Genomic DNA, 57,217 nt, shown 5'->3' on the forward strand with positions numbered 1-57,217 from the left:
TCGACCGGTTATTACACGATCATGGTTGCCCGCAAGGACAGCGGCATCAAGACGCTGGCTGATGCCAAGGGCAAGAAGATCGGCTTCGCGGACCCCGATTCCACCTCCGGCTTCCTCGTTCCGAACGTCGCTATTCCGAAGGAAACCGGCGTTCCGGTCAAGGAATACTTCTCCGAAACCGGCTTTGGCGGCGGCCATGAGAACCTCGTTCTCGCCGTTCTCGACAAGAAGTTCGATGTCGGCACCACCTTTGGTTCGGGCGTGGGCAAGTGGGAAGAAGGCTACACGGCCGGCAACCTCTACCAGATGGTCAAGAAGGGCAACCTTGACATGGACGATATCGTCGAAGTCTGGAAGTCGCCACTGATCCCGAACGGCCCGCTGATGGTCACCAACAAGCTCGGCGACGCGATGAAGCAGAAGGTCGAAAACTTCTTCATGGAACTGCCGAAGAAGGACCTCGCCTGCTTCCAGGGCTTCACCCAGGGCAAGAACACCGCCTACATCAAGGTCGACCCGTCTTTCTACCAGACGATCATCGACGCCCGTAAGTCGGTTATCGGCGGCTGATCCTCAGATCATATCCGGAAGCGGCGGTGCCTTGCGGCGCCGCCGCTTTTGCAAATAAAGGAAAAGCGGCATGGCGACCACACTGCACCATGGTACCTTCTCGCCAGAAGGATTGAGCGCATCGTCCCAGACGGTCATGCGTCATTATCAACAGCAGCTTGCGACTCGGCGAATCTATACCGTCATTTCGCTCGTGATCTTTCTCGTCATCCTTGCCGCCTCCCTGAATTTCGCCAATGCGGCCAATTCAGGCAAATTTTTCGAGCGCCTGCCCTATTTCTTCGATTTCATGAAGACCTTCGTACCCGATAGTCCGCTGGAAATCTTCCGGGCCATGTTCGACCTGCCGTCGCCCTATGCGGACGGTTCGCTGAAATACAACTATGTCGCGGATCGCGTTTACATCACCAGCGGTTTCTACATCCCGCACTTCATCTACCAGCTGATCATCACGCTCAATATTGCGCTGGTCTCGACGATCATCGGCACCGGCTTCGCCTTCGTGCTCTGCTTCTTCGCCTCCACCAATCTCGTTGGCGCCGGCCTTGTGCGCTGGTTGGTGCGCCGGGTGATGGAAGTGCTGCGCGCCTTTCCTGAAATCGTCGTCGCCGGGCTTTTGACAGCCATTCTGTCGATCGGTCCGATCGCGGCGATCATCGCAATCTCGGTCCATACCATCGGCGCTCTCGGCAAGCTCTTCTTCGAAGTGGTGGAAAATGCCGACATGAAGCCGGATGAAGGCCTTCGCGCCGCCGGTGCCAACTGGCTGGAGCGGGTGCGTTTCGCCATCGTGCCGCAGGTGCTGCCAAATTTCGTTTCTTATGCGCTGTTGCGCGCCGAAATCAACGTGCGCGCCTCCACCATCATCGGCGCCGTGGGCGGCGGCGGCATCGGCGAAGTGTTCCGGCTCTCCATCGGCAATGATCATGCGTCGAAGACCTATGCCATCATCATTCTGCTGCTGATCACCATCATCGCCGTCGATCAGTTTTCCGGCTGGCTGCGCCGCAGGCTGATCGGCCATCAATCCTTCGAATTCGGACGGGGAGCGGCCTGATGTCTTCCAGCTTCATTCTCAACACTGCCGAGCGCGAGAGGCTGACGGCTGCGCATCCTGAGGTATTCAACCGCAGTTTCATGCAGCGATATGGTCTGCTTGTCGGACTTCTTGCCGTCACCGCCTACCTCGTCGGCTGCTTTTTCCTCTTCAATGTTGGTCCGGCTTTCATGCAGGGCCGATGGGATCGCGCCTCCAGCTACATCCAGGACTGGTATTCCTGGCGCGCCCAACCGCGCCTCCGTTTCGAAGCCGGCAAGGTTGAACCGCAATGGTCGAGCCGCGGTCAATATCCGGTCGATGCGAAGATCGACTGGCTGCAACCCCTGCCCGATGGCGGTTACAGTGTTGTTTATGCGGGTTCGGACAACCGCCTCGATGTGACGCCAACCCGCGTGGATGTCTATGTCGACGGCAAGAACTATCCCGTCATGATCAACGACGACGGCGCGGTTGCACCACAGGGGCTGCCTGCCGAAATACAGCAGGACGGCAAAAAGGTGCTGGTGCATTACGGCTTTGCCGGTCAGGCGGAAATCCGCACCAGTCAGGTTTATGTGCAGCGGCGTTTCCTTGGATGGGCGAACTTCCTGTTCGATACGAAATCGGAATTCTGGGGCAAGGGTTATGGCGAGCTTGCCGCTCTCGCTCTCTGGGGAGAGAGGCTCGATCCCGCGCGCTCCAATCTCAGCCATATGGTCGATGATTTTCTCGACAACAGGGTCTGGCAACACGCCGACATCCTGTCCAAGCTGATGCAAACGCTGGTCATGGCTTTCGTGGGTACGCTTTTCGGCACCGTCGTTGCCCTGCCGCTCGCCTTTATCGCCGCACGCAACATCACCGCGAACAGGGCGGCGAACTGGGGCATGAAGCGCCTTTTCGATTTTCTGCGCTCGATCGACATGCTCATCTGGGCACTGTTCTTCACCCGCAGCTTCGGCCCCGGACCGATCCCCGGCATTGCCGCGATCTTCTTCACCGATACCGGCGCGCTCGGAAAGGTCTATGCCGAGGCGCTGGAGAATGTCGACGACAAGCAGCGCGAGGGTGTCAAATCGGTCGGCGCCTCCCCGATTGCCGTCAATCGCTTCGGCGTGCTGCCGCAGGTTCTGCCTGTGTTTATTTCACAGTCACTCTATTTCTGGGAGAGCAACACCAGGTCCGCCACCATCATCGGTGCGGTGGGAGCCGGGGGTATCGGCCTGAAACTGCTGGAAGCGATGGGCACCAATGCCGACTGGGACAAGGTGGCCTATATGGTCCTGCTGATCCTCTTCGTCGTTTTCCTGTTCGACCACATTTCTAACTCGCTGCGTTCGCGTCTGATCGGGAAAACGCATCATTAAACCCGGCAAGGCGGGACTTCACGTGACGCCGCAAGCGTTCGTCATCCCGCCCCTCACATCAGGAGAAGCGACTGATCCTTTCTCCGTCCCGCGTCCGTAGGGCTAACTTATCCTCAAGCGCACCCTTAACCTCTATGAGGTTCCAGGTGCGCTTTTTTCCATCTGCATCATCATTCTGTCACGGAAAGAGATTACTTCGCACTCCTGACCTTGCGGGAGGCGGGCGAGTCACGCCAAATAGCTTCTCATCCCTGGTTTTCCATGACACCGAAGAGTGCTTGCCGTGCGCTATGCCATCTATTTTTCTCCGGCTAAAGATCATCCTCTGACCGAAACGGCATCCCGCTGGCTTGGACGAAACGCGTTTTCCGGCAGACTGCATGATGACCATGCCGACTATGCGGAGATGACGGAAGAGCCCCGCCGTTATGGCTTCCACGCAACCCTGAAAGCGCCTTTCGAGCTGTCCGAGAAATACAGCGAAGCAGAGCTGCTGGCGGCCGTCGCGGACTTTGCTGCAAGCCAGCCGGCCTTTGACATTCCGCGTATCGTGGTTGGTGCACTTGGGCCATTCTTCGCCTTGGTGCCGGATCGCATTTACCAGCCGCTGCAAGACTTTGCAGCGGAAATCGTGGATCATTTCGACCGGTTCCGCGCGCCCCTGTCCGAAACAGATATTGCCCGCCGCCGGCCGCAGATGCTGACCGAAAGCCAGCGGGAAAATCTGTCGCTCTGGGGCTATCCGCATGTCATGGATGATTTCCGTTTTCACATGACGCTGACCGGCCGGATCGACGAAAGCGAACAGCCCGCCGTGCATGAGCTTCTCTCCGCACGATTTGCCGAATTCACCGACAAACCCCTCACCGTTTCCGGCCTCGCCCTGTTCATTGAAGAAACGCGCGGCGCCCCCTTCACCGTTCACAGCTGGCACCCGCTTGGCCAGCAGCCAAAGGAAGATGCGACACCATGACTGAGCACGCCCTTTCCAACGCCCGTATCGTTCTGGAAGACGATATTATTCTGGGCTCCGTTCTGATCCGCGACGGCAAGATCGCCGATATCAGCGAAGGCGCCTCCAAGACCGGAGAAGATCTTGAAGGCGATTTCCTGATTCCCGGCCTGGTGGAACTGCATACCGACCATCTCGAGCAGCATTATTCGCCGCGCCCCGGTGTCATCTGGGACAAGATTGCCGCCATTCAGGCCCATGACGCACAGGTGGCGGCCTCCGGCATCACCACCGTATTCGATTGCCTGCGACTTGGCTCGGATGAAGACGGTGGTTTCAAAAAAGGTGAAATGCGGGAAATGGCTGACGCCATCGAGGCGGCGGCGGATCAGAACCGCCTGCGCTCGGACCACCTGCTGCATCTGCGTTGTGAGGTCGCTTCCGCCGATGTGCTGGAGCATTTTGAAGATTTCGAAACCGATCCGCGCGTGCGGCTGATTTCGCTGATGGATCATTCCCCGGGCCAGCGCCAGTTCCAGTCGATGGATCAGTATATTTTCTATTATCAGAAGAAGCGCGGTCTGAGCGACGAGGCGTTCGCCGAATTCGTGCGGCGCAGGCAGGCGGCATCGGCGGAATATTCCGCCAAGCATCGTGATTATCTGGCTGCCCGCTGCGCCGAGCGTGGAATCACCGTTGCGAGCCACGACGATGCAACAGAAGCGCATGTCGGCGAAGCGATTGGTCACGGTGTGAAGCTGGCGGAATTTCCCACCAGCGTCGAGGCGGCAAAAGCTTCGCACAGCGCCGGCATGAGTGTCTTGATGGGCGCCCCGAACATCGTTCGCGGCAAATCCCATTCCGGCAACATCGCCGCCCGCGATCTGGCCGAAATTGGTGTTCTGGATGTTCTCTCTTCCGACTACGTGCCCTTCAGCCTGCTCTTCGCGCCGTTCCTGCTTGCCGATCAGGTGGAAGCCATCACGCTGCCGGAAGCTCTGCGTATGGTCACCGCCACACCGGCGCGGACCGTTGGTCTTCACGACCGCGGCCGCATAGCCGGCGGTCTGCGGGCCGATCTGGTCCGGGTTCACCGCGAAGATGGCGTTCCCGTGGCACGTTCCGTCTGGCGTCTGGGCAAGCGCGTGGCATGACCGGCGACGGACAAGATAGCCGGCGCGAGGGATCGCCCGGAACCATGATCGTCATTGTCGGCCCCAGCGGGGCCGGCAAAGATACGCTGATGGATTATGCGGCAATGCAGCTGTCCGGCCGGCCGGGCTTTCACTTCACCCGCCGCGTCATTACCCGCAGTGGCGACGCGGGCGGTGAAAACCACGACGCAGTTTCCATGCAGGAATTCAACCGGCTTGAGAGTGAAGGCGCTTTCGCAGTCTCCTGGCAGGCGCATGGGCTGAAATATGGCATTCCGGCCGCTGTCTATCGTCAGCTGGACGCCGGGGACGTGGTTATCGCCAACGGCTCCCGGTCGGCCCTGCCTCAGTTCGGCATTGCTTTTTCCCGCCTGAAGGTCGTGAATATCGTGGCGCGACCGGAGGTTCTGGCACGAAGGCTGGAACAGCGAGGACGGGAGAGCCGCGACGATATCCTGCGACGGCTGGAACGTAGTTCTCTCTGTGTCGACGGCAATTTTGACGTGATCACTGTGGACAACAGCGGCGCGATCGAAGATGCGGGAAAAACAATGATGCAGCTTCTGGAGCAAAGCGTCCGCAACCGTACATAAAATCCCCGGCCGCACTGCTCGACAAACGGGTGCGCGAGGCTTACCATCAGGCGACAATTTCCAAACATGGTACGCCAAGGCTAGGGATGCCCGAAAAGAGGCTCAGCGACGAAATAACTGTGGTGGCCGGTCTGGCCGCCGGCGTCAGCAATTATGCGCGGGGGCGTGGCATCGATATCGCACCCATCTGCAAGGCTCTTGAGATCGATCCCGGCAATTTCGGAAGTCTCACAGAGCGCATCAGCCTCGATAGATTATGCCGTTTGCTGGAAACCTGCGCCCTGATATCCGGCGACGACGCTTTCGGATTGCAGTGCGCCTCCACTTTTCCCGCCGGCGCGTCCGGTGCTTTCGGATATGGCCTGATCAGCGCCCCGACGGTGCGGGCGTTTCTGCGCTTTCTTCAGGATCACGTCTATTATGCGACCAATAACAGCAATTTCACCATGGTTGCAGATGCGACCGGGGTGACGCTGTCATGGTCTTTTGCACCGGTGATTGTCAAGCGTGATCAATATGTCGATCTGTCCCTGGCAATCCTGATACAGCGACTCCGCGATATTCTGGGAGAGCGCATCCATCAGATCGAGATTGGAATGGAGCGACCGAAACCCGATAATATTCAATTATTTAAAGAACGAATGACGAAGCGGATCAGCTTTTCCCAACCGATCCATACCATGCGCCTTCCCCTATCTCTCCTTGATGTGGCCAATCCCAACGCCGATGAACGCCTGTTCGAATTGATGAATTTGCAATGCCGGATGCTTCGACCGGAGACATCGGCGGACGCGACGCATTTCATCGATCAGGTGAAGCGGTATATGCAGATGAGGCTTTCCGATGCGGAGCTTTCGCTCAGCGAGATTGCCCCTTATTTCAACCTTTCGGAACGCAGTTTTCAGCGTCGCCTTGCCGAACTCGGGACCAATCTCAACGAGATAAAGGATGCCATTCGCAAGAATGCCGGATTCAAGCTTCTGGTGGAAAGTGATCTTCCGGTCTCCGACATCAGTTACCGGCTTGGATATTCGACCCCAGGTGCATTTTCCCGCTCCGTTTCCCGCTGGTTCGGGGCAACACCTACGGATATTCGCCGGAAACACGCGCATCATTCCGCCGGATAATACATGGCTACAGCATCAATATTTCGGAATGAAGCATTAAAGTTGATGAATATATCGACAGTTGTCGCGATGTGTGCCGAAACATAACAATAAAATGAAAAACTTGGCGCGTCATGTTATTTTATCGGTGGAACACATCGATTATTAGAGCGCCGATCTCCTTCGGGTGTGACGAAAACATTCCAAAGCTTTGAAACTGCATTTTACGCCAGACAGATTGTCGTCGCTGGGCGTCGTTGTCGCAGGCCCTCAATGGCTGGAATAGAACGTCCGCATCGGATTTACAGGCTGCGAAAGCGGCCCCTTACCGCCAAACTCCTGAGGCCAGATGAAACCTATTGGCGAAATTGGCGTTTCTGTTCGCGTGTGGACGGAGCGGCCAACGAGCTGGTGTCGGAGAATGAACACTGCCTGCTCCTGCCCGGGAAGGCCAATCTTTTTTGAGGCTGAAAGAAATGTCTTCAAATTCGCCGCATGAATATCGCCAGACGCATGAAGTCGTCCTCTCGGAGCGTGAGCGGCAATATCTGGGGCTGGTCGCGCGGGGCAAACATCCCTCGCACGTCGCCGTGATAGTCGGCGCCGACGAAGCGGACGTCAAGGATACTCTGGAAAAGGTGCGCCACAGGCTCGGTGCGACCAATCTGCTGAATACCGTCAGTATTGCCCTGCTGCGCGGCCTGATCGAACAGGAGGCATAATCGCCACCTGCTCAACTCAAGCTTCCGCGACAAAGTCCTTTCCGGAAGCTGAAAACCGAATGAGCGGCTTTCTGCGTCAAAATCCTTCCATATCAATGGCGGGATCGGCGGACCAAATGGCGGCTGGACATGATGTCCGGTCCCATCGACGCAGATAAACGCAGCCATTTACGGTTTACCCGGCGGGTCACGGTCGACCCGCCGGGTTTTTAATGTCCGGTCAAAGCGATTGAATTTCGCCAAGAATATCGCTTTCGATCACGATACCGCTTTCCAACGCCTGTTTACGGATACCCTGGCTGCGGCGACCGGGCAGGCGGACGTTTTCCTGTTTTTCTATCTCCTGGGCGATAAGAGCCAGCCTTTCGGTAAAGGCAGAGCCGCCTGATGATACAGGGTCTATTGCGATGATGGTGTGTCCGAGCGAGGGGGGCGCACCCTTGTCGTCCAGAAGGGAGGAAGCCTCGAAGGCGAAGTTTCCGCCGGTAATTGCAGCGGCCATGATTTCCACCATCAGCGCCAGCGCTGCGCCCTTGGCTTCGCCCGCAGGAACCATGGTTCCTTCTATGGCCTCCTCCGGATCGGTGGTCGGTCGGCCATTTCTGTCAAGCGCCCAGTCGCCCGGGATCGTCTCCCCCTTCTGGCGCGCCGCCATGATTTTTCCGCGTGCGACCTTGGAGAGAGCCAGATCGATGACGAGTGGATCAGCGCCGCCAACAGGCGTGGCAAAGGCAATCGGGTTCGTACCATAAAGCGGCTTGCTGCCGCCCCAGGGCGCCATGGACGCAGGCGCATTGGCGAACATCAGCGCCACGAGACCCGTTTCTGCAATACGTTCGACGGTCAGCGCCATGACGCCGGCGTGATGGGAACGGTGGATGGCGGCGAGCGCGATCCCCTGCTCGCGCGCCATTTCAGGCAATTCCTCAAGCGCGAGATCGATCGCCGGATAGGCATAACCATGATTGGCGTCGACCGAGAGGACGCCGGGCTTCACCCGTGTGGCCACCGGACGCGCCTTGCCATCGACCTTGCCTACACGCGCCTGACGGACGTAAACGGGTATACGGCGAAAACCATGACCACCCTGCCCGGCGGCCTCGGAGGCGACGAGCGCCTTTGCCACCGAGCGGGCGTTTTGCGGTAGAACGCCGTTGCGCTCAAAGATAGAGGATACGAGATCCTCCGCCTCTGCGATTGAGAATTTCATTCCGGAATGCCTCTGCTTGTGATGTCGTCAAGACCTACACCATCGAAAACATTCGCGAAATATCATTGAGGCCACACCGCGGCACAGGTCGGAAAAAATCGGTCCCGCCAGGGGAGCTGCTAGCGGATGCTGATCGGCAGCGTGATCGTCCTGTTTGCTTCCGGCGGCGGGGCGGGCACGGGCGACGCGCTCTGAATCCAGGCTGCGATCTGCTGATCCACGGACGAATCGCCGGTGGACTGAACAACGCTGACACCGCTGATGGCACCGGCATCATTGACGCGGAACCGCACCGTCGCAGTCATCGCATCGCTGCGGAGTGAACGTGGTTTGCGGCGCTGAATGTGCGAGCGGACTTTCGATCCCCATTTTGCCGGGGAGGCGGACGAGGAAGAAAAGAAGCCGGCATTGCTGCGCGATGCGGCCGTGCGGTCGGATTGCTGGGCTTCCACCTTCGCAGTTTCACGCAGTTCCGAGGCCTGCTGCGGTTTGGGGCGCTGGCGCTCGACCTTCTTTTTCTCTTCAGGCTCTTTCTTTTCGACGGGCGGAGGCGGAGGCCGCATGACGGGCAAGGGGACCTCGACATTTTCAAGTTCCGCCATCATCTGCTCCTGAACGGGATCGACGGTCTCAACCGGCTCGGGAACTTCCTGCGGTTCGACGATCTCCTCGACCGGTGGCTCAGGCGGCTGCACCGGCTCCGGCGGCGGCGTTTCGGCAACCGGTTCAGGTGGTGGCGGGGTCTCTTCAGGAGCAGCTTCCTCAACCGGTTCGCTGCTGTCGCTCTTCACTTCCTCGGCGTCCTCGACATCCTGCGCCTGCGTCGTTTCTTCAGTTTGGACGGCTTCCGGTATCGCCGCCATTTCGATCATGATGGCGGCGGGGGGCGGCCCGCCGGCCTCGAGCTCGTCCGGCTCCTGCATCAGATAATAAGCGAACCCGGCATGGACGCTGAGCATCAGCAACGCCGCGGCGGACCACAGCGTCACCTCCCAAAGGCGGGAATGTCGGGCCTGTGGATAGCCGTTTTCACTCATGGCGTCGCGTCCTGCACCGCCGACGGGGCGGGCTGGCCAGCAGCCGGAGGCTGCGACACGGCAGCGGCATTTTCCAGCCCCACAAGGGCGATCTTCAGATAACCGGCATCTCTCAGCAGGTTCATGATTTCCATGAAGTGGCCGTAATCAACCGCCTTGTCTGCACGCAGGAAGATGCGGGTATCCTTCTTGCCACCCGTCTGGCGGTCGATGGCGGCCGCCAAGGCTTCGCGGGCGACCGCATCATTGCCCAGAGTAAGCGAGAGATCGTCCTTGACCGTAAGATACAGCGGCTCCTCCGGTCGCTCCGCGGGTTTTGCGGTGGATGCGGGAAGATCGACATTCACATCGACGGTGGCGAGCGGCGCGGCCACCATGAAGATGATGAGCAGAACCAGCATCACATCGATGAAGGGCGTGACATTGATCTCATGGTTTTCGGAGAGATCGTCACCGCTGTTTTCGCGAATTCCTCCAGCCATGTCCGATCACCGTCCAACCAGCGATACTGCGGGTTTGCTGGTGCTGCCCGGCGGAATGCGGCGGAAATCGAGGTCGCGGCTGACGAGGCGCTCCACGCCGGCTGCGGCATCCGCCAGCAGATGGCGGTATCCGGTGATCGAGCGCGCGAAGACGTTATAGATCACCACTGCGGGAATGGCGGCAACGAGGCCGATGGCGGTGGCCAGAAGCGCTTCGGCAATGCCGGGCGCGACGACGGCGAGATTGGTGGTCTGCGATTCCGAAATGCTGATGAAGGAGTTCATGATGCCCCAGACGGTGCCGAACAGGCCGACAAAGGGGGCGGTGGAACCGATCGTTGCCAGAACGCCCGTCCCGCGTGACATGCGGCGACCGGCATGGGTTTCGATACGCGACAGCGCCGAGGAGACACGTTCCTTGATACCGCCGCCATCGGTATGTTCGACCACGGCATCGGAAAGCAACATTTCATGAGTTGCCATTCGCAGCATGAGCGCCGCAGGTCCGCCCTTCTTCTCGACAGCCTCGGTGGCCTCGTTAAGGGTTTTCGCCTTGCGAATGACCTTCAGCGTTGCGCCGGCCCGAACACGCGCACCTGCAAGTTCAACCGACTTTGCAACCCACACCGTCCAGGTCACCAGCGAGGCGAAGGCCAGACCGATCATGACACCCTTCACGACCCAGTCCGCCGCCATGAACATGCCCCAGGGGGACAGGTTGTGTGGGATATCTGCGCGATGTTCGGCACTTGCCGGTTCGGCGCCGACGGGCTCTACCGGGGTTGAAACCTCGTTGGTCGGCGCGGCACCTTCGGGTGTCAGGGCGGGAGCGACTGGAGATTGTGCGCGCTCTGCAGGCGCGGCTTCATTGCCTTGAGGTTGTGCAGGCGCCACGGCTGCCGGCCGTTCCTGTGCAGGCGTGGAAGGCTGGTTCGGCTGAGCAACTGGAGCGTCCGGCGCCGCCGGGGTTTGTGGGAACGGCTGTGCCGGCTGGACCGTTTCCGCTTGCGGTACGGACTGAATCTGGTGTTCGGATGCTGTCTGAGCGAAAACCGCACCGGCGCTCAATCCAACCAGTAAGGTAACCGTCGTGGCAAGGGAAATGCGCCGTGTCCTGCTTGCCTTGTTGAGAGACGCGGAAGAAGTGGTGGTCGCAACTGACATGTTTTTTATCCCGGATTTCCGTCGATGAACCCATCCGCAGATTGACCGGTTTGAAACCGGGGTCATAACGGATGCCGTCGTAAAAGCTTGACGTTCCGATAATAAACCTGAGTTCTTTTGACAACTATTATATTGCCAAAAGACGACCCGTAAACTCTTCTTTACAAAAAATTGACCGATCTACCGTCTTCAGCTGCTCTGCGAAGGCGAAAACTGCGCAACGAGCGCGTGTCGGTCACCGGGATAGGTGACCGAGACGCTGGTGATGTAATCCGTTCCGTGCCAGGTCCGGCGATCGATGACCAGACAGGCGGCTCCCGATCGGATACCCAGCGCAGCGGCATTTTTGCGGTCGGCCGAGACGGCGCTGATGCGATGTTCAGCAGCGCTCCAGGGCACCATCTTCAGCAGCCACGTTCCGGGGCCGATCTGCGAAAAATCGGCAAACTCGGCCTCCGGTACAGCAGTGACATTGATGAGGCGCTCTTCCAGACAAAATGGGACGCCACCGGCAAAATGCGTGCAGGTGAGTTCCAGCACTGGCGCATCGGCCGCAAGCGCCATAGCCGCTCCATCGTCTTTACCCGCAGGCCGGAGACGCCGCTGATCGAGGCGATACCTGTAAACCAGCCCAAGTGCCTGCACCTCTCGTTCGATATCGTGGATTTCCAGCACGGCCGATTGCGCGTGGGGCTGACGGACGAAACTACCGAGACGCCGGCGTCTTTCGATAAGACCCCGCTGCACCAGTTCTCCCAAAGCCTTGTTCACCGTCATGCGCGAACAGGCATATTGGCGGGTCATTTCGTGTTCGAATGGGATACGATATCCCGGCGGCCATTCGCCTGACATGATGTGGCGCTCCACATCGTTGCGGATTCGCTCGTGCAGTGACTTTTCCTGAAGATCGGCGCCTGTGCCCCTCATCCCGATGCTTCTATCCTCCCCGTTCCATACCCTGCTATCCGTGAGCGGCGGCGGCGATCGCTTCGCTGCGGATTTCTTCCGTCAGCCTTGCACGCAGTTCGGAAAATTCCGGGCTGGCCTTGACGGTGTAGTGGCGCGGATGCGGCAGGTCGACCGGCGTGATCGATTTGATACGGCCCGGCCTCGCAGACATGGTCACCACGCGCGACGCCATGAAAACCGCCTCCTCAATATCGTGCGTGACGAAAATGACCGTCTTTTGCTCACGCTCCCATATGCCGAGCAACAATTCCTGCATCAGCCCGCGGGTCTGATTGTCGAGAGCGCCGAAAGGCTCGTCGAGCAGCAGGATTTTCGGGCCATTTGCCAGGGCGCGGGCAATGGCCGTTCTCTGCTGCATGCCGCCGGAGAGTTGTTTCGGCCAATGGTTTTCGAAACCACGCAGGCCGACCTTGTCGATATAGCTGTCAACGATCTCCCATTTTTCCTTCTCCGCAACGCCGCGTTCGCGCAGGCCGAAAGCGACGTTTTCACGGATCGTCAGCCAAGGGAACAGCGTGTAGGACTGGAACACCATGCCGCGGTCCGCCCCCGGGCCAGTCACCGCCCTGCCTGACAACAGCACCTCGCCCGTTGTCGGACGGTCAAGCCCGGCGATGATGCGCAGCAGGGTCGATTTTCCGCATCCCGAAGGACCGAGGATCGTAACGAAATCATTGCGCGGGATTTCCAGATTGGTGGGCTGCAGGGCCAGCGTCGGCTGCCCGCCATGTACGCCTGGAAAGGTGCGGCTGACGCCCTTGATAACGAGTTCGCTCATCAGGCAAGCCTCCAGGCAAAAAGCTTCCGGTTCAGCGATTTGAACGCGAAATCAGAGATAAGGCCGATAACACCGATGACGATGATGCCAAAGATGATCTGGCCGGTCGCCATCAGCGCCTGGCTGTTGATGATCATGTAGCCGATACCGGAGGAGGCGCCGATCAGTTCCGCGACGATGACATAGGTCCAGGCCCAGCCGAGGACGAGACGGAGGATTTCGGCAATGTCGGGCGCATTGGCGGGAATGAGGACACGGCGCACCACGCCCCGATCCCGCGCGCCCAGCGTATAGGCGGCCTCCACCAGATCCCGCCGCGTGCCGGCGACGGCCACAGCCACCATCAGAATGATCTGGAAGACGGCGCCGATGAAGATCACCAGCAGCTTCTGCATCTCGCCGATGCCGGCCCAGAGAATGAGGAGCGGCACAAAGGCGGAAGCCGGAAGGTAACGCGCGAAGGAGACAAAGGGCTCAAGCAGCGCCTCGATGGGCTTATAAGCCCCCATGGCGATACCGAGGGGGACGGCGACTATGGAGGCCAGCACGAAACCGCCCACGACACGCCAGATCGTCATGCCGATATCGCTGGCAAAACCCTGATCCGTCAGCAGATAGATACCATCCTTCAGCATGGTAACGGGGTCGGCCAGAAAGGTCGGCGACACGAAACCGCCCAGCGTGGCAAAGCCCCAGGCCGAGAAAAAAAGCACGAAGAACAGGATGCCGAGCGCTATCCTCGTGCTGTTCTTTATGGGTTGAAGTGGTTGCATTCTGTCGCCTGTCCCGAACCGGCGCGGCACTTCGCCACGCCATCAACATGTTCCCGCACTCAAGACGCGGGAACACTGTCGCGCTTCTTACTGGCTGCAATATCCGGAGAGGGAAATGCAGCTGGCTGTTTCCGTCACTTGATGAAGGACGTGTCCGCGAGGGTCGAAAGATCGGGCTTCGACTTGATTACGCCGATTTCGAGCAGCAGGTCAGCCGATTTTTCGGAAAAAGTCTTGAACTCGCCCTCGAAGAATTTCTGGTTGGCGGCCTTGTCCTGCCATTCGAGGAATTTTGCCGAAGCGGCAAAGGCCTCGCCGGACTGTTTCACATCCGCGCCCATCGTCGCATAGGATTTTTCGGGATCGGCCTTGATAAGATCAAGTGCCTGGAAATAGCTGTCCGCCAGAGCCTTGGCTGCCTGCGGATTGGCCTTCAGGAAGTCTGGCGTGCAGCCAAACGTATCCATGACAGCGGGATAATCCAGTGTCGTGGCAAGAATCTTGCCCTTGTCGGGAGCGGCGCGCACGGTAGAGAGATAGGGTTCATAGGTCATCGCTGCATCGTTCTGTCCGGCGACGAAAGCCTGCGCGGCCGGCCCCGGCTCAAGGTTGACGACCTTCACATCCTTCAGTGTCAGGCCGTTTTCCTTGAGGATCCAGGCGAGGAAGAAATAAGGAGAGGTGCCCGGTGCGGACGCGGCCACCGTCTTGCCCTTGAGGTCCGCGACCTTTGCGACATCGCTGCGCACCGCGATGCCATCGGCACCGTGCGATTTGTCCATCTGGAAAATCTGGGTGGATTTCACGCCATTGGCGTTCCAGGCGATCCAGGTTTCCACCGTGGTGGCGGCGCACTGGATGTCACCGGAAGCGAGAGCGAGATGGCGGCTGGCCTGCGGGATTTTCTTGATCTCGACCTTCAGGCCGTTCTTTTCGAAAATGCCGGCCTGTTTTGCAAGCGTCAGCGGTGCAAAACCCGTCCAGCCCGACATGCCTATCGTCACGGACGTTTCGGCATAGGCGGAAGCGGATGAGAAAAGCGCCGCCACAGCGGCGAAAACCCAGGTTTTTTTCATGATCGGAACCCCTTTTGATTTATTTTTGTGCGACATTGTTTTTCGCTTTATTTGAGGCATCGTAGGCAGGCATTTTGTATTTGTCTAGACAAAACAGAAAGCGCACGCACATCCCTGGAACGATTGCAAATGCACGGCCAGCCATTCTAGACATAGAGAACGCGGCCGGCGAGCAGGCCCAACGATTTCCCGTATCGAGCTCTCCATGACCAGACAGAGACGTCGTAATATCATCAAGGCCAGAAGGACCGGCACGGGTATCGCGCTGGTTGCCGCCATTTCCTTCATCGCGGGCATGACGGATGCGGTTGGACTGCATATTTCCGGCGACTTCGTATCCTTCATGACCGGCAATACCACGCGCGCCGCGGTTTCAGCGGAAGCCGGCATCTATTCCCACGCCGTGAAACTACTTGTCGCGATCATTGCCTTTGTGGCGGGCAACGCAGGCGGGATCGTGGTGGCGCACAAGTTCGAGCGGCGTATATTTGCAGTCCTCATGGCGGTCGGATCGCTTGTGGCCATTGCGGCACTGCTTCGTGGCGAGAGCTCGGGCCTCGTGCAATTTTACCTCGTGGTCTTCGCCATGGGCATGGTCAACGCGGCCGTCGAGCATATCGAGGGACTGCCGATCGGCCTAACCTATGTGACGGGTGCCCTTTCCCGTTTCGGCCGAGGCATCGGCCGCTTTCTTCTCGGTGACCGGAGCTTTGATTGGGGCATCCAGATCGTGCCGTGGCTGGGCATGCTGAGCGGTGCGATGTGCGGTGCCGTTCTCGGGGCCAAGCTGCAATCGGATGCTCTCTGGGTCGTGGCGGTCGCTGTCTTCGTTGTCGCCATCGCCACACTCATCATTCCGCGCTCACTCCGACAGCGCTATAATCAGAGGGTGAAAATCCGGCGGATTACGCCGTAGCAACCGTTGCGCTCACTTTCGCGAGATCGTGACGAATTTTGTCCCGCGCACCCGCACTGTCATCAGGCAGGGCTCCTTATCAGTACGCTCGCAATAACGCGGATGCATCTTCAGCACGAAGACCATGTTACCAAAACGCTTGATGAAGTCATAACCGTAGATGCGGGCCGTCGCGATCATCAGGTAGCCGCCTTCTTTCACCTGCACGTAAAAATTATAGGGGCATCCCTCGTCATCACAGGCGCGGCCTTTTTCGCCGTCGCAATCCAGAACCCCGTGATTGACGATGGCATCCATCAACCCGTCATTGTTGATATCCAGCCGTGTGACAAAATCGTCGCCGAATGCTGCCACCTTGCACTCGTTGCGGAAATGATCCTTCTCGTAAATCTCCGGATCGCTCACCAGCTGCTGCTGCGCCGAGAGCGCCACCGGGAACATCAAGAGAACCAGCGCCTGAAGAGCGGCAACGAGAGCGATTCGCACGGCATTTTCCTTTGCATCCGTTTGGGTTATGGATGTTGCGATCATCCGGGCGGCCAGCCTAGAATTTAGTGCTTGCGCGACACTGACGTGTTCGCCGCCCGTGTTCCGGGGGGAACCTTTTCATGACACTTCTGGGTTTTCTCGACTATGCCGGCGTGGCAGTGTTTGCCGCAACCGGTGCGCTTGCCGCTTCGCGCAAGCAGCTCGACCTGATCGGCTTCCTGTTTTTTGCGGCGGCCACCGGTATCGGCGGTGGCACGGTGCGTGATCTCGTGCTCGGCAGAACGCCGGTGTTCTGGGTCATCAACCCCACCTATATTCTCGTCTGCGTCTCGGTGGCGGTGCTGCTGTTCTTCACGGCACATCTGTTCGAATCCCGTTACCGGGTATTGATCTGGCTCGATGCGCTCGGCCTTTCTGCTTATTGCGTCATGGGAGCGGCCAAGGGCCTCGCAGCAAGCGGTTCGGCCACTGTCGCCATTGTCACCGGCGTTCTGACGGCAACATTTGGTGGGGTTTTGCGCGATATTCTCGCCGGTGAGCCCTCCGTGCTCTTGCGGCCGGAAATCTACATCACCTGCGCGCTTCTGGGCTCTTCCACCTTCATTGTCGTCTATTTCTTCGGCGCGCCGCTTTATGCCGCTTCGGCAGCGGGCGTGCTGATGGCCTTTGGGATCCGGTCCGGCGCGCTGATCTTCGGCTGGACTTTCCCGCCCTACAAAGGCAAGCCCGGCAGACGCCCGGAAGATGTCATGAAGTGACCCATGGAACGACGCTGAAAACAGAAATGGCGCCCGCGGGCGCCATTTGCACATCCATTGTCGAACCGAAGAACTTCAGCCGCGCTTGCGGCGGAGGCGGATCACCACATCCACATGGGCGATTTCCATGCCCTCAGGCGCTTCCGGCAGGTTGCCGATCTGGAGATTGTTGACAGGTATATCGAGAACCTCGTTCTCGCCTTCCACGAAGAAGTGATGGTGGTCCGACACGTTGGTGTCAAAATAGGTACGGGCACCTTCCACGGCGAGAACCCGGATGAGACCGGCCTCGGTGAACTGATGCAGCGTGTTGTAGACCGTGGCGAGAGAAACGGGCACGCCAGCTGTCACAGCCTCATCATGCAGTTCCTCGACGGTGAGGTGGCGGTCACCTTTCGCGAAGAGAAGATCGCCCAAAGCCACGCGCTGGCGCGTGGGCCTCAGCCCAGAGCGCCGCAGCCTCGTTCCGATATCCAATGTGGCGTCAAATGCCATGCAATCCCATTCCAAACAGAGGTATGCCACCCGTCAATTGCAATAGCATATATCTTTTGCAGGGAATGCTTTCAATAGTTTCAGCGCCGCCGAGTGTCGCAAATGGCCGCAAACCGGCCATTCCTGCAAATTTCCTCTGGTTCCGACCGGATGGTTCCTGTATGCGGACGGCATATTGAGGTAATGACTTCTGCAAAGAAGGTTCGAAGACAAAGAATGGGGGCGGAACCGCCTCTGCCCTTGCAGCGCTTCATTTTGAACCTAACTTGCTCTAGTGAAGTCGATCAACACCAGTAATTGGGGAAGTGAAAGCGGTATGGCAACGAGGCAATCAAGTTACAATTACGAGGAGATCCTGTCCTGCGGTCGCGGCGAATTGTTCGGCCCGGGAAATGCACAGCTCCCATTGCCCCCCATGCTCATGGTTCACCGCATCACCGAAATTTCAGAAACCGGCGGCGCGTTCGACAAGGGTTTCATCCGTGCCGAATATGATGTCAGCCCCGATGACTGGTATTTTCCCTGCCATTTCCAGGGCAACCCGATCATGCCGGGGTGCCTCGGCCTTGACGGCATGTGGCAGCTGACCGGCTTCTTCCTCGGCTGGCTGGGCGAAGAAGGCCGCGGCATGGCGCTTTCCACCGGCGAAGTGAAGTTCAAGGGCATGGTGCGCCCTCACACCAAGCTCCTTCAATATGGTATTGATTTCAAGCGCGTGATGCGTGGCCGTCTGGTGCTTGGAACTGCTGACGGCTGGCTGAAGGCGGACGGCGAAACCATTTATCAGGCGACAGACCTGCGGGTCGGCCTGTCCAAGGAAAAGGCTGCCTGAGGCAGACGGAATAGTTCAGACAAACGCCGGGCGGCTTCGGTTGTCCAGCCGAAATCTTAAGAAAAGGTCCCTTTCATGAGACGAGTTGTTGTCACCGGCCTCGGTATTGTTTCTTCCATCGGCGGTGATGCCGCTGAAGTCACCGCGTCGCTGCGCAATGCCAAATCCGGCATTTCTTTTTCGCCGGATTTTGCCGAACACGGTTTCAAGTGCCAGGTCTGGGGCAAGCCTTCTCTCGACCCCACCGATCTGGTCGACCGCCGCGCCATGCGCTTCCTGTCGCAGGGCGGCGCGTGGAACCATGTTGCCATGAAGCAGGCAATCGCCGATTCCGGTCTGGAAGAGAGCGATATCAGCGGCAATGAACGCACCGGCATCATCATGGGTTCGGGCGGTCCTTCCACCCGTACCATTGTCGAAGCTGCCGATATTACGCTGAAGAACAACAGCCCGAAGCGCATCGGTCCGTTTGCCGTGCCGAAGGCGATGTCCTCCACCGCTTCGGCCACGCTCGCGACCTGGTTCAAGATCCACGGCGTCAACTACTCCATCTCTTCGGCCTGCTCCACCTCGGCGCACTGCATCGGCAACGCCGCCGAGATGATCCAGTGGGGCAAGCAGGACGTGATGTTCGCTGGCGGCCACGAGGACCTCGACTGGTCGATGTCGAACCTTTTCGACGCCATGGGCGCCATGTCGTCCAAATTCAACGAGACCCCGGACATCGCCTCGCGCGCCTATGACGTCAACCGCGACGGCTTCGTCATCGCCGGCGGCGCCGGCGTTCTGGTTCTCGAAGAGCTGGAGCATGCGAAGGCGCGCGGCGCAAAAATCTATGCCGAAATCGTCGGTTATGGCGCGACCTCTGACGGTTACGACATGGTTGCCCCTTCAGGCGAAGGCGCGATCCGCTGCATGCGGCAGGCTCTTTCCACCGTCAAGGGCGACATTGACTACATCAATACCCACGGCACCTCGACGCCGGTTGGCGACAGCAAGGAAATCGGCGCGATCCGCGAAGTCTTCGGCGACAAGATCCCGCACATCCAGTCAACCAAGTCGCTGACTGGCCATTCGCTTGGCGCGGCCGGGGTGCAGGAATCGATCTACGGCCTCTTGATGATGCAGGAACGTTTCATCGGCGAGAGCGCGCATATTTCCGAACTCGATCCGGAATTTGCGGGCGTTCCGATCGTTCGCAGCCGCATCGACAATGCCAAGATCGACACCATCCTATCCAATTCCTTCGGCTTCGGCGGTACCAACGCCACGCTCGTCTTCCAGCGTCATAACGGATAATTGCCCATGAACGGCATCATGCAGGGTAAACGCGGCCTCATCATGGGCGTCGCTAACAATCACTCCATCGCCTGGGGTATCTCCAAGGCACTTGCGGCACAGGGCGCGGAACTGGCCTTCACCTATCAGGGTGAAGCGCTCGGCAAGCGTGTCAAACCGCTCGCCGCGGAACTTGGCTCCGACTTCATCGTGCCTTGCGATGTCGAAGATATCGCTTCTGTGGACGCGCTGTTTCAGACGATTCGCGAAAAATGGGGCGCGCTGGATTTTGTCGTGCATGCCATCGGCTTCTCCGACAAGAACGAGCTGAAGGGCCTTTACGCGGATACGACGCGCGAGAATTTCAGCCGCACCATGGTCATTTCCTGTTTCTCCTTCACGGAAATCGCCAAGCGCGCCGCCGAGCTGATGACGAATGGCGGCTCCATGCTGACACTGACTTATAACGGTTCGCAGCGCGTCATTCCGAACTATAACGTCATGGGCGTTGCCAAGGCAGCGCTCGAGGCTTCCGTGCGTTATCTCGCTGCCGATTACGGCCCGCGCGATATCCGCGTCAACGCCATCTCGGCCGGCCCGGTCCGCACGCTCGCAGGTGCGGGCATTTCCGACGCGCGCGCCATTTACGCATGGAACCAGAAGAACGCGCCGCTGAGACGGACGGCGGATATCGACGATATCGGCGGGTCTGCGCTCTACCTTCTGTCCAACCTCTCGCGCGGCGTGACTGGCGAGTGCCATTACGTAGACTGCGGCTATAATATCACCTCGACACCCACGCTCGAGGTTCTGTCGAAAGCGGACGCGGAATAATCACGTCCCTGGTTTATTAAAGCCCGGCCCCGTGCCGGGCTTTTTTCATTTGGCGTCTGTGTCATTTTCATAAATCACTAAAGTATAAATCACCGAGGTAACTGATTTTAAACATCGGTTGATTATGGTCCGCAACAATTCAACGGTTGCGCTTGCCGCATATGCTTAGAGATCGACACTGCCTCATGCGACTGGCCAAACTGAAGCCATTGCTGGAAAAATTCGGAGTTTCGCGCGACGGGACCGCAGCCATCGAATTCGCGATCCTCGCCATCCCTTATTTCCTGGTTGTTTTCGCAATCATCGAAACCTTCATCGCCATGATCGCGGAGCAGGTGGTCGTCAATGCCACCGAAAGCATGGCCCGGCGGCTGAGGACGGGGCAGATCAGCAGTTCAATTTCGAAAGAAGACTTCCGAAAGAACTTCTGCAACGAAGTCTCGGTGATAATCACGTGCTCCGCGGATGAGATCAAAACGGAACAGAAGCTCTATATCGATCTTCGCTCCTTCACCACCTTCAAGGATATCCCCACCGCCATACCTTTGAAGGCCTTCGGAGAATATTACGATCTTGATACGGCGCAATTCGGCTTCAAGCCGGGTGGGCCGGAAACGATCAACATGCTGCGTGTCTATTATCGCTGGCGGGTGACGGCCGATATCATTCGCCCCTATCTTACAAAAATTCGCCCGGCCGATGGATCGATGCCTTCTCACTTCCTGATCGTCGCGACCGACGCTTTCATGAACGAAAAATACACGACAAGCGGGGGCTCCTGATGGTAGGTCTGATTGCCGCCGTGACGCAAGGCAGGCTGCGTTTCATTGCGCTTGCTTCACGCTTCGCAAGAGATCGCCGCGGTGTTGGCGCGGTGGAATTCGCGATCATTTTCCCGATATTGCTCGCACTTTATGTGACGTCCTTCGAACTCACCATCGGCTACAATACCTACAAGCGGGCAAGCAGCGCCGCCGCGACTATCAACGACCTGATTTCGAAAACGGGTTCTGTAGACAAGACCTATCTTGCAGGCATGGGGGATGTAGCATCCGCAGTTTTCGCGCCCTATAGCACGAAGGGTCTCCGGCTGAAGATCAGCGGTATCAAGATCGATGCCCAGAAACAGGCGAAAATCACCTGGTCCTGGGATGAGAAGAACCAGCGGCCCTATGCGGTCGGCTCTGCGGTGGTGGTGCCGACCCGCCTGCTGATTGCTGACAGCTTCCTCATCCATGTCGAACTTTCTGTCCCGCATGAACTGTTGATGTTCATGACCGACATCTCCTCCTCTGGCGTCAAGTCGATCACCATCGGCCGCGATTATTTCTTCAAGCAGCGCGATGCGGAGACAGTCTGCAGCAATTGCTGAATGCACCGTTGCATCCGCATCCCCTCGCGCTGACGGCTAATAGACATCGCGAAGATAGCGCTTTTCGCGCTTCAGCTGGCTGACATATTCGCTTGCTGCTTCCGCAGAGAGGCCGGCCTCGTCAATGATGATCCGGTGCAGGGCATCGTCTACGTCCTTCGCCATGCGGGTCGCGTCACCGCAGACGTAAAAATAGCCCCCCTCTTCGAGCCACTGATAAAGCGCCTTGCCATTCTGCCGCATGCGCGTCTGCACGTAGATCTTTTCCGCCTGATCGCGCGAAAAGGCGAGATCGAGACGCGTCAGCACGCCCGCACGGCTCATTTCACCCAGCTCACTCTCGTAAATGAAGTCCGACTGCCGGTGCTGGTCACCAAAAAACAGCCAGTTCCGGCCGGTGGCGCCCCGCGCTAGCCGTTCCTGCAGGAAGGCCCGGAACGGCGCTATTCCCGTGCCCGGACCCACCATGATAACCGGCGCATCGTCGTTCTGCGGCACACGGAACGCCTTGTTGAGCGAAACGAAAACCCCGGCAGTCGCCCCTGCCTCCACCCGATCTGCCAGATAGGTGGAGCACACGCCGCCGCGCTCGCGGTCGTGAGCGCGATAACGCACGCTGGCGATCGTCAGATGCACGCTGTTTCCCGCGGCAAGGGGGCTGGAGGAGATGGAGTAAGCCCGATGCTGCAGCGGTTTCAGGAAAGTCACGAATTCAGCAAGATCGAAAAGACGCCTGTCGCCAAGATTGAGCAGGTCGAGAATATCCTTGCTCCAGAGAAAGGCGGCCAGCTGCTCCCTGTCGCCATTCGCAAGAACATGCGCCAGTTCTTCATGACCCGCGCGCTTGCCGATTTCGGCGACCAGTTCGCGCGAGGGCGTCGAGATTTCGAACATGCGGAGAAATGCGTCTCCCACTGAACGATCCAGCCCGGCCAGTTTGCTATCGGCTTCCGCCCCGAAATGGTCGAGCAACGCACCAGCCAGTTTCGGGCAGTTGACGGGAACGACACCAAGGGCATCACCCGCCTCATAGCTGAGGCCGCTTTCCCCGAGATCGAATTCGTAATGCCTGATTTCCTTCGATGAAGCCGGACCGGAAAGACGGTGATTGACGCTTAGCCGCGCCAGATAGGGATTCTTCCGGTTCCATTCCTGTGTCACCCGCCTGGGGAGTTGGGCCGGACGAGGCATGACGACAGTCGCCGCCTGGCCGCCATCGAGCGCAAGTGCAATGGGCAGGGTCTCATCGATCCAGGCGGCGGCAGCGTCCTCGAAGTCGATATCGCAATCAATCCGCGTTTTCATACGTTTGCCGCCGAGCTGCTCAAAGCGCGTATCGATGAGTTTGCCGGCCTGGCAAAATCCGTCATACCCCGTATCACCCAGCGCCAGCACGGCGAAATTCATCGCCTCCAGTCGTGGCGCACCATCAGCGGCAAGCGCTTCCCAGAATAGCTGCGCATTATCGGGCATTTCACCCTCGCCATAGGTCGAGGTCACGACAATGACCCGTTTCATCGAAGCCAGGCGCTCCATGGACACGTCGTCAAGCGCCATCACCGCCGGCTGCATACCCTGCGTGCGGGCGGCGGCGGCGATATCCATTGCCAGCGCCTCGGCATTGCCGGTCTGTGTGCCGAAGAGGATGTTCAGCACGCTCGCCGCCGTCTTGGGAGCGGCAGCGGCGACAGATGCCTCCAGGCCAATGGCCGCGCGGGAGTGGAGCCCGGCTAAAAAACCCGCAAGCCAGGCGCGCTGGTCGCCGTTAAAGGGCGCATCTTCGGGGATGTAGGGTATCTTCATCATGCTGCCCTGTTCTGGCTGGATGCGGCGGTTAGGTCAGGAATGGCGCGGGCCGCGAAAAGCTCTTCGAAGCCGGGCAGACGACCGATCTTCTCGATGTTTTTGCGGCTCTGCTGAATGATCCAGCCATAGGTGCCTGGACTGTCCACCGACCAGATGTTGCGGCGCGCCAGTGCCTGCTTGTAGTCATCAAGTCGCTTGGCGGCGATCATCACCGCAAGCTGTCCGTCGCTATGGTCGGAAAGAGCCTCGCGCGCATATTTCAGCAGACGCTGCATCAGGGCATAATCTTCCGTAAGAATGAGATTGCGCACCGCTTTTTCGATGGCGGCGTCGGAAGGACCCGATGCCATCGGCAATCGCTGCAAGGCGATGGCCTGCGCCATGCTCAACACAGTGTAATTGTTGATCAGTGCGTACATGTCTTCCGTATCCGTTTGGCCATAGGCCGGCACGGTGCCGTTCAATACGGACTTGCGATCTCGATAGGCCAGCTTGAACTTCCGCAGCTGATGGGCAGCAAGTGCGGAAGCCAGTTCCTCCAGCAATTCCTTGCGCGGCTTGGCCTTGAGAATTTCGTCACTGTCCTGATAAAGCAGCAGCGCGCGTGGCATGCCGTAAACGAAATTGTGCTGTTCGCTCTCCCAGTTTTCCAGCAGCCATGTGGCCTTCGCTGAGCCAGTCTCCACCGCGTGCCAGTTCAGAAGCTGGTGAACGGCGTGACGATGGATCGCCGCCTGCTCGTCCTCGCCCGTGATGGAGCCAAGCAGGATCGAATCGTGGCTGACTTTCTTCGGCAGGTCGCCATAGGGGTCGTATTGATAGACGAAACCGCCACTCATGCCGTTGCCGAAGCCCTTGCCAAAACTACCGAGGTTAAGCACCGCACCGTTGGTCATGTATTCGCAGGCAAAATCCCCCACGCCCTCCACAACGGCGGTCGCGCCGGAGTTGCGCACCGCAAAACGGTCGCCTGCCTGCCCTTCCACAAAGGTGCGGCCGCCGGTTGCGCCGAACAGTGCGAAATTACCGACCAGCACATTCCCGCCCGCCTCCTGCGAACCGCCGCCGGGAGAACGCACGACGATGGTGCCACCGCAGGCGCTTTTGCCGACGCCGTCATTGCAGGTACCGGTATGGACCATGATCATGCCGTCGTTGCAGAAAGCGCCAAAGGATTGTCCAGCCGAACCTGATGTATCGATGCGCACGGAACCCGCTTCCAGAAATCGACGGCCACGGCTGTCCCGCCTGACGGCCGGCAGCGCATCCGCCTCTTCGTCGGAAAGCTCATGGTTCAGCATACGTTCGATATCGACGGCGAGCTGGCCGCCGACGCTCTTGTTGCAATTGTTAAGGAAACGGTTGCCGCCAAGCTCGATGCTTTCGCGCCCGCCGTCGACCAGTGCCGAGCGCACGAGTTCGATGAAGGCATCGTCCAGCGCGAAGTCCTTTTCCATATACACCGGGCTGTCGATCTTCACTTCCTCGACCACGGTTAGCATTGCCCGGAGGTCAAGCTGGCCAACGCTTGCGGGATGATCGAGTAGGTGAAGAAGATCTGAGCGGCCCCGCGCTTCCCGCAGCGAACGCAGCCCGAGTGCGGCCAGGATCTCGCGCGTTTCATGGGCGATGTTCATGAGATATTGCGCCAGCGCCCGCGGGTCGCCGTTAAACGCCTCCTGATTGGTGGTGAGACCGGCCGGGCATTTGATGTTGCAGTTCTTCGCCATGACGCATTTCAGCATCATCAGCGCCGTGGTGCCGAATTCGAAACTATCCCCGCCGAGAAGAGCCGATTTCACGACATCGCTCGCCGTCTGGTGCGCGCCGGAGCAGCGCAACAGCACCTTGGCGCGCAGGCCGGTGGCGCAGAGCGCCTGATGCACTTCGGCAACGCCGATTTCCGCGGCACGACCAGTATATTTGAGGCTGGTGACGGCCGCCGCCCCCGTGCCCCCGGTATTGCCGGCGACGTTGATGACATCCGCTCCCGCCTTGGCGACACCGACCGCGATCGTGCCGATGCCTTCTGACGAGACCAGCTTGACAATGACCCGCACACGGGCTGCCTTGGCATCGTGGATGAGTTGGGCCAGATCCTCGATGGAATAGGTATCATGATGCGGCGGCGGCGAGACAAGCTCGACGCCCGGCGTACCGCCACGCGCGGCGGCGATTTCCACCGTGACCTTTGGAGACGGCAATTGCCCGCCTTCGCCAGGCTTTGCGCCCTGGCCGATCTTGATCTCGATCTCCTCCAGCATCGGATCGGCAAGATAACCGGCCCAGACACCAAAGCGGCCCGATGCGAACTGCTTGATGCGCGAGGCGCGAATGGTGCCGTATCGCGAGATATGCTCGCCGCCCTCACCGGAATTTGACATGCCGCCAACCATGTTGGTGCCATGCGCCACAGCCTCATGGGCGGCCGCGACAAGCGCGCCATGGCTCATTGCACCAGAGGCGAGGGTCATGGCGATCTCGCTGGCATTTTGCACGGCATCGAGCGAAATGCTCGCTGGCGCGGTGCGAACAAGCGAGAGATAATCGGAAGCCTCGCCCCTCGCCTGAACCAGAAGAGCGCCCCCTTCAAGCCAATGTCCGACTATGTCCTCGCCGAAGCGATCGATCAGCGATTGGCCAAGTGCTGCTAGCCTGGCAAGCTCATGGCCGTGCGGGCCGGTCAATTGCAGCCGGAAGGCGCCTTCCTCTGCGCCTTCGCAGAGCAAGCCCCGTACCATGAAGCTGTTATTGCCCTTGCGGGAAAACCGACCCATTTCACGGCGAAACTCTTCCGCCGAACCGGCGAACGTCACATCCGCTGGCAATTCCAGGACATCGCGCAGGGCGGCGGGGCGACGCGCTCTTTCTTCCGCCATCATACGGGCAAATGCGCGGTAGCCGGTCGTTACCTCGAAGGCATCGATCGCCTCCGGGGTCAACCGGTCAAAACTGGTGTGATAATAGGCCGCGTCGTCGAGACCGAAGGCATCTTCCAAGCGGTTGAGCGGCAGGAGACGTAACGCCTCTTCGTTTTCGGTCCCCTTGTCGAAACCGATCTTTTCCTCCGTCATATCCACGAAACCGCGCACGGCCGTCGTGCCATAGGAATGGCCGGCCCCTTCGGCACGCTCCTTGAAAAGACCGAGCAGCGGAATGTCGCTTTCTCCCTTTACAGACAGCGCCTTGCGGTGCCAGTCCGCCACGGCCTGGGCGATGACGGCGAAGCTCACGCCGCCGACCGGCGTTTTCACATTCGGGAAATAACGCTTCAGCACGTCATCTTCCGTATCGAGGAAGTTCGGCTCGAAGAACTCGCCCCCGATATAGCTTTCCGCCGTACACAGGCCCACCTTGCCCATGGTCTTCATCAGCGACTTTTCCGCCGCCTTGGCGAAGCGCTTGAAGGCCTTGTCGGCTTCGCTGCCGAATTTCTCCTCGGCGCGGAACTGCACGGCGAGCGGATAGACCGCCGAAGCGCCAAAGCCGAGACCGGCTGCAATGTGATGGGAGGAGGAGAATTGTCCACTTTCGACGATCAGCGACACACGCAGCCTGAGGCCTTCCTCGATCAGCCGCTGATTGATGGCGGAAACGACCATGATCATTGGCAAAGCGGCACGACGCGCGGAAACATGCCGGTCAGTGATCACGGCAATGCCACCTTCGCCAGCGGCAAAAGCGGCGATCGCGGCGCACAGTCCGTCTATCGCCTCTCTCAATGCCGCTTCATTGGCCTCCCCTGTATCGAAGACAGGCGCATAGAGCATTTCGAAACGACACACCGGCGTCTCGGTCTGCTCGCGGATGCGCAGCATGTCCAGGTGGCTAAGGATTGGCGAGCGCACGACGATCTGGCGGGCCTTCTTAGCGCCGCTGTTCGGCTTGGCACCCAGGGCCACCCGTAGCGTCATGCCATCAGCTTCGCGAATACTGTCTAGCGGCGGATTGGTGACCTGCGCGAAACGCTGCGAAAAATACTTGGCGACCCCACCTTCCTGATCGGAAAGCGCGTTGATGGCATTGCCGTATCCCATCGCCGAAATTTTTTCGGAGCCGGAAGCCAGCATCGGGTCCATCAGGAATTTGAAACTTTCCTGATTGTGCGAATAGGCGACGTAACGCTGGTGACGTTCGAGATCACCATTATAACGCAGCGGTGAGCCCTGCTTTTCCGCTGGCACTTCCGGCAGATCCTCCAGCATGACACGGGCTTCGCGCAGCAGGGATGAATAGTCGCGGCGCGCGGCGAGAAGCTCCAGCGCCTCGACGGTGGAAAAGGCGCGGCGCACGGCGTGGTCGTAATAAAGCATGCCGCCCGCCTCGATGCGGCCGCGCCGGATAACGCTCTCCGCCGGAAAGGCGATCTGCCCGGCCTCCGACATGACACAGAGATATTCGTCCGTCTCGACGGTGCGCAGCGGGCGCAGGCCAAGCCGATCGAGGCGCGCGCCGACAATAGTGCCGTCGCCGAAGATCAGCGCGGCCGGACCATCATTTTTCTCCTCATAGAGAGAGAAATATTCCAGCATCGCCCTCACGTCCGGCGACAGGGTGTCGTCGTTTTCCCAGGCTGGCGGCATCATCGAGACCACAGCGGTAACGAGGTCAAGACCGTCCTCCATAACCCGCGCCTGCAAGGTCTGGTCCAGACGGCAGCTATCGGACTGGCCTTTCGGCCTGACGATGCTGGCATTCTTCGCCAGGGCGACTGCCGCTTCCGACAGGCGGTTCTTCTTGTCGGTGTTGAGTTCGCCATTATGCGCCATCAGGCGGAATGGCTGCGCCATGGATGGGTGCGGATCGGTATTGGTGGAGAACCGCGTGTGGAAATACATCGTATGCACTTCATGGCGCGGATCCGTCAGGTCGCAGAAATAGGGCATCACCTCATGGGAGTTCAGGCGGCCCTTCAGGACCTGCGTGCGGGCGCTGAGCGAGAGCGGATAAAAGCCGGCGAGATCAGGCACGGTATAAGCAAGCGCCTCAATGGCAATCAGTGACTTGTGGATACGCCAGTCGAATTCCGCCAGAGTTGCGCATTCGGCCGGAGCAGAGAAAACCCATTGGCGGATCGGCAACTGGTAAGGGATGGCGGCAGCACGGATGGCCGCGTCATTTACCGGTACATCACGGACGGTGAGGACCGAAAATCCCTGCTCCTGCAGCGCGCTGCCGATAATGCCAACCGCCTCATCGTGGAACGCGGAGTTTTGCGGCAGGAAAAAATTGCCGACGCCGAAACGGCCGGCCTGCAAACCGTGTTCGCCAGTCAATTTCCGAAAGAAGGAGAGCGACAAATCCAGCGACACCCCGGCACCATCGCCGACACCTTCCGCCGACATGCCACCGCGATGCGGGACGGCGCAGAGCGCCTCGTAGCCGCGCTTCAACACATCGTGAGTCTGCACGCCGTCCTTGCGGGTGATGAAACCAACGCCACAGCTGCTTTTTTCAAAAGCGGCATCGTAAAGGCCGAATTTTTGCTCCGTCACGCTCAAGGCTGTCTCCTCTCATTGCGCAATTCGCGCGGCATCGCCTTTTTCCCGAATCCGGCGCGTCAGCCGGCGCTCTGCGGGCGGAGCCGCAGGCGACCTGGCTGCTCCTCTTCTTCTGCTTATCGGCGTTTGATGGCGCGAACGGTCGTTTTGCGGCCGTCAAACGGCTGGGCGGCAGTCGCCGCATTTTCGCAAATAATGATCGTGTTCGTTCGCATCGCGTTCCCTGATGGTCGATTTTCAAGCGCAAAAATACGCCGAATTATGTCAGTATTGCTTACGTAATATTTCATGATTAGGAAAGTCAAGATTAAAATCGATCCGGCGCAATAAAAAAACAAAAACGCCGCGAAATCCGACAGGATTCCGCGGCGTGACTGCTTCAGGAGTTTTTTAAATTGCCCAGATCACTCAGACGGCATTTCGAGCGTTCGGCTAAACCAGAGGGCAATAAGGGTACACAGGGCTCCCGACATGAGGTAGATGCCGACCGCGAAAAGGCCGAATTTGGACGAAAATCCGAGCGCCACGAGCGGCGCGAAGCCGGCACCGATCAGCCAGGAAATGTCCGAGGTCAAAGATGCGCCGGTGTAGCGGTACTCGCGGCTGAAGCGGGAGGCGAGCGCGCCACCCGCCTGACCGAAGGACAGGCCCAGCAGCGAGAAGCCGATCAGCACGAAAAGATAACGGCCGATATCACCGGAACTGAGGAGAACGGGGGCCACAAGGCTGAAGAGACCAATCAGGACCGCCGCGATGGCGAGAAGTTTCCGCCGCCCTATGCGATCCGCCAGAATGCCCGAAACGACAATCATGCCGCCGGCAATGATGGCGCTGACGAACTGTACGAAGAGGAAGTCCGACACGCGCTGGCTGGTGTTGAGAGAAACCCAGCTCAGCGGGAAGACGGTGACGAGATGGAAGAGCGCAAAGCTCGCCAGCGGCACGAAAGCGCCGGTGACAACCACCGGGAACTGCGACCGCAGCATTCTGAACATGGGACGCGGCTCCAGTTCATGCTGTTCCAGCATGGCCTGGAATTCCGGCGTCACGATCATGCGAAGGCGGGCAAAGAGCGCAAGCACGTTCAGCGCCAGCGCCACGAAGAAGGGGAAACGCCAACCCCAGGCCAAAAACTCTGCACTGGAAAGCTGCGTGACGAAAACGATGAAGAAGGCGCTGGCGAGGCCAAAACCCATGGCCGCCCCGATTTGCGGCATCATGGCGTACCAGCCGCGCTGCCTCGGCGGAGCGTTCATGGCGAGCAGCGAGACAAGGCCATCCCAGGCGCCGCCGAGGCCAAGGCCCTGGCCGATACGGAAAACCGCCAGCAGGCAGGGAGCCAGCATGCCAGCCTCGGCATAGGATGGAAGGAAGCTGATCGCCATGGTGGAACCGCAGAGCGTGAAGAGCGCGGCCATCAGCTTGACGGCGCGGCCGAACCTGCGGTCGATCTGGAGGAAGATCAGAGAACCGATCGGCCTTGCGATAAAAGCGAGAGAGAAGACAGCGAAGGAATAAAGCGTGGCCGTCAGCGGATCCACATAAGAGAAGAAGACATGCGGAAAAACGAGCGCGGAGGCAATGGCGTAAATGAAAAAATCAAAAAACTCCGTCATTCTCGCAAGAATGACTGCAATCGTAATGCGATCCGGATCGACCTTTACGGGGCCGGCACCGTGTCCGTTCGCCTCTGGCGCCTGCCCAAAAGATGGAGCAGCATTCGTATAACTCATAATATTCCTCCTGCGTCATGGACGAACCATTTCATGTAACGCGCAGGCTCCTCTTCCGTTGCGTTACGATGCGACGGATTGTCACACGCACCCTACGTAACGTCAATTGAAGTTTGAGAAGAAAGGCTTGCCCCACGGGCTTCCTATGCGATAATGCACGCGCTCCGCCTGTAAACGCAGCTTTGACCGCCACATGGTGCATCGCAAAGATTTCGCTGCACCGCGACAATATACCTCATTTGAAAAATGATGTTCGGCAATTATTCGCGGCATAATCCAAACTGTACGAGTTCAAAGAACGTGCGCATGATCAAAAAACTCCCATCCGCCCTCCTGGCAATTCCGGCAATGCTGCTGCTCAGCGGCTGTAACCTTGTTGTCATGAATCCCTCGGGCGACGTCGCCATCCAGCAGCGCGATCTTATCATCACGTCCACGGTCTTGATGCTGCTGATCATCGTTCCCGTCATTGCCCTGACGCTGTTCTTTGCATGGAAGTACCGCGAGTCGGCCAAGGCCGAGGATTACGATCCCGAGTGGCACCATTCCACGCGCCTTGAGATGGTGATCTGGTCGGCACCCGTCGCGATCATTCTGATGCTCGGTACCGTGACTTGGATTTCCACCCACCGACTCGACCCTTATCGGCCGCTGGAACGCATCGACGAGAACCGTCAGGTCACCGCCGATATCAAGCCGATCACCGTCGAAGTTGTGGCCATGGACTGGAAGTGGCTGTTCTTCTACCCTGAACTCGGCATTGGCAGCGTCAATGAATTCGCCGCTCCGGTCGATGTCCCGATCAATTTCAAGATCACCGGCACGACGGCGATGAACTCCTTCTTCGTTCCAGCACTGGCCGGCCAGATTTATGCCATGGGCGGCATGCAGACCAAGCTGCATGCAGTGATCAACAAGGAAGGCGTCTATGACGGCTTCTCGGCCAACTTCTCCGGCCCCGGCTTCTCGCATATGCGCTTCAAATTCCACGGCCTCAGCCAGCAGGGCTTCGACCAGTGGGTGGCCAAGGCAAAGGAAGGCGGCAAGGGCTTCGGGCGCCAGGAATATCTCGAATTCGCCAAGCCTTCGGAGCGCGAGCCGGTGCAATATTTCGCTTCGGTCGATCCGGAACTCTACAGCGCCATCCTCAACCGTTGCGTGGAGCCCAACAAGCTCTGCATGCGCGACATGATGCACATCGACGCCAATGGCGGCGGCGGCAAGGAAGGCATCGACATCGCCAAGGCGCTTAACTCCGTCGTCTGCACCCCGCTTGCGCCTTATGGCGTCGCCAGCGGTCCACAATCCACTCCGGCTGCTATCGAAGGCCAGACTTTCGAACCTGCGGCGCTGCCGGAAACCAAACAAGTCGCTGGCTGACGATACGTCCCGGCATTCTGCGGCGCGGCCTGTCCGCGCCGAATTTACGTCTTTGAATCGCAAGAGGCTAAAATGGTCGTCAACTCCGATCAAACGTCGTTCCTGTTCGGACGGCTAACCTGGGAGTCAATCCCGCTTCACGAGCCCATTCTTGTCGCCACCTTCGCGGCCGTGGCTCTGGGCGGCATCGCCGTCGTCGGCGCCATCACCTATTTCAGGCTGTGGGGCTACCTCTGGAATGAATGGTTCACGAGCATCGATCACAAGAAGATCGGTATCATGTACATCATTCTGGCGCTTATCATGCTTCTGCGCGGTTTTGCCGACGCCATCATGATGCGCGTGCAGCAGGCCATCGCCTCCGGCGGATCGGAGGGATATCTTCCGCCGCATCACTACGACCAGATATTCACCGCCCACGGCGTCATCATGATCTTCTTCATGGCCATGCCGATGATCACCGGTCTCATGAACTTCGTCGTGCCGCTGCAGATCGGCGCCCGCGACGTTTCATTCCCGTTCCTCAACAATTTCTCCTTCTGGATGACCACGGCTGGCGCCGTCATCACCATGATCTCGCTGTTCATCGGTGAATATGCGCAGACGGGCTGGCTTGCCTATCCGCCGCTTTCCGGCATCGACGGAAGCCCGGGAGTGGGGGTCGACTATTATATATGGGGTTTGCAGATCGCGGGTGTCGGAACGACGCTGTCAGGCATCAACCTGATCGTGACCATCATCAAGATGCGCGCGCCGGGCATGACCATGATGCGTATGCCGATCTTCGTCTGGACGTCGCTGTGTTCGAACATCCTGATCGTGGCATCCTTCCCGATCCTGACCGCAACGCTCGCGCTTCTGACCCTTGACCGCTACGCTGGTACGAATTTCTTCACCAACGACCTCGGCGGCAATCCGATGATGTATGTCAACCTCATCTGGATCTGGGGCCATCCGGAAGTTTATATTCTGGTACTGCCGGCTTTCGGTATCTTCTCCGAAATCGTCGCCACCTTCTCGGGCAAGCGCCTCTTCGGTTACGCGTCGATGGTCTACGCCACTGCCGTCATCACCATCCTGTCCTATATCGTCTGGCTGCACCACTTCTTCACCATGGGTTCGGGCGCAAACGTCAATGCCTTCTTCGGCATCACGACGATGATCATCTCGATTCCGACGGGTGCGAAGATCTTCAACTGGCTCTTCACCATGTATAAGGGCCGCATCAAGTTCGACGTGCCGATGCTGTGGACGATCGGCTTCATGATCACCTTCGTCATCGGCGGCATGACCGGCGTCCTTCTCGCCGTACCGCCAGCGGACTTCGTGCTGCATAACTCGCTGTTCCTGATCGCCCACTTCCACAACACGATCATCGGCGGCGTGGTGTTCGGCGTTCTCGCCGGCATCGTCTACTGGTTCCCGAAGGCCTTCGGCTATCGTCTCGATCCGTTCTGGGGCAAGCTGTCCTTCTGGTTCTGGTTCACCGGCTTCTATTTTGCCTTCATGCCGCTCTATATTCTCGGCCTGATGGGCATTACCCGCCGCCTCAGCCAGTTCGAAGACAACTCTCTTCAGATCTGGTTCCTGATTGCCGCCTTCGGCGCCTTCCTGATCGCGCTCGGCATCGCCTCCTTCGTCATCCAGCTCATCGTCAGCTTCCTGAAGCGCGACAAGCTGCGTGACGTCACCGGCGACCCCTATAATGGCCGCACGCTGGAATGGTCGACGTCTTCTCCGCCGCCGCAGTATAATTTCGCCTTCACACCCGTCATTCATGATGTTGACGCCTGGACGGACATGAAGAAGCGCGGTTACAGCCGCCCGCTGGAAGGCTTCATCCCAATCCACATGCCGAAGAATACCGGCTCGGGCGTCATCATCAGCGCCATCAGCGTGGTGCTGGGCTTTGCCCTGGTGTGGCACATCTGGTGGCTGGCCGTTCTGTCGTTCATCGGCATCGTCGCGGTCTCGATCGCCCATACCTTCAACTACAATCGCGAATACTACATTCCAGCCTCCGACGTCTCCACGGTTGAGGCGGAGCGTACCAAGCTGCTCGCGAAACAGGCGTAACGAAACATGGCTCATACACCTGCACAAAGCGTCGACGGCGCTGAACCACCGGTCTTTTACCTGAAGGAAGACCATCATCCGGAGAACGGCACTTCGATCGGCTTCTGGCTCTACCTGATGAGCGACTGCCTGATTTTCGCCGTGCTCTTCGCCACCTACGCCGTCCTCGGCCGCAGCTATGCGGCCGGACCTTCGGGCGCAGATCTGTTCGATCTCAAGCTCGTCGCCATCAACACCGGCTTCCTGCTTTTCTCCTCCATCACCTATGGCTTCGCCATGCTGGAAATGGAAAAGCAGAAGGTAAAGACGACCCTGGTCTGGCTCGGAATCACCGGTCTCTTCGGCCTCGCCTTCCTTGCCGTCGAACTTTACGAGTTCCATCACCTGATCGAAGAAGGAGCCGGTCCGCACCGTTCGGCTTTCCTGTCGTCGTTCTTCGCGCTCGTCGGCACGCACGGTTTGCACGTCACCTTCGGCATCATCTGGCTCGTCACGCTGATGGTGCAGATCGCCAAGCACGGCCTGATCGCGGCGAACAAGCGTCGCCTGATGTGCCTGTCGATGTTCTGGCACTTCCTCGACGTCATCTGGATCGGCGTCTTCTCCTTCGTTTACCTCATGGGAGTTCTTTGATGAGTTCCGAAGCACACGCACATCACGACGCGCATGGCGACGACCATCATCACCATGATGGCGCGAGCCACGGCACGTTCAAAAGCTACATGATCGGCTTCATCCTTTCGGTCATTCTGACGGCGATCCCCTTCTGGCTGGTCATGGGCGACGTCCTTGAAAACAAGACGCTGCTCGTCATCGCCATCATGGGCCTCGGCGTCATCCAGATCTTCGTGCACATGATTTATTTCCTGCACATGGACACCAAGTCGGAAGGCGGCTGGACCTTCATGGCGCTGATCTTCACCGTCGTGGTGCTGCTGATCACGCTCTCCGGTTCGCTGTGGGTCATGTACAACATGAACAAGAACATGATGCCGCTGCACATCGAAGATGTGAAAAACCTGCCTTAACCAGAAATTGCGGCCTGCCGGAAGCCCGGCAGGCCGCCTTCCGCGCCAACACATAACCCCATGAATCGTGGCGCGATTTATGGGGTTATCTGCTGGAAGAAGCGCATTCGGGGCGATGAGGCCCGGTCAGGTGGACGACACCTCCGCCAGACATGCTTCTCAAGGACCGTGACATGACCAAAACAACGCCCCCCAAGCGCGGCATTCGCCCCGCAGCCATCGTCGTTCTGTTTCTGACCGTCGCCCTGACAGGGCTGCTGCTGGCTCTTGGAACCTGGCAGGTCAAAAGACTTTCCTGGAAGCTCGACCTGATTGAGCGTGTCGAGGCCCGTGCGCACGCGGAGCCCACCGATGCGCCCGCCGCCGGGCAGTGGCCGGCGCTCGGCGAGCCAGCGGAGTACGAATATCGCCGTGTGAGACTTTCGGGCACTTTCCTCAACGACAAAGAGGTCCAGGTCTATACCGTTACCGATCTCGGCCCGGGTTACTGGATCATGACACCGCTGAGACGAGATGATGGCACGAGCATCATCGTCAATCGCGGCTTTGTCCCGTCCGACAGGCGAGACCCGTCATCGCGACAGGAAGGTCAGCCGACAGGCCGCGCGGAGGTCATCGGGCTGATGCGTGCCCCCGAGACAGGCGGGCTTTTCCTCCGCACCAATGACCCCACAAATGGACGCTGGTACTCCCGCAATATTCCGCAGATATCGCAGGCCTCCGGCCTTTCGGGCGTCGCGCCGTTTTATGTCGATGCCGATGCGGCACCCAATCCCGGCGGTCTGCCGGTCGGCGGCAAGACCATGCTTACCTTCCCCAACAACCATCTCTCCTACGCCATTACCTGGTACATTCTCGCGGCCATGGTCGTCGCGGCGGGCTGGTATGTGCTGCGCAATCTGAACGCCCCGAGGTCAAAGCAGGGCAAGGATTGAGCGGCCGGTTTTACCGAATGGTTCACAAAACCCCTTCCTTCTTCACGTTTTGCTGATCTATAACGACAGTTCGGCCTGACATGCCCGTCGGCGCAGCTTCGTTTCGGTGAGTTATGGCAAGAGCATTTCTTCTCGTTCTGGATTCCTTCGGCGTCGGCGGTGCGCCCGATGCGGAGCACTATGGCGATCTTGGAGCGAATACGCTCGGTCACATCGCGGAATTCTGCGCTGCCGGTGCAGCTGACAGAACGGGACTACGGTCCGGACCGCTGAAGCTGCCGAACATGTGTTCGCTCGGCCTGCTGGAGATCGCAAGGCAGGCAAGTGGTGACATTCCCGCCGGCATGGAGGCGCCGGAACGCATTTTTGGCCTGCATGGCTGCGCCAGCGAAGTTTCGAAGGGCAAGGACACTCCGTCCGGTCACTGGGAGATCGCGGGAACGCCGGTGACGTTCGACTGGGGATATTTTCCGACGGAGGGCGATGCGTTTTCGCCGGAACTGGTGAAAGCGATCTGCGAGGAGGCGGATCTTCCGGGCATTCTCGGCAATTGCCATGCTTCCGGCACCGAGATCATCGCGCGATTCGGCGAAGAACATATCCGGAGCGGCAAGCCGATCTGTTACACATCTTCGGATTCCGTGTTCCAGATTGCCGCGCACGAAACGCATTTTGGCCTGGGGCGGCTCATCGCGCTCTGCGAGACGGTACGCAAGCTGCTCGATCCGCTGAACATAGGCCGCGTCATCGCGCGTCCCTTCATCGGCGAAACGGTCGCGACCTTCGAACGCACCGGCAACCGCCGTGATTTTTCCGTGCTGCCACCGGAGCCTACTCTGCTCGACCGGCTTGTGGAGGCCGGCCGAAAAGTGCACGCCATCGGCAAGATCGGCGATATCTATGCCCACCAAGGCGTTTCACGCGTCATCAAGGCAAACGGCAACGCCGCCCTGATGGATGCGACGCTGCAGGCTATCGACGAGGCAGAAAACGGCGATCTCGTCTTTACCAATTTCGTCGATTTCGACATGCTTTATGGCCATCGGCGCGACGTTGCCGGTTACGCCGCCGCCCTTGAGGCTTTCGATGCGCGAATCCCCGAAATCCACCGCAAGATGGCGCCTGGCGATATCGCTCTTCTGACCGCCGATCACGGCTGCGACCCCACATGGCGGGGCACGGACCACACACGGGAAAGGGTACCGATCATGGCATTCGGCCCGGGCATCCGCTCGCGCGATGTCGGCATTCGTTCAAGCTACGCCGATATCGGCGAAAGCATCGCCCACCATCTAGGTATCGAGGCCGGTTCTCACGGCAGGAGCTTCATTTGACATCGCATTTGCTGAAGGCGGAAATTCACTGCCACATCGAAGGTGCGGCCCCGCCCGCCCTGGTCGCGAAACAGGCTGAAAAATACGGAATCGACACCAGCAGCTTTCTGCGGGACGGCCAATATGTATGGTCGGATTTCGCTGAATTCATCCGTTGTTATGATGCGGTGGCGCAAGTGTTCAAGACGGATGAGGATTATGCCGTTCTCACCGAAGCCTATCTGACCGAACTCGCAGAAGCCAATACGATCTATAGCGAACTGATCATTTCGCCCGACCATGGCGACCGCATCGGGCTTGGCGCCGACGCTTATCTGGCCGGCATTGCCGAAGGCATCCGGATTGCAAGGGACAAGACGGGTATCGAAACCCGCATCATCGTCACAGGCGAGCGGCACTTCGGTCCGGAGCGGGTGATCGCCGCGGCCGAATATGCGGCGCGCACCCAACATCCGCTGGTGACGGGGTTCAACATGGCTGGCGAGGAGCGTATGGGCCGCGTCGCCGATTATGCGCGCGCCTTCGATATCGCACGCGATGCCGGCCTTGGATTGACCATTCATGCCGGCGAGGTTTGCGGGCCGGAAAGCGTGGCCGATGCACTCGATCTCGTCAAACCATCCCGCATCGGGCATGGCGTGCGGGCAATCGAGAATGCCGGTCTCGTTGCACGGCTCGCCGAAACCGGAACAGTCCTTGAAGTCTGCCCCGGCTCCAATATTGCGCTCAAGGTCTATCCCGACTTCGCCAGCCATCCGCTGAGAGCCCTCAGCGACGCGGGAGTGCGGGTCTGCATCAACTCCGACGACCCGCCATTCTTCTTTACATCACTTGCACGGGAATATGCGCTGGCCGCCGACGAGTTCGGCTTCAGCGATGGCGAGATAAACAGCATGACCCGCACCGCACTGGAATGTGCCTTCGTTGACGAGGCAACGCGCGGAAGGCTGCTTAAAAAACTCGACGGCGCCTGATGCAGCTGTTGGCAGGGTAAAACCACGAAGAAGGCTTGCGAAAAGCCGACTTTCGGTCAATTACAGGGGCACAAGAAAAAAGGAAGGCCAGTTTCATGGACGGCGTCACAGTCATCGAACATCCGCTGGTGCGGCACAAACTCACCATCATGCGCAAGAAGGAAACCTCCACAGCCGGCTTCCGCCGCCTGCTCAGGGAGATTTCGACGCTGCTCTGCTATGAAGTGACGCGCGATCTTGAAATGACGATGGAAACCATCGATACGCCGCTCGAGACCATTCAGGCACCAGTGCTGGAAGGCAAGAAGCTGGTTTTCGCCTCCATCCTGCGCGCAGGCAACGGCCTTCTGGAAGGCATGCTCGAACTGGTGCCTTCGGCGCGCGTTGCCCATGTCGGCGTCTATCGCGACCACGATACGCTCGAGGCCGTCGAATATTATTTCAAAGCTCCGGAAAGCCTCGATGCCCGTCTGGTCATCGTTGTCGACCCCATGCTGGCGACCGGCAACTCCTCCATCGCCGCCGTGGAAAAGCTGAAGGAGCGTGGTGCGAAGAACATCCGCTTCCTGTGTCTTTTGGCAGCCCCCGAAGGCATCAAGAATTTCCGTGAGGCACATCCCGATGTGCCGATCTACACCGCCGCGATCGACAGGCATTTGAACGAGAAGGGTTACATTGTCCCCGGCCTCGGTGATGCCGGCGACCGCATGTACGGCACCAAGTAACCATTCATCATCGCTTAACCTTTTACGCCATTCGCCGCCCGATCAGCGGCGGATGGCTTTTTCTTTTAAGATTTCGGCATGTTTTGCGTCTATTCTTGCCAGGGGTAACCGGCCCTCGGAGGAGTGAAGACTTGCTGGCGCGCGCGATTTTTCTGCTTGTTGGCCTTTCCATCGGCGCCACGCAAATACCCGTTCTGATGGACAAATTTCAGCCGCGCCCGGAAAGCAGCGTAGCAAAAACCGAAATTGTGGCCGAAGCAGCCAAACCCCAGCCTGTTTCGTTGGGCGGAGTCAATCTGAAAGCTGACGCCCGCGGCCACTTCAACGCCACCTTTCGTATCAACGGCAAATCATTCGACGGACTTATCGACACCGGTGCTTCAACGGTTGCCATCAATGAGACGATTGCACGTCGGCTCGGATACGGCGTCAACAGTCTGGATTTCAAATACGCGATCTCAACCGCCAACGGTCAGACCATGGCCGCCTATGTGAAGCTCGACCGGGTGGAGATAGGCACGATCCGCGTGCAGAATGTCGACGCCATGGTGCTGAAGGACAATGCACTGAGCAACATGCTGGTCGGCATGAGCTTCCTGAAGCAATTATCGTCGTTCAAGGTTTCTGGCGGCGAAATGCGGCTGGTCAGGTGATCCGCTCGAGAACGGGTGCAGCGACTTCCGGCGCGTCGTCGCTGATTCCATAGCAGGCCGTTATCGCTTTAATGGCGTAGGCTGCGTCTTCTCCGGACGCTGCATGGACAATGGCAATCGGTTCTCCCTTTTCCACCTTCATCCCAAGCGGCAGGATATTCGAAATACCAACGGCGGGATTGATCCTGTCCGAGGGTTTTCGTCTGCCGCCGCCAAGTCCGACGACGGCGATGCCGAGTTCGCGCGTTGCGCAGGATGTCAGCCAGCCGCTGCTCACGGCCTGGACCGGAAGAGTGACTGGCGCGGACGGCAGATAAAGGAAAGGATTTTCAACGAAATCCGTTGGCCCGCCCAATGCCGAAATCATTCGCGCGAAAATTTCCATTGCCCGACCGGAGGAGAGGGCGGCCGACGCCAGTGCTGCGCCTTCTTCTAGTGTGGCCGTTTTTTGAGCCTGCACGAGCATTTCCGCCGCGAAAGACAGAACCACGTTTTCCAGACGGCTACCAGCCTTGCGACCAGCCAGAAAATCGAGACAATTGACGATTTCAACGGCATTGCCGGCGGCATCGCCAAGCGGCTGGTTCATATCTGTTATCAGCGCCGTTGTCGGCAAACCTGCGCCAACAGCCACATCGACCAGCGCGCGGGCGAGCGTTCGTGCATCGTCAATGCTTTGCATGAAGGCGCCGTTGCCGACCTTGACATCAAGCACAAGCGTCTGCAGCCCGGCCGCCAGCTTCTTCGACAGGATAGAAGCCGTAATCAGCGGTATGGAATCGACCGTCGCGGTCACATCGCGAATGGCATAGAGGCGTCTGTCAGCGGGGGCGAGGTCACCCGTCTGACCGATGATGGCACAGCCGACCGTCTTCACCGCCCGGCGAAACAGAACCTCGTCCGGCATGACATTGTAACCGGGAATCGCTTCCAGCTTGTCCAGCGTGCCGCCGGTATGCCCAAGGCCCCGGCCGGAAATCATCGGCACAGCGAGACCACAAGCGGCTACGATCGGGGCGAGCATCAGAGAGACATTGTCTCCAACGCCACCGGTCGAGTGCTTGTCGGCAACCGGCCTGCCGATATCGCTCCAGGACAGGACATCACCGCTGTCACGCATGGCAAGTGTCAATGCCACCATCTCATCCCGATTCATTCCACGGAAAAACACCGCCATGGCAAAAGCCGCCGCCTGCCCTTCCGAGATGCCGTCTTTCGACAGCGCTTCGATGAATGCGGCGATCTCCTGCGGCGAGAGCGCCAGGCCATCGCGTTTGCGTCGGATGGTTTCCTGCGGGATCAAGCTCAATACCCGCTGGCGGTCCTGGCGGGCTCTCCGCCGGCCAGAACGTTCAGCACGTCGTCAAGGAGACCTGAAGCGCCGAAACGGAACGTCGAAGGCATGGCCCAGTTCGGCGCCATGATGGTTTCCGCCAGCCGCAGGTAAAGTGTCGCGTCCCCCACGGTACCGATCCCGCCGGCCGGCTTGAAGCCCACCTTCTGTTTGCTGTCGCGGATCGCCTGCAACATGATGTCAGCCGCCTCCAGCGTGGCGTTGACGGCAACCTTGCCTGTCGAGGTCTTGATGAAATCGGCGCCTTCGGCAATGGCAATTTCGGAAGCCCGACGGATCAGGGCCTTGTCCTTCAGCTCGCCGGTTTCGAGAATGACCTTGAGCAGCACGGGTGTAGCGCAGGCCTTGCGAACGGCGGCCACCATGTCGGAAACCGCGGTTTCATCGCCCGCGATGAATTTGCGATAGGGAATGACAAGATCGATTTCATCCGCACCGTCGCGGATCGCCACCTCGGTTTCCGCGACCACGGTTGCGACATCAAGATCACCCGACGGAAAATTGACGACCGTTGCAATGCGGATCGTGTGATCCTTTCCGAAGGCGGCGCGCGCCTGCGCCACGAAACGCGGCCAGATGCAGATGGCGGCCGTATTGCCAAACTCCGTATGCGCCCGCTGGCAGAGCGCGGCGATCTGCTGTGGCGTGCAGTCTTCCTTGAGGTTGGTGAGGTCCAGCAAGGACAAAGTGAGGGCAGCCGCTTCGCGCGGACGCTGGAGTTCCATGGTCACGCTCCTCCTGCGATCATTTCCTTCAGAATGGCGGCAAGCCTTTTGCCACCCACGGGAGCCATGTCCTTGGTTTCTTCATGGCTCAGTTCCGCGCCGGTCATGCCGGCACCGTAATTGGTAATAACCGATGCGGCAGCGACGCGCATCCCGAAAAAGCGCGCAAGGATGACTTCCGGCACGGTAGACATGCCCACGGCATCCGCCCCCAGCAGCCGCGCCATGCGGATTTCCGCCGGTGTTTCGAAGCTTGGGCCAGAGAACCACATATAGACACCGCCGAACAATGGCACCGTCGCACGGATGGCGGCATTGCGCATGGCAAGCATAAGATCAGGATCATAAGCCGTCGTCATGCCGACGAAGCGGCGGTCGCTTTCCTCACCGATCAGCGGGTTCATGCCGGAATAATTGATGTGATCGGTGATCTGCATGACGGAGCCGGGTGGCATATCCTGCCTGACCGAGCCCGCCGAATTGGTGAGGATGAGCGACTGCACGCCCAGGCCGGCGAGCGCTTCGATGACCGGGCGCATCGCTGCGGGATCACCCTTTTCGTAGAAATGGACCCGACCCGACAGCATCATGACGGGCTCACCGCCGAGATAACCAGCCACCAGTTCGCCCGCATGGCCGGAAACGCCGCCAGCGGGAAAGCCGGGCAGCTCGGCGCAAGGAATACGGATCGGCTCGCTCACCTCTTCCACCAGCGATCCCAGACCGGAGCCAAGCACGATGGCGACGCGCGGCATGAGGCCGTTCAGGCGGTCCACCAGAATGTCGATCAAACCGTCGGTCATCAGGGCAGCTCGGTCTTGAAGACGGAGGGTAGCAGCTCTTCCATGGTCATGACCTTCTGGACGCCGGTTTCGTCACAAAGATAGATCTTTGTCTCCGGCGTGGCGAACTCGGCGATCTTCTGGCGGCAGCCGCCACAAGGAGAGCAGAGCGGCAGCTTCTCGGCGATAACGGCGACTTCATTGATCTTTTTCGCCCCGCCCATGATCATGGCGCTGATGGCTGATGGTTCTGCGCACCAGCCCTGCGGGAAGGAGATGTTCTCGATATTGGCGCCCTTGTAGATCTTGCCGTCTTCGGCGCGGATTGCCGCACCGACCGGAAATTTTGAATAGGGGGCATGGGCGAAGGCCATGGCCTCTACTGCCGCCTCAAACAGGGCATGGGCCTGCGGATCGGATTTCGGGTCGGAGGACATGGGGTTAACGCTCCTTCGCATAAGCAACGCCACCGGCCTTCGGGGGCTTGGCAACGCCGATGAAACCCGCAAGCAGGATGCAGGTCAGAATATAGGGCATGGCCTGGAATATCTGCACCGGCACTTCGCCGATGCCAGGCACGGATTTACCCTGCATGAAGTTCGCGACAGCATCCAGAAAACCGAACAGAAGGCAGGCGAACATAACCGGCACCGGCTTCCATTTCGCAAAGATCAACGCCGCGAGCGCGATGTAGCCCTTGCCCGCCGACATGTTGGCGATGAAGGCAGCGGATTGAGCCACAGCAAGATAGGCGCCCGAAAAACCGCAGAGAAAACCGGCGACAATGACAGCGCGGAAGCGCATCCACGTCACCGAAATACCAGCCGTATCGACAGCGCCCGGATTTTCACCGACCGCGCGCAGGCGCAGGCCGAAACGCGTTCGGTAAAGCACCCACCAGGACAGCGGCACCGCCAGGAAGGCAAGATAGGTGAGGATGTTGTTGCCGGAAATGACGTTTGCATAGAGCGGGCCGATGAAGGGAACCTCGCGCATGGCATCAGCGCCGGGCAGTATGATCGGGGCAAAACGCCCCTCGCCCGGAAGCTGCGGTGTGCGTCCGCCCTGGCCGAACCAGGCCTGTCCCAGTACCACGGTCAGGCCGGCGGCAATGAAGTTCAACGCCACGCCCGACACGATCTGGTTGCCGCGATTGGTGATGACAGCAAAGCCGTGGATCAGCGAGAACAGGATCGAGACGGCAATACCGGCCAAGAGGCCAGCCCAGGGGTTCGCCGTGATATAGGCAACGCAGGCGGAAGCGAAGGCCGCTGCCAGCATCTTGCCCTCAAGGCCGATATCGAACACGCCGGCCCGCTCGGAAAAGAGCCCGGCCAGTGCGGTAAAGAGAAGCGGAATGGTGAGACGAACGGTCGAGCCCAGAATACTGACCAGCATATCGAAGAAATCCATGTCAGCTCACCCCTTTGCCAGACGCTGGTAAATGCGGACGATTGCAGGCCGGTACATATATTCCAGCGCGCCGGCGAAAAGGATCACAAGACCCTGAATGACCACGATCATCTCGCGGGTAATGTTGGGCATCTCGAAGGAAAGGTCTGCGCCGCCCTGATAGAGAATGCCGAACAGCAATGCCGCAAAGATGATGCCGAGCGGATGGCTTCGGCCCATCAGCGACACGGCGATGCCGACGAAGCCCGCACCGGCGACGAATTCCACCTGCAGACGGGCCGACGCGCCCATAACCGGGTTCAGCGCCATCATGCCCGCCAGACCGCCAGAGATGAGCATGGCGATGATGACGGTGCGTGCATAGGGAATACCGGCATAAATGGCGGCGGAGGGGCTGATGCCGAGCGTGCGCATTTCATAACCGAGCTTGGTGCGCCAGATGAGCACCCACACCAGAAAACACATCACCAACGCTATCAGGAAGGAGACGTTAAACGGCGCCGGACCAAGCTTCAGGCCGAAGAGGGCCATCAGCCAGTCGAGTTTCGGCAATTGGCCGCCCGGCAGAAAAGTGCGGGTTTCCGGCGCCATCTTGCCGGGCACGATCAGCACGTTCACCAGCAGGTAAACCATCAAGGCCGCAGCAATGAAGTTGAACATGATGGTGGTGATGACCACGTGACTGCCGCGTTTTGCCTGCAGCCAGGCCGGAATGAAGGCCCAGGCGGCGCCAAAAACAGCAGCGCCGATGACGGCGAAGGGCATCGTCACGTACCATGGCACATAACGATCGAGCGCCAGCGCCACCAGCGCCGCGCCAAGGCCACCGACATAGGCCTGACCTTCGGAGCCGATATTGAAGAGCCCGGCATGGAAGGCGACGGCGACGGAGAGGCCGGTGAAGATGAAACTCGTCGTATAAAACAGCGTGAAGCCGATGGCATCACCACGGCCGAGCGCCCCTTCGATCAGCAGGCGCAGCGCCGCAAGCGGGTTTTCACCGATGGACCAGACAACGAGGCCGGAAATCAGAAAGGCGGTAACGACATTGAGAAACGGCAGGAGGCCGTAAGTAATCCAGTTTGGCAGCGGTACGGAAGCGGTGCTCATTCATGCCTCATGCGGCGATGCCGGCCATCATCAGGCCCAGCGTCTGTTCTTCGGCTTCCGCCGTTTTTTCTCCGACGACCCGGCCTGCGAACATGACCATGATCCTGTCCGACAGCGACCGGATTTCATCGAGTTCGACGGAAACCAGCAAAATCGCCTTGCCAGCATCGCGCATTTCGATGATGCGGCGATGAATGAATTCGATCGCGCCGATATCCACGCCGCGTGTCGGCTGGCCGATTATCAACATCTTGGGGTCACGCTCGATTTCACGGGCGACAACGATCTTCTGCTGGTTGCCGCCGGAAAAGTTGGCGGTCTTCAGCTGCGGGTTTGGCGGGCGGATATCGTATTTCTCGATCTTCTCGACCGCATCCCTGCGAATGGCCTCGGGGTTGAGGAACGGCCCTTTGCCGTAACGTTCGTCGTGATGATAACCAAGGATGGAGTTTTCATATTCCTCGAATTTCAGCACCAGCCCCATGTGATGGCGGTCTTCCGGGATGTGGGCGAGGCCAAGCCTGCGTAAAATTGCGGGATCGGGGCGATCCACCTTCTTTCCGTCCACCCAGATTTCGCCGGAATAGGGCTTTCGGATGCCAGCGATGGCTTCCAGCAGCTCCGACTGGCCGTTGCCTGCGACACCGGCTATACCGACGATTTCACCTGCTCGGACATCCAGCGAAACGTCATCGACCATGGTGACGCCGCGGCTATCCTTGACGGTGAGATTGCGGATCGACAGAAGAACGTCGCCCGGCGTCGTTTCGCCCTTCTCCACCCGCAGCAGCACCCGTCTGCCGACCATCAGTTCGGCCAGCTCCTCGACGCTCGTCTCGGAGGTTTTCCGGGTCGCCACCATCTCGCCACGACGCATGACGGAGACGGAGTCCGTGATCGCCATGATCTCGCGCAGCTTATGGGTGATGAGAATGACTGTCTTGCCCTGATCACGCAGCACGCCGAGGATCTTGAACAGGTGATCGGCCTCTGCCGGCGTCAGAACGCCGGTCGGCTCGTCAAGGATCAGGATTTCCGCGCCACGATACATGGCTTTCAGAATTTCGACGCGCTGCTGGAGGCCGACTGGCAATTCCTCGATCACCGCATCGGGATCGACTTCCAGTCCATAATCGTCTTCCAGGCGCTTCAGCTCCCTGCGTGCACCAGCCCGGCCGTTGGCCAGCAGCGCACCGCCTTCTGCGCCCAGCATGACATTTTCCAGCACAGTAAAATTTTCGACCAGCATGAAGTGCTGATGCACCATGCCGATACCGGCATTGATGGCGGCCTGACTGTCGCGGATCGAAACCGGCGTGCCGTTCACCCGGATTTCACCGGCATCCGCCTGGTAAAAACCGTAGAGGATCGACATCAAAGTCGACTTTCCGGCACCGTTTTCCCCGATGATGCCGTGGATCGTACCCCTGGCAATTGTCAGATTGATGTTCTTGTTGGCGTGTACGGCACCGAATTTCTTGTCGATGCCCACGAGTTCGATTGCAGGGTCCATATTCAAACCGAAACCTCTCCGAAGGCTGGATATGAAAAGGGCGCAAGATGAAAAACATCACGCGCCCCAGCCACATATCATATCATTTCGGGCAGGAATTGTCCGCCATGTAATCATGGACCTTGACGGCGCCGGAGATGATGTCGGCTTTGGCCTTGTCCACGGCAGCAGTCATTTCAGGCGTGATGAGCGCCTTGTTGTTATCATCGAGCGCGTAGGCAACGCCGTCTTCCTTGACGCCGAGAGCGACGATGCCAGGCGTGAACTTGTCATCCTTGGCGTCCTTATAGGCGTTGTAAACGGCCAGATCGACGCGCTTGACCATCGAGGTCAGAACCGAACCGGGATGCAGGTGGTTCTGATTGGAATCGACGCCGATCGAGAATTTCTTGTTGTCGGCGGCAGTCTGGAGCACGCCGATACCGGTCGCACCGGCTGCCGCGTAAATCACGTCCGCGCCCTGATCGATCTGGTTTTTGGTAAGCTCGCCGCCGCGCACAGGGTCGTTCCAGGCAGCGCCGGTGGTGCCGGTCATGTTCTGGAAGACTTCGATCTTGTCGTTGGCAGCCTTGGCGCCTTGAGCGTAACCACAGGCGAACTTGCGGATCAGCGGAATGTCCATGCCGCCGATAAACCCGACCTTGCCGGTCTTGGAAGCCATGCCGGCCAGCAGACCGACGAGGTAAGAACCTTCGTGCTCCTTGTAGACGACCGAGCGGACGTTCGGCAGTTCAACGACGGAATCGACGATGACGAACTTGGTGTCGGGGAACTCGGCGGCAACCTTTTCCATGGCCGACGTCCAGGCGAAGGATACGGCGACGACAGGGTTGAAACCCTTGCTGGCGAAGTTGCGGATGGCCTGTTCGCCCTGCGTGTCGCTGGTCGGTTCGAAGTCGCGGAATTCGATGCCCGTTTCCGCCTTGAACTTTTCAGCGCCGGCCGCAGCGGCCTCGTTGAACGACTTGTCGAACTTGCCGCCCGTGCCATAGACCAGCGCAGGCTTGATATCCGCGGCGAGCGCGGAAGCCGACATTGCGGCAAGCGCAAAAAGCGTCAGAAGGGATTTTTTCATTGTGCAGCCCTGTTGTTGCAATTGATATTTTAAGGGTCCTCCCGCAATCCCGTTTCCCGGGAATGTCTGCGGAACCGCCAGCCGTTATACCGGCTGTGCTTGCCTCATATCCTTGCATGGCTCAATGAAAAATTCATCCGGTTTTTTTGACCCGGTGGAAAAACTTTGATCTGACGATTTTTTAGTCTTTCCACCGGGCAGAACTGCAAAAAAACTAGTCGATATTACAGCTTACGCCGGTTCCCCTGAGGCCGCAATAGCCGCCCGGGTTCTTGGCAAGATATTGCTGGTGATAGTCCTCAGCATAATAAAACGTTTCAAGCGGCCCGATCTCGGTGGTGATGGCGCCGGCATGGCCAGCCTCTTCCAGAGCCTGCTGAAATGCGTCTCGAGCTTTCTGCGCCTGCTGCAGCTGCCCTTCCGTTGTCGCATAAATGGCGGAACGATAGGTCGTGCCGACGTCGTTGCCCTGCCGCATGCCTTGAGTGGGATCGTGCTCCTCGAAAAATATCTTCAAGAGCGCCCCGAGCGAGATCGTCGCCGGATCGTAGACAACCTTGACAACCTCGGCATGGCCCGTCTGACCCGTCGTCGTTTCCTGATAGGTCGGATTGCGGGTAAAGCCGCCGGCATAACCGACCGCCGTCACCCAAACGCCGGGCGTCTTCCAGAACAACCGCTCCGCGCCCCAGAAGCAACCCATGCCGAGATAGATGGTCTCGAAGCCATCCGGATAAGGCCCCTTCAGAGGTCTGCCGTTGACGAAGTGAAGTTCCGGCACAACGAGAGCCTCTTCACGGCCAGGCAACGCCGTCTCTTCGGTCGGCATCGTCGTTTTTTTAGAAAGCGTATCGAACAGGAACATTCGGTCCTCCATGCGGCCAGTTCCGCCGCTTCTCACGGTTCACATCCGCGGGCGCCAGCCCCGTCAGACCGACAAACGTCTCGTCGCCTTGTATTTTCTGTAACCGGCCATCCAGCAGAGGAGGGACAGAGCGAGGAAAAAGGCAAATGCAGGCAGTGCCGACAGGGCATTTTCTATGAAGCGCCACGCTTCAGGGTGAATATAGTGAGCCAGAGACGCTTCCACCATGGTTCGCGAAGCAGGAAGAAGATAGTTCCAGACTGACAATATGCCGGTGATGGTGACTGATGACGTGGAAACAGAGCGGATCGAATCGAGCACACCCAGAAAAATCGCTGCGGCGAGGAAAAGAAAGCTCAAAAACCGCAAAAAAGCTTTCATTGGGATACCTCGCTCACGGTCTGCCGCTTACGGCAGCCACATTTTGAAACATTTCCTGCATGGATAAAGGCCGGAAAACGCGATTGCAATCGCATCGAAAGGCATGAAATTGCCGACAATTCAAAAAACTGTCAGATTCGTGTTGATCCCTGCGAATTCATCGGTATATATCGCGCCGTTCCAGTGATTTGCATTCTTCATGACATGCAGACTTGAAAAAGGACAGGTGGCCGAGTGGTTTAAGGCGCACGCCTGGAACGCGTGTGTGCGTGAAAGCGTACCGTGGGTTCGAATCCCACCCTGTCCGCCATTTCGCCCACTTCAAACCATTATAATGGCATCCCGGAAGTCCTTGTGCCTGCGGCGCCGGACGACTGCGCAGCATAGCGTCAAAGTCGCGTTTTTCGGCTTACGCAAGCCTTGATGGCTATGCATCTGCAAAGAAAGAGTTTCCGGCGCTTTTTTGCTGCCTTTCCCCTGCTCTTGCGCCTTGCAGCCGCAAAAATCGCTCCTTATATACGCCGCATAACAGCAGCGAAGGCTGCAAATCCAAGTCAAGGTGCTGTCAAAGGAATGCCTCACGGGGTTCAGACAGCGCGCTTCAAGGAGAGAAGAGCATGGCAAAAGTAATCGGTATCGACCTTGGCACAACCAACTCCTGCGTCGCAGTGATGGATGGCAAGGACACGAAAGTTATTGAAAACGCGGAAGGCGCACGTACCACGCCGTCCATGGTGGCATTTTCCGACGATGGCGAACGCCTTGTCGGCCAGCCGGCCAAGCGCCAGGCGGTCACCAATCCGACTAACACCCTGTTTGCGGTAAAGCGCCTGATCGGCCGCCGTTATGAAGACCCGACCGTCGAGAAGGACAAGGCTCTTGTTCCCTTCGAGATCGTCAAGGGCGACAATGGCGACGCCTGGGTGAAGGCGCAGGACAAGAATTATTCCCCTTCGCAGATTTCCGCGATGATCCTGCAGAAGATGAAGGAAACCGCTGAAGCCTATCTCGGTGAAAAGGTCGAGAAGGCCGTCATCACCGTTCCGGCGTACTTCAACGACGCGCAGCGCCAGGCAACCAAGGATGCCGGCCGCATCGCGGGCCTTGATGTTCTGCGCATCATCAACGAGCCGACCGCGGCAGCACTCGCTTACGGCCTCGACAAGAAGGACGGCAAGACGATCGCCGTTTATGACCTTGGCGGCGGCACCTTCGATATTTCCGTTCTGGAAATCGGCGACGGCGTCTTCGAAGTGAAGTCCACCAACGGCGATACCTTCCTTGGCGGTGAAGACTTCGACATGCGTCTGGTCGAGTATCTGGCCGGCGAGTTCAAGAAGGATCAGGGCATCGATCTGAAGAACGACAAGCTCGCTCTGCAGCGCCTCAAGGAAGCTGCTGAAAAGGCGAAGATCGAACTGTCGTCCTCGCAGCAGACCGAAATCAACCTGCCGTTCATCACGGCTGACGCTTCCGGTCCGAAGCACCTGACGCTGAAGCTGACCCGTGCGAAGTTCGAAAGCCTGGTCGACGACCTCGTGCAGCGCACCGTTGCACCTTGCAAGGCAGCGCTCAAGGACGCCGGCGTCTCCGCTTCCGAGATCGACGAAGTCGTTCTCGTCGGTGGCATGAGCCGCATGCCGAAGGTGCAGGAAGTCGTCAAGCAGCTGTTCGGCAAGGAGCCGCATAAGGGCGTGAACCCTGATGAAGTTGTTGCCATGGGCGCGGCCATTCAGGCCGGCGTTCTGCAGGGCGACGTCAAGGACGTTCTGCTGCTCGACGTGACCCCGCTGTCGCTCGGCATCGAAACGCTGGGTGGCGTCTTCACGCGTCTGATCGATCGCAACACGACGATCCCGACGAAGAAGAGCCAGACCTTCTCGACCGCCGAAGACAACCAGTCGGCCGTGACCATCCGCGTCTCGCAGGGTGAGCGCGAAATGGCGCAGGACAACAAGCTGCTTGGTCAGTTCGACCTCGTTGGCCTGCCGCCGGCACCGCGTGGTGTTCCGCAGATCGAAGTTACCTTCGATATCGATGCCAACGGTATCGTGCAGGTTTCGGCCAAGGACAAGGGCACCGGCAAGGAACAGCAGATCCGCATCCAGGCCTCCGGTGGCCTTTCTGACGCCGACATCGAAAAGATGGTCAAGGACGCCGAAGCCAACGCTGAGGCCGACAAGAAGCGTCGTGCGGGCGTGGAAGCCAAGAACCAGGCTGAAAGCCTCATCCATTCCACCGAGAAGTCGGTGAAGGAATATGGTGACAAGGTTTCCGAAACCGACCGCAAGGCGATCGAAGACGCCATTGCCACCCTGAAGACCGCGGTTGAGGCTTCCGAGCCTGACGCCGACGACATCCAGGCGAAGACCCAGACCCTCATGGAAGTCTCCATGAAGCTCGGTCAGGCCATCTATGAAGCGCAGCAGGCCGAGGCTGGCGATGCTTCCGAAGGCGGCAAGGATGACGTCGTCGACGCTGACTACGAAGAAATCAAGGACGACAAGAAGTCCGCATAATCGCGCGACTTTCCGTCTCCTGACAATTTATGCAAGACATCCGGCTGCCGCGTGCAGCCGGAAATCCATTTGCGGGGCTTGTTAACTGAATGGCGAAAGCAGACTTTTACGAAACACTCGGCGTCAGCAAGACTGCGGACGAAAAAGAGCTGAAAAGCGCCTTCCGCAAACTCGCGATGAAGTACCATCCGGACAAAAACCCTGATGATGCCGATTCCGAACGGAAATTCAAAGAAATCAACGAAGCATACGAAACGTTGAAGGATCCGCAGAAGCGCGCGGCCTACGATCGTTTCGGCCATGCGGCCTTTGAAAATGGCGGCATGGGCGGCGGTGGCGGCTTTGGCGGCGGCGGTTTCGCCAATGGCGGCTTCTCGGATATTTTCGAAGACATCTTCGGCGAGATGATGGGCGGCGGTCGCGCGCGCCGTTCCTCAGGCGGTCGCGAGCGCGGTGCCGATCTTCGCTACAACATGGAAATCACGCTGGAAGAAGCCTTCACCGGCAAGACGGCGCAGATCAGGGTTCCGACCTCGATCACCTGCGACGTCTGTTCCGGCTCGGGCGCCAAGCCCGGCACGCAGCCGAAGACCTGCGCCACCTGCCAGGGTTCAGGCCGCGTGCGCGCCGCGCAAGGCTTCTTCTCGGTGGAGCGCACCTGCCCCACCTGCCATGGCCGTGGACAGACGATCTCCGACCCCTGCGGCAAGTGCCATGGTCAGGGCCGCGTAACGGAAGAGCGCTCGCTCTCGGTCAACATTCCCTCGGGCATCGAGGACGGCACACGCATTCGTCTGCAGGGCGAAGGCGAAGCCGGCATGCGTGGCGGTCCGGCGGGCGATCTCTATATCTTCCTGTCCGTGCGTCCGCATGAGTTCTTCCAGCGCGACGGTGCCGATCTCTATTGCACCGTGCCGATCTCGATGACGACGGCAGCGCTCGGCGGCACCTTCGATGTCACGACGCTCGATGGCACGAAGTCGCGCGTCACGGTTCCGGAAGGCACCCAACCGGGCAAGCAGTTCCGTCTGAAGGGCAAGGGCATGCCGGTGCTGCGTTCGGCGCAGACGGGCGATCTCTATATCCAGATTCAGATCGAGACGCCGCAGAAACTCAGCAAGCGACAGCGCGAGCTGCTGCAGGAGTTCGAGCAGCTGTCTTCCAAGGAGAATAATCCGGAATCGACGGGCTTCTTCGCCCGGATGAAGGAATTCTTCGACGGCTGAGTGTCGCCGTTCTTCACCATCAGAAACGCCGCCATCCCTTGGACTGGCGGCGTTTTCTTTTTGGGGTCAGCCTGAAAAGCCGCCCTCTTCCAGATATCGCCGCTCCTCCGGTGTCGTTTCCCGCAACAATATCTTGTTACGATGCGGAAAGCGGCCGAAACGTTCGATGATCTCGCGATGTTCTTCGGCGTGATGCAGATAAAGCCCGCCAAGCGGCCGATTGAGACGGCACGCCCGGTGCTGCGCCTCCAGATCTTCTGCGTGAGAAAACGGTAGATAGAAGAAGACCCGCAGATCCTCACTCACCGCCTGATCATGTCCGCACCGGATGGCTTCATCGGCCAAAAGCCGCGCCAGAGGATCGGTCGCATACATGTGGGCCGTGTCGCGAAAGCAGTTGCGCGGAAACTGATCCAGCAGCAGCATCAAGGCGAGGCTGCTCTCTGCACCCTCCAGCCAGCCATCCAGTTCCCGCCTCGCGGCAGCGAAATGAGCGTCACGGAACCGGTCGTGAAAGTGACTGTCGAAGGCGGCATCCTTGTCGAACCATTTTTCCGGGCCAGCCTTCGTCCAGAAATCGACGATTTCTTCAGCGAGCTTGGCTGTGTCATTTTTCATCCTGTACTCCCGTCAGTAATGCGGTGGCCTTGTGATGGCGGGCGCGTCCAATGACTGCTCCTCAAGACTCAGGAACCGCTCTGTCAGGCGATCAAGCTTGGCGCGGGTCTGTTCAACAACCTTCCACTGCTCCGCCAGCTGGTCAGACAGTTCCTCTATCACCTTCAACTGATGCGCGACCGTTTCCTCGAGCGCGATAATCCGTTCTTCGGTTTCCGACGTCATGGTGACCTCTCTTTCCAGCCCTTCCTTGGGCCTAAAGGCTCGCGAGTCAACCATATGTCGCTTTCGTGAAGCGAATTCGGCATTGCGGAAACAGAGACAGAAAAGCCGGCGATGGAGACATCGCCGGCCTTTTGAGTTTATCGCATTCTCAGTCTTCTTCTACGAAAACCTCTTCGCGCTTCTTTTTCACGCTGGGGAGGAAGACGATGATCAGCACGGCGAGCGCAATGAAAAGCAGGGTTGCGCTGATCGGCCGGGTCACGAAGGTCGACGGATCGCCACGCGACAGGATCATGGCGCGCCGCAGGTTCTCCTCCAGCAGTGGACCGAGCACGAAGCCCAGCAGCAACGGGGCAGGTTCGCAGCGCAGTTTCACCAGCACATAGCCGATGAAGCCGAAGAAGGCGACGGCATAGAGATCGAAGACGTTGGAATTGACGCTGTAGACCCCGATGGCGCAGAAGGCCATGATGATCGGGAAGAGCACGTAGTAGGGCACCGTCAGCAGCTTCACCCACAGCCCGATCAGCGGCAGGTTGAGGATGACGAGCATCAGATTGCCGATCCACATGGAGGCGATGATGCCCCAGAACAGCGCTGGCTGTTCGGTCGCCACATTCGGACCGGGAACGATGCCCTGAATGATCATCGCGCCGATCATCAGCGCCATCACCGGATTGGCCGGAATGCCGAGCGTGAGCAGCGGAATAAACGACGTCTGGGCACCGGCATTGTTGGCCGATTCCGGACCGGCCACACCGGCGACCGCACCATGACCGAATTCTTCCGGGTTCTTGGAGACACGTTTCTCCACGGTGTAGGAGGCAAAGGCTGCAAGAATCGCCCCACCACCCGGCAGGATGCCGAGAGCCGAACCAATGGCCGTGCCGCGCAGAACCGGCCCTACCATGCGCTTGAAATCATCCTTGGTCGGCATCAAGCCGCTGACCTTGGCGATCAGCACCGAACGGGTCCGCTCGTTTTCGAGATTGCGCAGGATTTCGGCGATACCGAAGACACCCACAGCCACAGCCACGAAATTCAGGCCATCGGCATATTCGCGGATACCAAGGGTGAAGCGCGGCGTGCCGCTATAGATATCCGTGCCGACGAGACCGAGCAACAGGCCAAGCACGACCATGGCCAACGCCTTGACGATGGAGCCATGGGCGAGCGCGATGGACGACACGAGGCCGACGACCATCAGCGAGAAATATTCCGCCGCGCCGAATTCCAGCGCGATTGCCGTGAGCGGCGGCGCGAAGATTGCGACGAGGAAGGTTGACACCGTGCCGGCGAAGAACGATCCGATGGCGGCGATGGCAAGCGCCGCACCCGCCTTGCCCTTGCGTGCCATCTGGTAACCATCGATGGCGGTGACGGCAGAGGACGATTCGCCGGGCATGTTGATCAGGATCGCCGTGGTCGATCCACCATATTGCGCACCGTAATAGATGCCGGCGAGCATGATCAGCGACGAGACGGGCTCAAGCTGGAAGGTGATCGGCAGCAACATGGCGATCGTCGCCGTCGCGCCGATGCCGGGCAGAACGCCGATGAGGGTGCCAAGCAGCACGCCGATCAGGCAGAAAAAGAGGTTTGCCAGCGACGAGGCGGTGACGAAACCGAGCGCAAGATTATCGAGCAAATCCATCGCTATACCTCAGAAGTTGAGCCAGGGGCCGAAGCGCTGGAAAGGCAGGCCAAGACCATAATTGAAAACAGCGACGGAAAAGACAGTGATAGCCGCGGAAAGAACGACCGCCATCAACGGGCTCATCTTGTGTGAGGCGAAGGACGCAATGAGCGCGCTGAAAAACAGCGCCGGCACAAAACCCAGGCCCCGAACAGTGAAACCGAAAAAGATCGGCGCGGGCAGGATGAAAAATATGCCGCGCCAGGCGATTGCGCCGATGCCCTCGCCAGCCGGCCGGGTTGCGCGCAGGAATATAACGCCGCCAAGCAGGATCAGGATGATCGCGAGTACCAGCGGGAAGTAGCCCGGCCCCATACGGAAGGCGGTTCCGATTTCCAGACCATAGGACTGCAAGGCAAAAAAGACGCCAAGCCCCATAAAAATTGCCCCGCAGACTGCTTCGGCAGGGTCATTAAATAACGACTTCATGAAAGATGCCCCTCCACGGCGCCCGACATTCAGCCGGTTCGCCTGTTAAAGTTGATCACGGTCGACCGGCGGCAGGAAACCGCCGGTCTTTCCGCGTTCATCAGTCGGCATATTCGCCGGCAGCCTCAATCACCGGCTTCCAGCGGGCGATTTCGCTCTCAAGCTTGGCCTTCAGCGCCGCCGGTGTCGCATCGCTTTCCGGCGACGGCGTGGTGCCGAGTTCGGCAAAACGCGCCGCGACATTCTTGTCCTTCAGCGCGACCTGCAGCGACTTGGAGAGCTTTTCGTTGATTTCCGCAGGCGTGCCCTTCGGCGTGTAGATACCGTGCCAGATGCCGACTTCGAGTTTGGGCAAGCCAGCTTCGGCAACTGTCGGCACGTCCTTCAGCACATCCAGCCGCTTCGGCGAGGTTACGGCGTAAGCCTTCACAGTGCCGCCCTGGATCTGCTTGGTGGTGTTGGTGGTCTGGTCGCACATGATGTCGACTTGGCCGCCCAGCAGATCGGTCATGGCAGGGCCGGTGCCCTTGTAGGGCACTGTAACGAGCGGCGTCTCGATGGCGCTCATGAACAGCATGCCGCACAGATGAGAGGCCGCGCCGATGCCGGCATTGGCAACGGTGACCTTGTCCTTGTTCGCCTTGGCGTAATCGATCAGCCCCTTGAGGTCCGTGGTCTCAAGGTTCTTGCGCGACAGGATGGTCATCGGCACTTCCGTGACCAGACCAACATATTCGAAAGCACTTGTCGTGTCGTAAGCGAGCTTTCGATAGAGCGTGGCGCTGGTCGCCATGCCGATGTGGTGGAGAAGGATGGTGTAACCATCGGGATCTGCCGAGGCAACGCGGCCAGCGCCAAGCGTGCCGCCGGCGCCGCCGACATTTTCCACGATGATCTGCTGGCCGAGATCCTTCGACATGGATTCAGCCACAAGACGCGCCACCGTGTCCGTCGGGCCACCGGCCGAGAAAGGCACGACCATGGTGATGTTACGCTCGGGATAGGTCTGAGCGGATGCGGACAGCGCGAAAAGGGAAACGGCAGCGGCGGCAGCAAGGCCGGAAACTGTCTTCAGTATTTTCATCGATTCCTCCCGGATGAAAATGATCGCCACTTCAGCCGCGCATGCTCCTCCATGGCGGCCGGGGTGACGATATTTGCGATCCCGAAGTGAC

The 57,217-nt window shown here is 59.0% G+C and carries 54 protein-coding genes and 1 tRNA gene (1 of these 55 running past the window's edge); 27 read left to right on the forward strand and 28 right to left on the reverse strand.

The annotated features are described in order from the left end of the window. The 8 genes from phnD to FHW77_RS11125 all read left to right on the forward strand — a co-directional run. Positions 1 to 570, forward strand: partial view of a phosphonate ABC transporter substrate-binding protein gene (gene phnD, locus FHW77_RS11090; protein ID WP_004439243.1) — the 3' portion only. The gene continues 336 nt to the left of window position 1, outside the view; 570 of the gene's 906 nt are visible here — the last part of the coding sequence; its start codon lies off the left edge, out of view; it ends in the stop codon at positions 568 to 570. A 70-nt stretch (positions 571 to 640) separates the two neighbouring features. Next, positions 641 to 1,627, forward strand: a complete 987-nt coding sequence (phnE, locus tag FHW77_RS11095; RefSeq protein ID WP_004439242.1) for a phosphonate ABC transporter, permease protein PhnE — start codon at positions 641 to 643, stop codon at positions 1,625 to 1,627. After that, the gene (gene phnE / locus FHW77_RS11100; RefSeq protein WP_004439241.1) at positions 1,627 to 2,976 is read left to right on the forward strand and encodes a phosphonate ABC transporter, permease protein PhnE; all 1,350 of its coding nucleotides are present in this window, start codon (positions 1,627 to 1,629) and stop codon (positions 2,974 to 2,976) included. The genes phnE (FHW77_RS11095) and phnE (FHW77_RS11100) overlap by 1 nt, the downstream gene beginning before the upstream one ends. A gap of 274 nt (positions 2,977 to 3,250) precedes the next feature. Continuing rightward, positions 3,251 to 3,949 (forward strand): DUF1045 domain-containing protein, encoded by a 699-nt coding sequence (locus FHW77_RS11105; protein WP_161794455.1) that lies wholly within the window; start codon positions 3,251 to 3,253, stop codon positions 3,947 to 3,949. After that, the gene (locus FHW77_RS11110; RefSeq protein WP_004439239.1) at positions 3,946 to 5,082 is read left to right on the forward strand and encodes an alpha-D-ribose 1-methylphosphonate 5-triphosphate diphosphatase; all 1,137 of its coding nucleotides are present in this window, start codon (positions 3,946 to 3,948) and stop codon (positions 5,080 to 5,082) included. Before FHW77_RS11105 ends, FHW77_RS11110 begins: the two co-directional genes overlap by 4 nt. Next, complete coding sequence (phnN, locus tag FHW77_RS11115; protein ID WP_004439238.1) at positions 5,079 to 5,675, forward strand: phosphonate metabolism protein/1,5-bisphosphokinase (PRPP-forming) PhnN; 597 nt, start codon at positions 5,079 to 5,081, stop codon at positions 5,673 to 5,675. The genes FHW77_RS11110 and phnN overlap by 4 nt, the downstream gene beginning before the upstream one ends. Before the next feature lie 86 nt (positions 5,676 to 5,761). Then, positions 5,762 to 6,802: an AraC family transcriptional regulator gene (locus FHW77_RS11120; protein WP_004439237.1), complete on the forward strand. Its 1,041-nt coding sequence runs from the start codon at positions 5,762 to 5,764 to the stop codon at positions 6,800 to 6,802. 455 nt (positions 6,803 to 7,257) lie between these two features. Further along, positions 7,258 to 7,503: a response regulator transcription factor gene (locus FHW77_RS11125; RefSeq protein WP_022555391.1), complete on the forward strand. Its 246-nt coding sequence runs from the start codon at positions 7,258 to 7,260 to the stop codon at positions 7,501 to 7,503. Positions 7,504 to 7,723: 220 nt separating this feature from the next. Here the strand turns inward: FHW77_RS11125 and FHW77_RS11130 are convergent, their stop codons facing one another. The 8 genes from FHW77_RS11130 to FHW77_RS11165 form a co-directional block, all read right to left on the reverse strand. After that, positions 7,724 to 8,713 carry an Ldh family oxidoreductase gene (locus tag FHW77_RS11130; protein ID WP_004439236.1) on the reverse strand — a complete coding sequence of 330 codons (990 nt, stop codon included), beginning with the start codon at positions 8,711 to 8,713 and terminating at the stop codon, positions 7,724 to 7,726. Positions 8,714 to 8,832: 119 nt separating this feature from the next. After that, positions 8,833 to 9,750, reverse strand: a complete 918-nt coding sequence (locus FHW77_RS11135; protein ID WP_004439235.1) for a TonB family protein — start codon at positions 9,748 to 9,750, stop codon at positions 8,833 to 8,835. Next, entirely contained in the window at positions 9,747 to 10,232 is a 486-nt protein-coding gene (gene exbD / locus FHW77_RS11140; protein WP_004439234.1) for a TonB system transport protein ExbD, read from the reverse strand. Before exbD ends, FHW77_RS11135 begins: the two co-directional genes overlap by 4 nt. A gap of 6 nt (positions 10,233 to 10,238) precedes the next feature. Further along, positions 10,239 to 11,396 carry a tonB-system energizer ExbB gene (exbB, locus tag FHW77_RS11145; RefSeq protein WP_004439233.1) on the reverse strand — a complete coding sequence of 386 codons (1,158 nt, stop codon included), beginning with the start codon at positions 11,394 to 11,396 and terminating at the stop codon, positions 10,239 to 10,241. 189 nt (positions 11,397 to 11,585) lie between these two features. Then, positions 11,586 to 12,323, reverse strand: coding sequence for a histidine utilization transcriptional repressor HutC (gene hutC / locus FHW77_RS11150; protein WP_004439231.1), 738 nt, complete (start codon positions 12,321 to 12,323; stop codon positions 11,586 to 11,588). A 34-nt stretch (positions 12,324 to 12,357) separates the two neighbouring features. Further along, complete coding sequence (locus FHW77_RS11155) at positions 12,358 to 13,143, reverse strand: ABC transporter ATP-binding protein (protein ID WP_004439229.1); 786 nt, start codon at positions 13,141 to 13,143, stop codon at positions 12,358 to 12,360. Beyond that, positions 13,143 to 13,916 carry an ABC transporter permease gene (locus tag FHW77_RS11160; protein WP_004439228.1) on the reverse strand — a complete coding sequence of 258 codons (774 nt, stop codon included), beginning with the start codon at positions 13,914 to 13,916 and terminating at the stop codon, positions 13,143 to 13,145. Before FHW77_RS11160 ends, FHW77_RS11155 begins: the two co-directional genes overlap by 1 nt. 134 nt (positions 13,917 to 14,050) lie before the next feature. Then, positions 14,051 to 14,992 carry an ABC transporter substrate-binding protein gene (locus tag FHW77_RS11165; RefSeq protein WP_004439226.1) on the reverse strand — a complete coding sequence of 314 codons (942 nt, stop codon included), beginning with the start codon at positions 14,990 to 14,992 and terminating at the stop codon, positions 14,051 to 14,053. Between the two features lie 205 nt (positions 14,993 to 15,197). Between FHW77_RS11165 and FHW77_RS11170 the strand changes: the two genes are divergently transcribed. Then, positions 15,198 to 15,908 (forward strand): YoaK family protein, encoded by a 711-nt coding sequence (locus FHW77_RS11170; RefSeq protein ID WP_004439224.1) that lies wholly within the window; start codon positions 15,198 to 15,200, stop codon positions 15,906 to 15,908. 12 nt (positions 15,909 to 15,920) lie between these two features. Here FHW77_RS11170 and FHW77_RS11175 read toward each other — a convergent pair whose 3' ends face one another. Further along, positions 15,921 to 16,439 carry a hypothetical protein gene (locus tag FHW77_RS11175; RefSeq protein ID WP_004439222.1) on the reverse strand — a complete coding sequence of 173 codons (519 nt, stop codon included), beginning with the start codon at positions 16,437 to 16,439 and terminating at the stop codon, positions 15,921 to 15,923. A 77-nt stretch (positions 16,440 to 16,516) separates the two neighbouring features. Here FHW77_RS11175 and FHW77_RS11180 point away from each other — a divergent pair, with 77 nt between their 5' ends. Then, on the forward strand, positions 16,517 to 17,155 hold the full coding sequence (locus FHW77_RS11180) for a trimeric intracellular cation channel family protein (RefSeq protein ID WP_004439220.1): 639 nt from the start codon (positions 16,517 to 16,519) through the stop codon (positions 17,153 to 17,155). A 75-nt stretch (positions 17,156 to 17,230) separates the two neighbouring features. On the opposite strand, the gene irrA is transcribed toward FHW77_RS11180, so the two are convergent. Continuing rightward, positions 17,231 to 17,650 carry an iron response transcriptional regulator IrrA gene (gene irrA, locus FHW77_RS11185; protein WP_003493135.1) on the reverse strand — a complete coding sequence of 140 codons (420 nt, stop codon included), beginning with the start codon at positions 17,648 to 17,650 and terminating at the stop codon, positions 17,231 to 17,233. Positions 17,651 to 17,966: 316 nt separating this feature from the next. Between irrA and fabA the strand changes: the two genes are divergently transcribed. From fabA to FHW77_RS11210, 5 genes are all read left to right on the forward strand, one after another. Next, positions 17,967 to 18,482, forward strand: a complete 516-nt coding sequence (gene fabA / locus FHW77_RS11190; protein ID WP_003507274.1) for a 3-hydroxyacyl-[acyl-carrier-protein] dehydratase FabA — start codon at positions 17,967 to 17,969, stop codon at positions 18,480 to 18,482. 75 nt (positions 18,483 to 18,557) lie between these two features. Beyond that, positions 18,558 to 19,781, forward strand: coding sequence for a beta-ketoacyl-ACP synthase I (fabB, locus tag FHW77_RS11195; RefSeq protein WP_004439216.1), 1,224 nt, complete (start codon positions 18,558 to 18,560; stop codon positions 19,779 to 19,781). Between the two features lie 6 nt (positions 19,782 to 19,787). Then, positions 19,788 to 20,594 (forward strand): enoyl-ACP reductase FabI, encoded by an 807-nt coding sequence (gene fabI / locus FHW77_RS11200; protein WP_004439215.1) that lies wholly within the window; start codon positions 19,788 to 19,790, stop codon positions 20,592 to 20,594. Positions 20,595 to 20,779: 185 nt separating this feature from the next. Further along, positions 20,780 to 21,376, forward strand: coding sequence for a TadE/TadG family type IV pilus assembly protein (locus FHW77_RS11205; protein ID WP_004439213.1), 597 nt, complete (start codon positions 20,780 to 20,782; stop codon positions 21,374 to 21,376). Next, the gene (locus FHW77_RS11210; protein WP_004439211.1) at positions 21,376 to 21,966 is read left to right on the forward strand and encodes a TadE/TadG family type IV pilus assembly protein; all 591 of its coding nucleotides are present in this window, start codon (positions 21,376 to 21,378) and stop codon (positions 21,964 to 21,966) included. Before FHW77_RS11205 ends, FHW77_RS11210 begins: the two co-directional genes overlap by 1 nt. 36 nt (positions 21,967 to 22,002) lie before the next feature. Here the strand turns inward: FHW77_RS11210 and FHW77_RS11215 are convergent, their stop codons facing one another. From FHW77_RS11215 to FHW77_RS11225, 3 genes are all read right to left on the reverse strand, one after another. Continuing rightward, positions 22,003 to 23,772 (reverse strand): diflavin oxidoreductase, encoded by a 1,770-nt coding sequence (locus tag FHW77_RS11215; protein ID WP_034496163.1) that lies wholly within the window; start codon positions 23,770 to 23,772, stop codon positions 22,003 to 22,005. Beyond that, positions 23,769 to 29,273, reverse strand: coding sequence for a glutamate synthase-related protein (locus FHW77_RS11220; RefSeq protein ID WP_004439205.1), 5,505 nt, complete (start codon positions 29,271 to 29,273; stop codon positions 23,769 to 23,771). The genes FHW77_RS11215 and FHW77_RS11220 overlap by 4 nt, the downstream gene beginning before the upstream one ends. Positions 29,274 to 29,677: 404 nt before the next feature. Next, a complete protein-coding gene (locus FHW77_RS11225; RefSeq protein WP_004439203.1) occupies positions 29,678 to 31,006 on the reverse strand; it encodes an MFS transporter in 1,329 nt (442 codons plus the stop codon). Between the two features lie 306 nt (positions 31,007 to 31,312). Here FHW77_RS11225 and cyoA point away from each other — a divergent pair, with 306 nt between their 5' ends. The 9 genes from cyoA (at position 31,313) to FHW77_RS11270 (ending at position 40,111) form a co-directional block, all read left to right on the forward strand. Beyond that, complete coding sequence (gene cyoA, locus FHW77_RS11230; protein WP_034496355.1) at positions 31,313 to 32,386, forward strand: ubiquinol oxidase subunit II; 1,074 nt, start codon at positions 31,313 to 31,315, stop codon at positions 32,384 to 32,386. Positions 32,387 to 32,458: 72 nt separating this feature from the next. Continuing rightward, complete coding sequence (cyoB, locus tag FHW77_RS11235) at positions 32,459 to 34,462, forward strand: cytochrome o ubiquinol oxidase subunit I (RefSeq protein ID WP_004439200.1); 2,004 nt, start codon at positions 32,459 to 32,461, stop codon at positions 34,460 to 34,462. A gap of 6 nt (positions 34,463 to 34,468) precedes the next feature. Continuing rightward, entirely contained in the window at positions 34,469 to 35,095 is a 627-nt protein-coding gene (cyoC, locus tag FHW77_RS11240; RefSeq protein WP_004439198.1) for a cytochrome o ubiquinol oxidase subunit III, read from the forward strand. Beyond that, positions 35,095 to 35,490, forward strand: a complete 396-nt coding sequence (gene cyoD / locus FHW77_RS11245; RefSeq protein WP_004439196.1) for a cytochrome o ubiquinol oxidase subunit IV — start codon at positions 35,095 to 35,097, stop codon at positions 35,488 to 35,490. Before cyoC ends, cyoD begins: the two co-directional genes overlap by 1 nt. 173 nt (positions 35,491 to 35,663) lie before the next feature. Beyond that, positions 35,664 to 36,425, forward strand: coding sequence for an SURF1 family protein (locus FHW77_RS11250; protein WP_004439194.1), 762 nt, complete (start codon positions 35,664 to 35,666; stop codon positions 36,423 to 36,425). 113 nt (positions 36,426 to 36,538) lie between these two features. Further along, positions 36,539 to 37,759 (forward strand): phosphopentomutase, encoded by a 1,221-nt coding sequence (locus tag FHW77_RS11255; RefSeq protein ID WP_004439192.1) that lies wholly within the window; start codon positions 36,539 to 36,541, stop codon positions 37,757 to 37,759. Continuing rightward, positions 37,756 to 38,733, forward strand: a complete 978-nt coding sequence (locus FHW77_RS11260; RefSeq protein ID WP_004439190.1) for an adenosine deaminase — start codon at positions 37,756 to 37,758, stop codon at positions 38,731 to 38,733. Before FHW77_RS11255 ends, FHW77_RS11260 begins: the two co-directional genes overlap by 4 nt. Before the next feature lie 95 nt (positions 38,734 to 38,828). Next, positions 38,829 to 39,458 (forward strand): uracil phosphoribosyltransferase, encoded by a 630-nt coding sequence (upp, locus tag FHW77_RS11265; RefSeq protein ID WP_004439188.1) that lies wholly within the window; start codon positions 38,829 to 38,831, stop codon positions 39,456 to 39,458. Between the two features lie 131 nt (positions 39,459 to 39,589). Beyond that, complete coding sequence (locus FHW77_RS11270; protein ID WP_004439183.1) at positions 39,590 to 40,111, forward strand: TIGR02281 family clan AA aspartic protease; 522 nt, start codon at positions 39,590 to 39,592, stop codon at positions 40,109 to 40,111. Here FHW77_RS11270 and deoA read toward each other — a convergent pair. From deoA to FHW77_RS11320, 10 genes are all read right to left on the reverse strand, one after another. Beyond that, the gene (gene deoA, locus FHW77_RS11275; RefSeq protein WP_004439181.1) at positions 40,104 to 41,420 is read right to left on the reverse strand and encodes a thymidine phosphorylase; all 1,317 of its coding nucleotides are present in this window, start codon (positions 41,418 to 41,420) and stop codon (positions 40,104 to 40,106) included. The genes FHW77_RS11270 and deoA overlap by 8 nt on opposite strands. After that, positions 41,417 to 42,190: a deoxyribose-phosphate aldolase gene (deoC, locus tag FHW77_RS11280; RefSeq protein ID WP_004439179.1), complete on the reverse strand. Its 774-nt coding sequence runs from the start codon at positions 42,188 to 42,190 to the stop codon at positions 41,417 to 41,419. The genes deoA and deoC overlap by 4 nt, the downstream gene beginning before the upstream one ends. Positions 42,191 to 42,192: 2 nt before the next feature. Further along, a complete protein-coding gene (locus tag FHW77_RS11285) occupies positions 42,193 to 42,993 on the reverse strand; it encodes a purine-nucleoside phosphorylase (protein ID WP_004439177.1) in 801 nt (266 codons plus the stop codon). Continuing rightward, positions 42,993 to 43,409: a cytidine deaminase gene (locus FHW77_RS11290; RefSeq protein ID WP_004439175.1), complete on the reverse strand. Its 417-nt coding sequence runs from the start codon at positions 43,407 to 43,409 to the stop codon at positions 42,993 to 42,995. Before FHW77_RS11290 ends, FHW77_RS11285 begins: the two co-directional genes overlap by 1 nt. Before the next feature lie 4 nt (positions 43,410 to 43,413). Beyond that, entirely contained in the window at positions 43,414 to 44,385 is a 972-nt protein-coding gene (locus FHW77_RS11295; RefSeq protein ID WP_004439173.1) for an ABC transporter permease, read from the reverse strand. Between the two features lie 6 nt (positions 44,386 to 44,391). Further along, entirely contained in the window at positions 44,392 to 45,495 is a 1,104-nt protein-coding gene (locus tag FHW77_RS11300) for an ABC transporter permease (RefSeq protein ID WP_004439171.1), read from the reverse strand. Between the two features lie 7 nt (positions 45,496 to 45,502). Continuing rightward, complete coding sequence (locus FHW77_RS11305; RefSeq protein ID WP_034496172.1) at positions 45,503 to 47,008, reverse strand: ABC transporter ATP-binding protein; 1,506 nt, start codon at positions 47,006 to 47,008, stop codon at positions 45,503 to 45,505. 82 nt (positions 47,009 to 47,090) lie between these two features. Further along, the gene (locus FHW77_RS11310) at positions 47,091 to 48,083 is read right to left on the reverse strand and encodes a BMP family lipoprotein (RefSeq protein WP_004439166.1); all 993 of its coding nucleotides are present in this window, start codon (positions 48,081 to 48,083) and stop codon (positions 47,091 to 47,093) included. A gap of 214 nt (positions 48,084 to 48,297) precedes the next feature. Continuing rightward, positions 48,298 to 48,948 carry a peptide-methionine (S)-S-oxide reductase MsrA gene (gene msrA / locus FHW77_RS11315; protein ID WP_004439163.1) on the reverse strand — a complete coding sequence of 217 codons (651 nt, stop codon included), beginning with the start codon at positions 48,946 to 48,948 and terminating at the stop codon, positions 48,298 to 48,300. Positions 48,949 to 49,011: 63 nt separating this feature from the next. Then, a complete protein-coding gene (locus FHW77_RS11320) occupies positions 49,012 to 49,329 on the reverse strand; it encodes a hypothetical protein (RefSeq protein WP_004439161.1) in 318 nt (105 codons plus the stop codon). 220 nt (positions 49,330 to 49,549) lie between these two features. Between FHW77_RS11320 and FHW77_RS11325 the strand changes: the two genes are divergently transcribed. The 3 genes from FHW77_RS11325 (at position 49,550) to dnaJ (ending at position 53,074) form a co-directional block, all read left to right on the forward strand. Further along, positions 49,550 to 49,639 (forward strand) — tRNA-Ser (locus FHW77_RS11325). A gap of 307 nt (positions 49,640 to 49,946) precedes the next feature. After that, a complete protein-coding gene (dnaK, locus tag FHW77_RS11330) occupies positions 49,947 to 51,848 on the forward strand; it encodes a molecular chaperone DnaK (protein WP_004439158.1) in 1,902 nt (633 codons plus the stop codon). 89 nt (positions 51,849 to 51,937) lie between these two features. Further along, positions 51,938 to 53,074 (forward strand): molecular chaperone DnaJ, encoded by a 1,137-nt coding sequence (gene dnaJ, locus FHW77_RS11335; RefSeq protein WP_004439156.1) that lies wholly within the window; start codon positions 51,938 to 51,940, stop codon positions 53,072 to 53,074. Between the two features lie 66 nt (positions 53,075 to 53,140). Here the strand turns inward: dnaJ and FHW77_RS11340 are convergent, their stop codons facing one another. From FHW77_RS11340 to FHW77_RS11360, 5 genes are all read right to left on the reverse strand, one after another. Beyond that, a complete protein-coding gene (locus tag FHW77_RS11340) occupies positions 53,141 to 53,692 on the reverse strand; it encodes a DUF924 family protein (protein ID WP_004439153.1) in 552 nt (183 codons plus the stop codon). Between the two features lie 12 nt (positions 53,693 to 53,704). After that, positions 53,705 to 53,917 (reverse strand): SlyX family protein, encoded by a 213-nt coding sequence (locus tag FHW77_RS11345; RefSeq protein ID WP_004439151.1) that lies wholly within the window; start codon positions 53,915 to 53,917, stop codon positions 53,705 to 53,707. Between the two features lie 148 nt (positions 53,918 to 54,065). Next, complete coding sequence (locus FHW77_RS11350; RefSeq protein WP_004439149.1) at positions 54,066 to 55,571, reverse strand: tripartite tricarboxylate transporter permease; 1,506 nt, start codon at positions 55,569 to 55,571, stop codon at positions 54,066 to 54,068. Between the two features lie 9 nt (positions 55,572 to 55,580). Next, entirely contained in the window at positions 55,581 to 56,042 is a 462-nt protein-coding gene (locus tag FHW77_RS11355; RefSeq protein WP_004439147.1) for a tripartite tricarboxylate transporter TctB family protein, read from the reverse strand. Positions 56,043 to 56,142: 100 nt separating this feature from the next. Beyond that, entirely contained in the window at positions 56,143 to 57,126 is a 984-nt protein-coding gene (locus FHW77_RS11360; RefSeq protein WP_111813251.1) for a tripartite tricarboxylate transporter substrate-binding protein, read from the reverse strand. Positions 57,127 to 57,217 lie beyond the last annotated feature (91 nt).

The sequence above is a fragment of the Agrobacterium sp. RC10-4-1 genome (assembly GCF_014138475.1).
GTDB lineage: Bacteria > Pseudomonadota > Alphaproteobacteria > Rhizobiales > Rhizobiaceae > Agrobacterium > Agrobacterium pusense.

Excerpts from the sequence above, each read along its gene's own strand:
- phnE (WP_004439242.1), top strand. The coding sequence starts at position 641 with ATGGCGACCACACTGCACCATGGTACCTTCTCGCCAGAAGGATTGAGC.
- phnE (WP_004439241.1), top strand. The coding sequence starts at position 1,627 with ATGTCTTCCAGCTTCATTCTCAACACTGCCGAGCGCGAGAGGCTGACG.
- FHW77_RS11110 (WP_004439239.1), top strand. The coding sequence starts at position 3,946 with ATGACTGAGCACGCCCTTTCCAACGCCCGTATCGTTCTGGAAGACGAT.
- phnN (WP_004439238.1), top strand. The coding sequence starts at position 5,079 with ATGACCGGCGACGGACAAGATAGCCGGCGCGAGGGATCGCCCGGAACC.
- FHW77_RS11120 (WP_004439237.1), top strand. The coding sequence starts at position 5,762 with ATGCCCGAAAAGAGGCTCAGCGACGAAATAACTGTGGTGGCCGGTCTG.
- FHW77_RS11125 (WP_022555391.1), top strand. The coding sequence starts at position 7,258 with ATGTCTTCAAATTCGCCGCATGAATATCGCCAGACGCATGAAGTCGTC.
- FHW77_RS11130 (WP_004439236.1), bottom strand. The coding sequence starts at position 8,713 with ATGAAATTCTCAATCGCAGAGGCGGAGGATCTCGTATCCTCTATCTTT.
- FHW77_RS11135 (WP_004439235.1), bottom strand. The coding sequence starts at position 9,750 with ATGAGTGAAAACGGCTATCCACAGGCCCGACATTCCCGCCTTTGGGAG.
- exbD (WP_004439234.1), bottom strand. The coding sequence starts at position 10,232 with ATGGCTGGAGGAATTCGCGAAAACAGCGGTGACGATCTCTCCGAAAAC.
- exbB (WP_004439233.1), bottom strand. The coding sequence starts at position 11,396 with ATGTCAGTTGCGACCACCACTTCTTCCGCGTCTCTCAACAAGGCAAGC.
- hutC (WP_004439231.1), bottom strand. The coding sequence starts at position 12,323 with ATGAGGGGCACAGGCGCCGATCTTCAGGAAAAGTCACTGCACGAGCGA.
- FHW77_RS11155 (WP_004439229.1), bottom strand. The coding sequence starts at position 13,143 with ATGAGCGAACTCGTTATCAAGGGCGTCAGCCGCACCTTTCCAGGCGTA.
- FHW77_RS11160 (WP_004439228.1), bottom strand. The coding sequence starts at position 13,916 with ATGCAACCACTTCAACCCATAAAGAACAGCACGAGGATAGCGCTCGGC.
- FHW77_RS11165 (WP_004439226.1), bottom strand. The coding sequence starts at position 14,992 with ATGAAAAAAACCTGGGTTTTCGCCGCTGTGGCGGCGCTTTTCTCATCC.
- FHW77_RS11170 (WP_004439224.1), top strand. The coding sequence starts at position 15,198 with ATGACCAGACAGAGACGTCGTAATATCATCAAGGCCAGAAGGACCGGC.
- FHW77_RS11175 (WP_004439222.1), bottom strand. The coding sequence starts at position 16,439 with ATGATCGCAACATCCATAACCCAAACGGATGCAAAGGAAAATGCCGTG.
- FHW77_RS11180 (WP_004439220.1), top strand. The coding sequence starts at position 16,517 with ATGACACTTCTGGGTTTTCTCGACTATGCCGGCGTGGCAGTGTTTGCC.
- irrA (WP_003493135.1), bottom strand. The coding sequence starts at position 17,650 with ATGGCATTTGACGCCACATTGGATATCGGAACGAGGCTGCGGCGCTCT.
- fabA (WP_003507274.1), top strand. The coding sequence starts at position 17,967 with ATGGCAACGAGGCAATCAAGTTACAATTACGAGGAGATCCTGTCCTGC.
- fabB (WP_004439216.1), top strand. The coding sequence starts at position 18,558 with ATGAGACGAGTTGTTGTCACCGGCCTCGGTATTGTTTCTTCCATCGGC.
- fabI (WP_004439215.1), top strand. The coding sequence starts at position 19,788 with ATGAACGGCATCATGCAGGGTAAACGCGGCCTCATCATGGGCGTCGCT.
- FHW77_RS11205 (WP_004439213.1), top strand. The coding sequence starts at position 20,780 with ATGCGACTGGCCAAACTGAAGCCATTGCTGGAAAAATTCGGAGTTTCG.
- FHW77_RS11210 (WP_004439211.1), top strand. The coding sequence starts at position 21,376 with ATGGTAGGTCTGATTGCCGCCGTGACGCAAGGCAGGCTGCGTTTCATT.
- FHW77_RS11215 (WP_034496163.1), bottom strand. The coding sequence starts at position 23,772 with ATGATGAAGATACCCTACATCCCCGAAGATGCGCCCTTTAACGGCGAC.
- FHW77_RS11225 (WP_004439203.1), bottom strand. The coding sequence starts at position 31,006 with ATGAGTTATACGAATGCTGCTCCATCTTTTGGGCAGGCGCCAGAGGCG.
- cyoA (WP_034496355.1), top strand. The coding sequence starts at position 31,313 with ATGATCAAAAAACTCCCATCCGCCCTCCTGGCAATTCCGGCAATGCTG.
- cyoB (WP_004439200.1), top strand. The coding sequence starts at position 32,459 with ATGGTCGTCAACTCCGATCAAACGTCGTTCCTGTTCGGACGGCTAACC.
- cyoC (WP_004439198.1), top strand. The coding sequence starts at position 34,469 with ATGGCTCATACACCTGCACAAAGCGTCGACGGCGCTGAACCACCGGTC.
- cyoD (WP_004439196.1), top strand. The coding sequence starts at position 35,095 with ATGAGTTCCGAAGCACACGCACATCACGACGCGCATGGCGACGACCAT.
- FHW77_RS11250 (WP_004439194.1), top strand. The coding sequence starts at position 35,664 with ATGACCAAAACAACGCCCCCCAAGCGCGGCATTCGCCCCGCAGCCATC.
- FHW77_RS11255 (WP_004439192.1), top strand. The coding sequence starts at position 36,539 with ATGGCAAGAGCATTTCTTCTCGTTCTGGATTCCTTCGGCGTCGGCGGT.
- upp (WP_004439188.1), top strand. The coding sequence starts at position 38,829 with ATGGACGGCGTCACAGTCATCGAACATCCGCTGGTGCGGCACAAACTC.
- deoC (WP_004439179.1), bottom strand. The coding sequence starts at position 42,190 with ATGGAACTCCAGCGTCCGCGCGAAGCGGCTGCCCTCACTTTGTCCTTG.
- FHW77_RS11285 (WP_004439177.1), bottom strand. The coding sequence starts at position 42,993 with ATGACCGACGGTTTGATCGACATTCTGGTGGACCGCCTGAACGGCCTC.
- FHW77_RS11290 (WP_004439175.1), bottom strand. The coding sequence starts at position 43,409 with ATGTCCTCCGACCCGAAATCCGATCCGCAGGCCCATGCCCTGTTTGAG.
- FHW77_RS11295 (WP_004439173.1), bottom strand. The coding sequence starts at position 44,385 with ATGGATTTCTTCGATATGCTGGTCAGTATTCTGGGCTCGACCGTTCGT.
- FHW77_RS11300 (WP_004439171.1), bottom strand. The coding sequence starts at position 45,495 with ATGAGCACCGCTTCCGTACCGCTGCCAAACTGGATTACTTACGGCCTC.
- FHW77_RS11305 (WP_034496172.1), bottom strand. The coding sequence starts at position 47,008 with ATGGACCCTGCAATCGAACTCGTGGGCATCGACAAGAAATTCGGTGCC.
- FHW77_RS11310 (WP_004439166.1), bottom strand. The coding sequence starts at position 48,083 with ATGAAAAAATCCCTTCTGACGCTTTTTGCGCTTGCCGCAATGTCGGCT.
- msrA (WP_004439163.1), bottom strand. The coding sequence starts at position 48,948 with ATGTTCCTGTTCGATACGCTTTCTAAAAAAACGACGATGCCGACCGAA.
- FHW77_RS11320 (WP_004439161.1), bottom strand. The coding sequence starts at position 49,329 with ATGAAAGCTTTTTTGCGGTTTTTGAGCTTTCTTTTCCTCGCCGCAGCG.
- dnaK (WP_004439158.1), top strand. The coding sequence starts at position 49,947 with ATGGCAAAAGTAATCGGTATCGACCTTGGCACAACCAACTCCTGCGTC.
- dnaJ (WP_004439156.1), top strand. The coding sequence starts at position 51,938 with ATGGCGAAAGCAGACTTTTACGAAACACTCGGCGTCAGCAAGACTGCG.
- FHW77_RS11340 (WP_004439153.1), bottom strand. The coding sequence starts at position 53,692 with ATGAAAAATGACACAGCCAAGCTCGCTGAAGAAATCGTCGATTTCTGG.
- FHW77_RS11345 (WP_004439151.1), bottom strand. The coding sequence starts at position 53,917 with ATGACGTCGGAAACCGAAGAACGGATTATCGCGCTCGAGGAAACGGTC.
- FHW77_RS11350 (WP_004439149.1), bottom strand. The coding sequence starts at position 55,571 with ATGGATTTGCTCGATAATCTTGCGCTCGGTTTCGTCACCGCCTCGTCG.
- FHW77_RS11355 (WP_004439147.1), bottom strand. The coding sequence starts at position 56,042 with ATGAAGTCGTTATTTAATGACCCTGCCGAAGCAGTCTGCGGGGCAATT.
- FHW77_RS11360 (WP_111813251.1), bottom strand. The coding sequence starts at position 57,126 with ATGAAAATACTGAAGACAGTTTCCGGCCTTGCTGCCGCCGCTGCCGTT.